The sequence below is a fragment of the Croceivirga sp. ABH4_376 genome (assembly GCF_056160685.1).
Window position 1 is genome coordinate 173015 of sequence record NZ_JBSWXQ010000001.1, and the last position, 57671, is coordinate 230685.

Below are 57671 nucleotides of genomic sequence, written 5' to 3' on the forward strand. Positions count from 1 at the left end.
AAATGGTAAGCAAAAGACCAAGTATGTGACCCACAAAAGCTATTATCAACAGGTTTTTAGGCCCTATGGAATTGTACAAAAAGCCACCTACTAGCATGGCTATTGGAAAGCCTAAAAAAGCCATACTGTTAATATAGCCCAGTTGGGTATTATTAATTTCAAAATCTACGCCTAGCTGGGTAAGTATTCCCGCCCTAATGGCAAATGTCATGGAAGTAACGATTAGGGAGATACACGCGGCTACAAATAATTTATTCTTATTTATCTGTTCCATTAAATTTGAGTTTATTTAGTTAATTGTGGTTTTTATCGTTTAAAATAAATATAATCCAGTTCTTTAGGTTCAATGTTGTTCTTTCTTAATTCTGCAGCTATTTGTCCTCTATGATGGGTGGAATGGTTTACTATGTGAAACAGTATATCTTTCACCTCATTGGAAAAATTCTTGCCTAGGCTAGAGGTATACGAAACCCTTTTCGTAAAATCGTCCAAATTTCTAAGAATCTCAAATGTTTCCCTTTGATTCTCGTAGTGCAGGTCTTCCCAAGCTGTTGGTTTGTGTAATTGCCAAACAGTATAACTTGCTTCCTCTTCTAATATTCTTTTATTCCAAATATGGTGAGCATTTAAAATATGGCTTAACCATTCTGTACATTTAGGAGGATAGTTGGGTTTTTCTAAAGCTTGTGTAATCAAAGTTTTATTGGCTTGGTAATTATAATCAAAAAGAGGATTAAATAAAGTCTCCATATAGCACTCTGATTTTCGACATTAACTTACTTGTCTACCCGCTTTTTCTAGAAGTTCCTTAGTTGCTATAATTCCGGCTTCTTCTCCCAGTTCATTTCCTTCATACTCCACCCCAATAAAACCGGTATACCCAGCATCTTTTACAATTTGAAGCATTTTTTCATAATCTGTTCCGGTATCGTTACCTTGAGCATCAAAGTCGTGAGATTTAGCACTCACTGCTTTTGCAAAAGGCATCAACTCTTTCACCCCTTTGTAACGATCATATTCTTCGGCACAACCGGCACTCCAATCTTTAGGGTCCTTTCTTGTAATACAGAAGTTTCCAAAATCTGGTAAGGTACCGCAATTGTCCATATTAACTTTCGTCATCACTTCCGCTAACAATGCTCCGTTAGAAGAGAGGCCTCCATGATTTTCAACAATAATATTTATACCCTTTTCCTTACCATAGGTGCTTAGACCAGTTAGCCCGGCAACAGCAGCAGGCACCCATTCCTTAGGATCGTTGCTTCCTGCTAGGTTTACCCTGATACTATGGCAGCCCATTGCCTTGGCCGCATCTACCCATTTGTAATGATTTTCTATGGCCGCTTTACGCTCCGCCTCATCTGCGGTAGCCAAGTTTCCTTGACCATCTACCATAATAAGTAAATTCTTTAACCCATACTTTTCTGCTTCTGCATTAGATTTATCAACAAAATTCTTCATTGCAGCTTCCGAAAAATTCTCCTTCTCCAATTCTGGATAATAAAGACCACTAACATATTCTAATCCAGTAAAACCCCAGTTTTTTGCTTTTTCCGCAAAACTATATGGATCAAGACCATCTTGTCTTATCATTCTATTGATTGACCATTGCGCCAAAGACAATTCAAAAAACAAGGCATTATTTTCAACTTCATCCGTTTTTTCCTCTGCCGTTATTTCATCCTTTTCATTTTCCTTCTTTGTTTGTTTGCAAGCATAAGTTCCTAGTAGTGCAACTCCTAGTCCAATTTTAGCGGAATTACCTATAAAAATTCGTCTTTTCATGGTGGTCATTTAGTATTTATTGATTTTGCAAAAAATACCGACAACTATAACGTTATAGTACGATATTCTTAATATACATAGGGAATAAATGTAGAAAATTAATTTAATATTTAATACATTTAGAGAATAAACAATTGAAAACTAAATGAGCAAATTCTATTACAACGAAGAGCAGGATTCTTATGATGCCATCGTGGTTGGAACGGGTATCAGCGGCGGTTGGGCTGCAAAAGAGCTCTGCGAGAACGGTTTAAAGACCTTGGTGTTGGAAAGAGGTAGAATGGTTAAGCATAGAGAAGACTATGTTACCGCCAACAAAGATCCATGGGATTTTAAACACGCAGGGAATCCTACAGCGGAAGATTTAAAAAAACAAGAAAAACAAGCTAGAACGGGTTACACCGTAAAGGAAGAGTCCAGACATTGGTTTGTTAATGATTTGGAGCATCCTTATAATGAAGTTAAACGTTTTGATTGGATGCGTGGTTACCATGTTGGTGGTAGATCCATAATGTGGGGTAGGCATAGTTATAGATGGAGTGATATGGACTTTGCAGCCAACAAGAATGAAGGTATTGCTGTAGATTGGCCCGTACGCTATAAAGATATTGCCCCTTGGTATGACAAGGTTGAATCCTACATAGGTGTTTCTGGTGAACTTTTGAACTTACCCCAATTACCAGACGGTAAGTTTGAGCCAATGATGGAGCTTAACTGTGTTGAGCAACATGTAAGAGAACAGGTAGCAGAACACTTTGACGGTAGAATAATTACCTCGGGTAGGGTTGCACACATAAATAGTGATAAAAAGTTTGAAGGTGATGGGCGTGTACGCTGTCAATTTAGAAATCGTTGTGTAAGAGGGTGTCCTTTTGGTGCCTACTTTAGTAGTTTGTCTTCTACTTTACCAGCTGCCGAGGCCACGGGTAATCTAACCCTAAGGCCAGATTCTATCGTTCATGAAATCATGTACGATCCAGATACCAAAAAAGCAACAGGCGTTAAGGTAATAGATAGAGAAACTAAAGAAACTTTTGAATTTAAGGCAAAAGTAATTTTCTTATGTGCTTCTGCGGTTGCCTCTACCTCTATTTTAATGCAATCCAAATCCGATAGATTTCCTAATGGTTTAGGTAATGATTCCGGTGAATTGGGCCATAATATAATGGACCATCATTTTCTTGTAGGTGCAAGAGGTAAAATGGATGGGTTTGACGATAAGTATTATAAAGGTAGAAAACCTAATGGCATATACATTCCAAGATTTAGAAACCTAGGTGGCGCCTCGGACATGAAAGATTTTACACGTGGTTACGGATACCAAGGTGGAGCTGGTAGAGGGGATTATGAAGAATTGGTGGCAGAAGCAACTTTTGGTAAAGCCTATAAAGATGCCGTACTATCCCCTGGTGGTTGGAATATGAACATGCTGGCCTTTGGTGAGATTTTACCATACCATGACAACAAAATGACCTTGGACTATGACAAGCTAGATCAATGGGGCTTGCCAACGGTTACTTTTGATGCAGAAATAAGACAAAACGAGCTTAACATGCGTAAGGATATGCAAGATCAAGCCGTACAAATGTTAGAAAAAGCAGGTGCAAGAGATATTGTACCATATGACAATACCTATGCAATTGGTTTGGGTATTCATGAAATGGGTACCGCACGTATGGGCAATGACCCTAAAACGTCTGTAGTAAATGCAAACAACCAAGTACATGGATGTAAAAATGTTTACGTTACAGATGGTGCATTTATGACCTCGGCATCTTGTGTAAATCCATCTTTAACCTATATGGCATTTACGGCAAGAGCAGCAAACCATGCAGCACAAGAACTAAAAAAAGGTAATTTATAATGGAAAGAAGATCGGCACTTAAAAATATGGGATTGGCTTTTGGCTATGCCGTTGCCACCCCTACCTTATTGAGCGTACTACAAAGTTGTAAGGGCAAGCCTTCTTATGCAGAGTGGGTTCCTACATTTTTAGACAAAGACAAAGGTTATGCCTTAGCGCAAACCTTGGACATTATCTTACCAAAAACGGAAACACCTTCAGCAACGGAAATGAACGTGCATGTGTTCATAGATTCTTTTTTAAATGAAGTACTTCCAAAAGAACAACAAGATTTTGTTCGTTTAAAAATGGATACGTTTTACAATAAAATCCTGAAAACATCTGGTAAGGAGAGTTTGCAAGATTTAACCGTAGAAGATATAGAACCGGCCCTAAAGCAATATTTAACCAAACGTACAGACGAAGAGGAAGAATTGCACGCCAAAGCCATTAATAACTACATGGAGTCTATAATGCAAGGTGGCCAAGCTACTCTAGAAGAAGATATCGCCAACTTCTCATTTGCCAATGATATAAGGGATATGGCTACTTTTGCGTATAAAAATTCAGAATATGTTGGAGAAGAGGTACTTGCATACCTTCCAATTCCGGGAGAATACGTACCTTGTGGAGATGTTACAGAATTGACCAACAATAAAGCGTGGTCTCTTTAAAACTAAACTTAAATTATTAGTTAGAAAGCCCTCCTGTAGGAGGGCTTTTTTTATGGTATAGAAAAGAAAAACGCCCTTGAAAAATTCAAGGGCGTTAAATCTAATAAACACTATCACTCAATTGTTGCAATATCCATTGCAAATTTAAGAAACACAATAGATAATAAATAGCTGTGGAACATGTTTTTACAGATTATTTATCGATAAACTGCATTTTTTTTTAACAGAACCGAAATTTGGTTAATCCTATTAAGCTTTTGGTTCAACAAATTGCAAAAAAAAGACCAAGAAAATTCTTGGTCTTAATATTTCATTACCAAACCGTACGGCCAATGCGGTGTAGTGATAATTAAAAGCCTAGGTAGTTCCCCCGAAACCTAGCACTTTAAACGTATCTAGCGCATTATATTGTAAATTCATATGCTTATGCACATTGGTCGGCCGTACGTTGGTTGGCAATAATGTATCTTACTCATTGATGGCCAATAATTCTTTACTGTCCGTGCCAGAACTAGAATCAGTTTCTGTCACCACAGCAAAAACCAAGGAAATCAATAATACGATGAACAAAATGATACACTTTCTCATTTTAGTTTGGTTTAATGGTAAAGTAATCTGCCTCTAAAGTAGCATCATAGCTAAACAGAAAAACTACAGTTTGTATAATTGGTACCAAAACATGTGCAAATGGCACTGACCATTTTTACTTTCTGACAGAAAAATTTTAACATTTTATCAAAATGTAATCTTTTTCTTTCATTTTATTGATGTTCAATAACTTACCATTCATAACCAATTGTTATCCATGGATACAATTATTTAAGCAAAATCCATCTAGTATTCTATATTTATACTAAATAATCGCTGTATGTTACAAGCCGTACTCGTAGATGACGAAGCCAAAGCGTTAGAAAGTCTAAGCTGGGAATTGAGCAACTTAAGTAATGAAGTTAACATTGTAGCTTCGTTTACAGATGCACATGAAGCCCTTAATTACCTAGAACTAAACACGCCAGATTGTCTATTTTTAGACATAGAAATGCCTTTAATGGATGGTTTTCAGTTTATAAAAAGTTTAAAAAACAAGAATTTTCCGGTGGTTATTACAACCGCATACAATCAATATGCGTTAAAAGCGCTTAAAAATGAAGCAATAGACTACCTGTTAAAACCTATTGACACGGATGATTTAAATGACACCATTGTTAAAATCAAAAAATACAACGATAAGCATCAGACTTCTGAAAAGTTAGAACAGATATTATTAAACTTCAATTCTAGGTCTTTAGATAAAAAGATTACCATTAATACAGACGGCAAGTTATTATTTTTAGAAAGTGATGAGATTATGTATGCGGAATCTGATGGTAACTACAGTACGTTATATCTACAAGATGGTCAAAAATTGGTATTGACAAAAAAACTAAAAGAAGTTAATGCTATATTACCAGAAAATTCATTCTTTAGAATACACAATTCGTTTATTGTTAACTTAGGTAAAATTAAAGAGTACCTTAAAACAGACGGTTATGTTATCTTAAAGTCTGGCCATAAAATCCCTGTTTCTAGGCAAAAAAAATCAGACTTCCTAGACTTATTATAATGCAATTGCATGAGGCAACCTACTACCAAACGCTTACCATTTTATCCAAAATACGTTGTTGTTCTACAACTTGCTCTTCTATTTGTTCTATCTCTTGGTAAGGCACAAGATGGTTTAAAGCTAGAAAAGCCATTTGAAGTTACCTTAAATCAACTTTTAAGAGAAAAACCAGGTAACTATGAGGATATAAATAGCTATTTCTACAAATACAAGAAAGACACGCTATTAATTAAAAACTTTCTGGAAGAGGCTATTAAAAAAAATTACCCAGCAGGGCAGATTTACGCCCTTAATATGATGGGCACCTATTTTAGAAACAAATCTAATTATCCCAAAGCGGTAGAGGCCCATGAAGCAGCTCTTGAACTAGCCCAAAAAGTAGAAAATAAAGAGTTAGAGATTAGTAGCCTTAACATGCTTGGAGTTGTTTATAGAAGAACCGATGCGGTAAGAACCGCCTTAGACTACCACCAACAAGCACTAGAAAAGGCAGAGGCGGTAGATTCTAATTCTAAGGATGTTAAAAAGAGCATCAATATTGCTTTAAATTCTATAGGCAATATCTACCAAGCCCTTGGACAATACGATTTAGCCATTGGTAATTTTAAAAGGGCATTGGCTTCTGAAACCGAACTAGGAAATAATCTGGGTTTGGCCATAAATAATCAAAATATAGGAGACTGTCTAGAACAACAAGGCAAGCTAGAAGAGGCATTGGATTACTATAGAAAATCATTAGCTATTAATGATGAAATGGACAATGAATACGGTAGGGTTATTTGCAAAAACAGCATTGCACAAATCTACTTAAAACAGAATATGCCTAATGCCGCCTTAGTGCTTTTGGAACAATTGGTAGAACCTATTTCTAACATTGGCGACAAATTTATTTGGACAAGCGTATTGCACAATCTAGGTTGGGCACAAATGAATACCGGCAATTTGCTAACCGCAGAGAAAAATATGCGAGCTGGATTAAAAATGGCAAGAGAAAATGACATTTTGGGCCAAGTAATATATGGCAACAAACTGTTGTCTGATTTAGAAATTAAGAAAAATAATTATAAGCAGGCGTTAGTCTATTTTAAAGAAGCAGAGCGCTATGAAAACGAAATTAAAAGTGATCAGAACAACCGTTACATTAACGATTTAATTCTACGGTACGAGGCAGAGAAGCAAACCACGGAAATAAAGGAACTGGCACAGAAAAACGAGCTGATTAACCTTAAATTAAGAAAACACCAAACCACAATCTTAGTTAGTGCTTTACTAACCGGTTTGGTAATTACCATTTTATTCATCATGTATAGGCAGCATCAATCCAACTATGAAAAAAGGGTAATAGGATTGGAACAAAATATGTTGCGTAGCCAAATGAACCCCCATTTCTTGTTCAATTCTTTAAATTCGATAAAGCTATACATTATCAATAATGATAAAAAGAACGCCGTTCATTACTTAAATAAGTTCTCTAAACTGGTAAGGCGTATTTTAGATGGATCTACCTTAAAAGAAACCACACTGGCAGAAGAACTAGAAACCGCAGAACTTTATTTGAACATTGAAAACATACGGTTTTCTAATACCATAGATTATAAAATAGAAATTACGGAAGGCCTAGATCCAGAAACTTTAAAATTACCGTCTTTAATACTTCAGCCTTTTTTAGAGAATGCCATATGGCATGGCCTAAGCTCTAAAGAAGGTGAAAAAAAATTAATGGTTACCATTACCCCAAAAAATGATTACCACATACATATTAATATTATTGACAATGGTGTAGGTAGGGCTACATCAGAAAAAATAAAGGAAAAGCGCGTAATTAAAAGAAAATCTGTTGGTATAGATATTACAAAAGAGCGCTTGGCCAACTTTGCAAAAGATTATCAGAATGATTACAACGTGGATATAATTGACCTTTTTGACGAAAAAGGAAAACCTAACGGAACTAAAGTAGTTATAGAAATACCTACTATTTAAGGTGCTGGGCAGCCACTTCTTCCAATTCTTTGTACCAATCGGCCCCAAACTTTCTAACCAATGCCTCTTTTACGAATTTGTAAATAGGCACTTTAAGTTCTGCCCCCAGCGTACAAGCATCATCACAAATAGCCCATTTATGGTAATTTACAGCCGTAAAAGCCGAGTATTCCCTAGTCCTAACCGGATATAGATGACAAGAGACCGGTTTTTTCCAATCGGTTAAACCATCATTATACGCTTCTTCCAACGCACATTTGGCCATACCATCTTTGGCAAAAACCACGTAAGCACACTCCTCATGGTTTACCAAAGGCGTTTCCCATTCGCCATCCCAACCCTTTACGTAAGTACCTTGCTCCTCTATAGCCGCAATACCTTCTTTTCTTAAATAGGGCTTAACGGTCTTATACACCTTTTCCAAAACAGGAAGCTCTTGGTCTGTTAAGGGCGCACCAGACTCACCCTCCACACAACAAGCCCCTTTGCATGCGTTTAAATTGCACACAAAATCTTTTTCTATAATTTCCTCAGAGATGAGCGTTTTACCAATTTGAAACATACCTAGAATTTAGTTGCACAAATTTAATAGGGTTTTAATAAAACAGCCGCAATAAATAACTGTAGATTTGCACCGTAAAATTAATAGCACCATGAATTTTAATTTTAAAGAAATAGTTACAGCCACTATGGTACTCTTTGCGGTAATAGATATTTTAGGTAGCATACCTATTATCATCTCTTTACGTAAGAAGGTGGGGCACATACAGTCTGAAAAAGCCGCTCTAGTAGCCATTGGTATTATGGTTGCCTTTTTATTTGTTGGAGAAAGCATCTTAAACCTTATTGGTATAGATATAAATTCTTTTGCCGTAGCTGGTGCATTTGTTATTTTCTTCTTGGCATTAGAAATGATTTTGGGCATCCCGCTATTTAGAGATGATGAGCCCAAAACGGCTTCTGTGGTACCTATAGCCTTTCCATTAATTGCTGGTGCTGGTACCATGACTTCCATCCTGTCTCTACGGGCAGAATTTCATGTAGAAAACATTATTGTGGCCATTGTAGTAAACATGGCATTTGTATACCTAGTCTTAAAATCATCCAAAAAAATTGAAAAACTACTTGGCCCTAATGGATTAGAGGTTATAAGAAAAGTTTTTGGCGTAATTTTGTTGGCAATAGCAGTTAAGCTATTTGCAGCGAATATTAATGAATTAATGGGACGATGAACAAGACACTGTACATAATACTTTCTGTTTTAGCGTTAGCACTTATTATTTACAACATAACCCTTTTAGACTTCGACAACCTTTTTGCTGGTGATAGTCTAATTGCATGTATTGGTATTATGGCCTCCTTATGTGCTATTGTATTGATATTGATTTTTGCCACCTCTAAAAAAATAGAGAACAAGTTAAAGGAGTAAGCTCACTAATTTTCTTCGGGCTTCTCATCATTTTGGTCCAACGCTATTACTTTGGCCAACATCTTATCTTGGCTAGACTTTATCTTGGCAGAAGTGTTGGGTGAGTAAAGTTGTTCGGCAATATTGGCCTTTAAATAGGTTTTAATCAACTGTTCGTTTGCATAGAAATCCATACGAATGTTTCGGTTTAGCAAGAAGTCTATAAACCGCTCAAAGATGATATCATCTACATGGTATTCCTCTAAAAATTCTTTTTCTGGATAGTTGGCAAACCTACTTCTGTCCAATTCTAAGAAAGTAAAAGCATAGTTAGAAAAATAACCAGCTGCATCTAAACCTAAAACACGTTCATGGTCTAAAGATTCTATAGGCACAAAAGCATCTGGTATTATACCGCCACCACCGTATACCACCTTTCCTTTAGGCGTAGTAAACTTAAGGGAATCTGCAACTTTAATACTATCTACAGAAACCATTTCTCCGCTATGGTAGCGCTCCATAAATTGCTGGTAATAATCGTCATGACCTTTGTTATACGGTTTTTGAATTGAACGCCCGGTTGGCGTGTAGTATCTAGAAACTGTTAAACGAACAGCAGAACCATCTCCCAAATCCATTTCACGCTGCACTAAACCTTTACCAAAAGAACGCCTGCCCACAATTGTACCCAAATCGTTATCCTGTAAAGCTCCTGCGATAATCTCGCTGGCAGAGGCCGAACGCTCGTTGATCAACACGTATACTGGTTTATTTTCAAAAGTGCCTTTATCAGTTGCAAACACCTTGTCTATATTGCCTTTCTTGTTTTTGGTAAATAAAATAAGTTTTCCATCGGTTAAAAACTCGTCCGCCATTTTTTCGGCAATTCCCAAATAGCCACCAGGATTATCCCGTAAATCCAAAACTAATTTCTGGGCACCCTTTCGCTGTAAATTCAATAAGGCGGCCTTAAATTCTTTAAATGTAGATTCCGCAAAACGGTTAATTTTTAGATATCCCATATCATCGTTTACCATAAATTGGGCATCTACACTACGTATGGGTACAACACCCCTTCTTAAGGTAACATCAAATATCCTATCTTCAGATTTTCTATAGATAGTAAGCGCTACTTTGCTCCCTTTTTCCCCTTTTAACCGGGTTACCAAATCGGCGTTTGGTATACGTTTACCAAAAATAGTATCGCCGTTGGCAATAAGAATTTTATCTCCTGCCAATAAACCTTTTTGGTCACTAGGGCCATCTTTTATGGTTCTTACAATGGTAACGGTATCTTTAACCTTATTAAAACTTATACCAATGCCCACAAAATCGCCCTTCATGTTCTCGGCAACAGATTCCATTTCTTCCTTTGGAATGTAAACCGAGTGTGGATCTAGTTTGCCTAGAATATTATTTACGGTAACATCTACAATACTATCTGTATCAATATCGTCTACGTATTCGTAATCTATATAATCAATTAATCTATTGAGTTTATCTTTTTTAGAGTTGGTAGAAAAAAGCCTTTCCGGCGAATCGTCAAAATGAAGCTTGCCCCCAATAAAAATACCCAACGCCAAGGCAAGGGCAAGAACAGTTGGCAATATGTACCTGTATTTTTTCTTCATTTTTTAAACGGTTTCTTCTACTACCGGCATATGCACAATTTCCACGCCAGCTTTTTCCAAAAATCTTAATCCGGAATCGTCCTTGTAGGCATTTTGGTATACAATACGCTTTATCCCTGACTGATGTATTAATTTACTACACTCTTTACAAGGCGATAGGGTAATATATAAAGTTGCACCATTACAAGATTGTGTAGAGGCGGCCACCTTTGAAATGGCATTGGCCTCTGCGTGCAGCACATACCATTTTGTATACCCAGCTTCATCCTCGCAAAAGTTTTCAAAGCCAGTTGGCGTACCATTATAGCCATCAGAAATTATCATCCTATCTTTTACGATGATTGCCCCTACCTGCTTTCTTTTGCAGTAAGACAGCTTGCCCCATTCCTTAGCCATTCTTAAATAGGCACGATCGTATTTCTCTTGTTTGGAGATTTTCATTTTCTAAAGATATCGGCTTTACTAGGCAACATCAATTATTTTGCCATAATATTAACGCTTCTACTATAATGGAAACGTAGCTATTAGCATTGGTATTGTTATGGTTAAGATTAAAATTGACAATCCAATTATAAACCAATTTTGCTTTTGCTTAAGTAAGCTTAGCCATAGGTAAGAAAGCAACAGTATTATTCCTATTATAGTTACTTGTGATAGTTCTATACCCGCTGCGAAACCTAGAAGCGGCTCTATCTTCTCGGTTTCTTCTGCCATCATCATATTAAAGTAATTAGAAAAGCCGAAACCATGTATTAATCCAAAAAAAGCGGTTGCCAAAGCAGTAAAATACCAACCTGTATTGTTAGTAGGCCTAGAAACCCGGTATAAATTAAAAATTGCGGTTAGAGCTATGGTCACAGGTATTAAAAATTCTATCCAACTTACATCTACCCGTAAAATATCATAGGCAGATAGTGCTAAAGATGTGCAATGGGTTACCGTAAAAACAGTTGCCAAAAACAATACCCATCTCCATTTTTTAAAGGTAAAAGGCAAAGCCAATGCAGCTAAAAATAGGATATGATCGTATGCGTTTAAATCTAAAACATGTTCTATTCCCAATTTTAGATATAACCAAAAATTCTCCATGAGTTGTTTATGAGTTGTGATACGAAAATAAGTAAATACCGCTGTAGCTCCTCCAAAAATCAACTTTACATATCAATTATATTTATTTAAAACAAATCTAAACTACTCTTGTTCAAACTAAAAAGCCATTGTATTTTAGCCCACCAAGCAAAGCAGCTTGTTTGCTCATTTTTTACTTGATTAACATGACCAAAAAAAAGACCTACGGCCTTAGGGCGCTTATAAATGATATTCATCTTTGGCTGGGCCTAATAAGTGGCTTAATTATCTTCCTTGTTTGCCTAAGTGGTACCATCTTAACCTTTGAAAAAGAAATTGAAGGATGGTTTCAAAAAGAATTGGTAGTTGTACCTAAAGGCAATAAGCAACCCTTAAATAAACTGACAAAACTACCTGCATTAAAGGAAAAAGGTACACTTACAGCCGTTACTTTACCTACAAATACGAAACAACCTTATGTTTTTTCTATTAAAGAAGACCCCAAACAACGTAGGGGCACCCAATATGAGGTAAACCCATATACCGGCGAAATTTTAAAACCCGAAAAATCTAGTGCGGAAGGTTTTATGCGTTTTATGTTCCGGTTACATAGATGGTTATTGTTAGATACTAGTATTGGAAGGCCTATTGTTGGTATTGCAACTATTGTATTTCTAATTCTATCCCTAACCGGAATAGTACTTTGGTTTCCTAAAAAGATAAAGTGGAAGTACGTAAAAGCAGGCCTTAAAATTAAAACCGACGCCAATTGGAAGCGAATTAATCATGATTTACACAACACACTTGGTTTTTACTCTTGTCTATTAATCATAATTATGGGCTTAACCGGGCTTTGCTGGTCTTTTGAAGGGTACAGAGACGGTTTAAGTAGCGTTTTGGGCACGCCCGTTTTTAATAGAAGAGGTGCTCCCAAAATGTCTGTGGGTAATACAAATGGAAAGCAACTTACGTTGGAAGAGGCAGTGGCCTTGGCAAACAAAGAACTTCCTTATGCTGGGGAGTTAACTATAAGTTTACCCAATAAAAAGAATCCGGTTTATAACTTTAGAAAATTAGCGGATGCTAGCTTTTCTACCGTTGCTTTTGATCAATTGACCCTAACCACCACAGGAACCATGGTAAACAAAGAAATTTATGCGGATAAGCCCTTAAACGTAAAAATAGCAGGGGCCATAAAACCGTTACATACAGGTGCCATTTACGGTACCTTTAGTAAAATATTGTATTTTTTGGCCTGTCTAGTGGGTACTAGTTTACCAATTACCGGCACCTTTATCTACATTAACAAACTAAAGAAAAAACGCAAAAGAAAAAGCGTGACCACAGAGGCCATGGCTTAAACCATTCCTCTTTCTTTCTGTATGGTTTCGTAGGCTTTTTGAACTTGTTTAAATTTTTCTTCGGCACCCTTTTTAATGGCTTCATCTTCTGTAACCACGCGATCAGGATGGTATTTTTTTGCCATATTCCGATATGCTTTTTTTACGGCATCGTCCGTTGCGGTACGGTCTATTTCCAAGATTTTGTAGGCATTATCCGCTTGTTGTATAAACATGGCTTTTATACTTTCAAAATCGTAGTTACCAATGCGCAAGTAGATAGCAATTTCTTTTAATTTAGCTACTTCCGCTTGGCTTACCTGCCCATCGGACTGGGCAATTCCAAAAAGAAAATGAATCAATTGCAAACGTACTTCGTGCCGGGTACGTTGGTTTAGGTAGGCACATATCTTAGCTGCGGAAATTTCCCTTTTTTTAATAACATCATTAAACGTTCTAAAAATAGCATTGGCCTTTTCCTTACCATAGGTACTTATAAAATATTGCCTAACATAATCTAGCTCTCGTTGGCTAACATGCCCATCTGCCTTAATTACAATAGAACATAAAGAAAGTAAGTTAAGTTCAAAATCTGCAGGCGAAACGGTTTGTTTGGTAAAATCCCTAAACACCGTATTACCAGATTTGCTGCCAGAATTTAAGTTATCTAAAAAGCTACCCACAATAAAACCCAGGATAGCCCCTGGAAATCGTAAAAAAGTATAGCCTAAAACAGCGGCCACCCATTTGATCATCTTAAACAAATTTAGCCGCAAAGATAGTGTTTAGAGTTGGTAACGGCCTTTGTATATAGGCTGGTATTGGCTCAACATAGCTCTAAAACGCAGAGCAATCAAAACCTTTGAAAATCTTAAAATATATTTAGTAAACAAAAAGGTATCAATTTGGTATCTTTGACCTTAGAAAAAATTTGATTCTATGTATCCAGAAGAATTAGTAAAACCAATGAGAGAAGACCTTGCCGTAGCAGGTTTTCAAGAACTATATACCAGTGAAGCTGTAGAAGCAGCATTAAAACAAGAAGGTACTACACTTGTAGTGGTAAATTCTGTTTGTGGTTGTGCTGCAGCCAATGCTAGACCAGCTGCTAAGTTAAGCCTAGCAAATAGTAAAAAACCAGATAACCTGGTAACTGTATTTGCTGGTGTAGACAGAGAAGCTGTAGATACGGCAAGGGCTGCCATGGTTCCTTTTCCACCTTCTTCTCCAAGTATGGCATTATTTAAAGATGGAGAGTTGGTACACATGATAGAAAGACACCACATTGAAGGCAGACCTGCAGAAATGATTGCAGAAAACTTAATGGAGGCCTATAACGAGCATTGTTAAGTCATTGCCATAGAAAAGCTTAAAAACCACTCCGTTACGGGTGGTTTTTTTAGTTCTATTAATTCTGAATTACCTTACGACCATAATTTGTGTTTACCACCATGCTTAAATTACTTTCTTACCCCTTAACGGCTATTTATTTTCTCTGCTTTGGGTTGTCCTTACTTATATTTCACCCCATACAGTGGTTTTGTTTTAATGTTTTTGGCTACGAGGCACATAAACGAAGTGTTTCTATACTTAATTGGTTTTTAATACGCTGCACCAATGTGTTGGGTACCCGGTATACTTTTACTAATAAACAAGAGATACCAACAGATAAACCCCTAATAATTGTTTCCAACCACCAAAGCATGAACGATATACCTGCTATTATCTGGTATATGCGCAAATACCATCCTAAATTTGTAAGCAAAAAAGAATTAGGAAAGGGCATCCCCAGTGTATCCTATAACCTAAGACACGGTGGGTCCGTATTAATTGATCGTAAAGACCCCAAACAAGCCCTAATGGCTATTGCCTCATTGGGTAAATATATTGAACAACACAACCGTTCTGCCGTTATTTTTCCGGAGGGTACAAGAAGTAGAGATGGAAAACCCAAGCCATTTAAACCCATGGGATTAAAAACGCTACTAAAAAAAGCACCCAACGCATTGGTGGTCCCCATAAGCATTAATAACTCTTGGAAACTATTAAAATACGGTAAATTTCCAATGGGATTGGGCGCCCATGTTACTTTTGAGGTACACCCGCTTATTGCCAATGAGGGTGATTTGGACCTTCTTATGGAAAAAATAGAAACCGTAGTAAAATCTGGTATTAAAAGTTAACCATGACAGACGACGCTATTATTGAAGAGACCATACAATTTGTAAAAGAGACGTTAAAGGGTGCCGAAGGTGGCCACGATTGGTTTCACATTCAAAGGGTTTTTAGAAACACACTATTTATTGCAAAAGATGAAAAAGTAGATGTTTTAGTAGCTAGTCTAGGCGCCCTGTTGCATGATATTGCCGATGCCAAATTTTATAATGGGGACGAAACCATAGGGCCTAAAATGGCAGCTGCTTTTTTAGCTTCTTTGAAAGTAGACCAAAAGGTAATAGATCATGTGGTAAAAATTATTGAAAACATATCCTATAAAAATAGCTTGGACCCCAACGCAAGTACGTTTACCTCTCCAGAATTGCAGGTAGTGCAAGATGCAGACCGCCTAGACGCTATTGGGGCAATTGGTATTGCACGTACATTTAATTACGGCGGATTTAAAAACCGGGAACTATACAACCCCGCCATACCGCCCAACCTTAACCAAAGTAAAGAAGCCTATAAAAAAAGTGCCGCACCTACCATTAACCATTTTTATGAAAAACTGCTATTGTTAAAAGATAAAATGAATACCCAAACCGGTAAAGAAATGGCTGCGCAACGGCATCAATTTATGCTTAATTACTTAGAACAATTTTATGCAGAATGGAATCCTATTGGCGTAAAAGAAGATATATAAAAAAAGGATTTTATGCCCGTCTAAGATTTAGTAGTTTTATACAAAAGAGATAGCCGTTAGTACGGATATCCCCAAATAATAGTATATATCCGTCATATGACGGATATTCAATTGTTGTGGGTAATAAAAAATAGACCATGATAAAAGAAATTAAGCATATTCTTAAGAGGTATAATGAAGGTAATTCTTTGCATCCAATACTCAAAAATCAACTATTGGATAAAATTGAATATCTAGCCTCAAACCAAGAGCATTTAAGAAAGGTATTTATCGAAGTGACACAAAAATATGATATTGACTTCATCAAATCTATTTATAGTTCTGATGTACACCTTTCATATTGGCGTGGTTCTGGTGATTATGGACTATCTCTTCTTCCTGATTCCGCAGATGGAGTTCACGATAGAGATGAGGAATTTGGTTTAATACTTAAAGACTTTCATGATGCTGATGAATTCACACCTACAATTAAAGAAAAACCAACAAGAGAAGAATTATTAAGATTTCCAGATGATAAGGAGGATATTTACGAAGATGAAATTTATGTTTTGTATAATCGTTTATTTCACACAATGGTCAGTTATTTATGGCAAGAAAGCAAAGGATATAGTAATGGCTTAATTTCCTCGATTGTTGAGAATAATAGTATCCAGACTTTTATTTTCAATGATTTTTCCTTTTCTGACATTTCTAATTATAGTGAAATAAAGGAACTTCCTGAAGTTAGAGATAAGCACTTCATCCGAGATTTGTCTTTAGAAGAGATATTTTGTAGAACAGGATTATATAGCTACGGTTTTCTTGAAAGAGAGAATTCTTCATTGTTTTACTACGAGAAAGGAGACGAATTTTACGAAATATCTGCAAAGAAAGGGTTAATAACAGAAAGAAAAGGAAAAATCCAAGAGTATTCCAGTGCCCAAATTAGCAATTCAAAACAAATAGATGGAATTCATGAATATGACAAAGTTAAGAATACGGTATCTGGCTTGAAACCTATGATTGACCAACCAATTAATTCAGGTTGGACTGGAAAGTTACCCCCAAAAATCACTACCCACAACAATGTATAAAAATAATAGCCGAGATAGTAGTAAATTCAAGGGTTGTAGCCCGCTTCAACTTTCTTGTAGCTTGACAGGAAAATGCCACACAATCGGCTACTATTCTTATACTCACCGTTAGCAGCAATCTAAATAAATGGATGAAATCAAATTTTACAGAAATCTAAAAGAAGAAACATTTGATAAAGAAAGTTGCTTTCTGTGTGGACAAGAATGTGATTTAAAAACTGCTGAGCATATCTTCCCAAAATGGCTTCAACACAAATATGATTTATGGGACAAGAAATTAAAAATATCCAATGGGACAACTATTCCATACAGACATTTAACAGTTCCCTGTTGTTCAGATTGTAACAATAATAAATTATCGCAATTAGAAGAACGATTTAAAATTTTATTAGATAGGTCTTTTGAAGATTTAACCTTTGAAGATGAAAAAACAATATTTCAGTGGACAGGAAAAATTCTATATGCGACTAGATATAAAGAACTTTCCTTACTTCTTGACAGAAAGAATCCAGACTTTGGTAAAATTATTTCACCTAAAGAACTGGAAAGTTACTCTGCTCTCCATCTTTTCCTTCAATCAATTCGATTCGAAACAAAATTTAATGAGCCTAAACCTTGGAGCATTTTCATCTTCAAATGTGAAAACGAAGAATTTTTCTATCATAATATTCTTAGTTCTTTATGTCTATCTATGAAATTTGGTAAAGTTTCTTTGACAATAGCTTTCGAGGACAATAACATAATCTCAGATTTTATGGGAGTTTTTAAAAACCTAAGAAACTATGGAATCAACTTTGCTCAATACTTGGAAATTAATGCCCATATTTTTTATAGTGCTATTTTAAAAGAAAATGTACCTAAGTATTTTTCTCACTTCCATCAAGAGACTAAAACTTTGACTGTAAATACTATAGGGAATTTAAGATCAAGAAAGTGGGATGATAAAGAATATTGTTTGAATTTTGATTATCTACTTCTAAGTTGCGGGATAGATATCGGTGGTAGTTCATATCACGGAGATGGTAATATTACCTCGTTTTTAGTTGATGATAATAATGAACATTTAATTGCTAAATATAAAAAAGAAAGCTGCTAACAATGTATAAGAAATAATAGCGGCTGAAATGCTAAAACGAAACAATAAAATATAAAATAAAGGTCAACGCTAAACTGAAAAGCTAGTGTGTGAAATCCGCTACTATTCTTATACGATACAGTTATGTGCAATATAACAGAACAAAAAACGTATAACTAAAAAAGACATAATATGGACAGAAAAAAATTTTTAAAGAAAGGATTGGTTGGATTAGGAACTATTGTAGCGTTACCTACAGTTATTACTTCTTGCTCAAAAGATGATGACAACAACCCAACGACAACAGGAGATTGTGATTTATCCCCAAGTGAAACTGCAGGTCCATTTCCAATTAAAACACCTGCTCAATTAGTATTGGAAAATATTGTTGGAGATAGAACAGGCGTGGCTTTATTGATAACACTTACTATTCAAGACCAAAGTGACGATTGCAACCCACTTTCAGGAGTATTAGTTGACTTATGGCATTGTGATGCGGAAGGAAATTATTCGCAATATGGTGGAACTCAAATGCAACAAACAGATTATACAGATGAAGATTTCTTACGTGGAAGACAAACAACGGATTCTAATGGACAAGTTTCTTTCATAAGCATATTTCCAGGTTGGTATATGGGTAGAGCACCTCATATTCACGTAGAAATATTGGACTCAAATGAAAATTCGTTACGTGTTACGCAAATTGCATTTCCTAAAGATATTTGTGATACGGTTTATGCAACAACGGGTTACAATGGAGAAGCTGATACACTAAATGCAAGTGACAATGTTTTTTCTGATAGCCTTGATGGTAATATGCTTGATTCCTTGACTGGAAATACTACTGATGGATATACTTTGTTAAAAACAATAGTAGTATAAAATACAGCACACAACAAGGTATATAAAAAATAGGCGAAACAGTAATTAAATCAAGGCTCTAGGCTCATTTTAATCTTTGTGCTTAACTGAATGTTTAGTGCTTCGTAACCGCCTACTTTATATACTAACCGTTGAAAATTCAAAAAAAGGATCTGAATTACTTTCAGACCCTTTTTTACTAACTAACCAACTAACTCAAAAACTAACTTTTATCGGCTACCCAATCCTCGGGTTAACCATCCTCCCTTGGCTACGGTTGCAATGGAGTACGGTGTAATCCAAAACAGGCCAAAGGTGAAGAAAATACTATAAGAATAAGCCCAGAAAGATTCTACCCAATTGTAACGCTTTGCATAGAACAAAACCGAAAAACTAGATAACAGTAGAATACTCACCATAGACGACCCTAGAAATAATAAGGGTTGGGTTACTATAAAGAATACCATAAAAATAAATAACGGGTAACTCATAAGAATTTTTAGTACCTGGCTGGTAAACAACAAACGGGCGCCAGATTTGCTAAAGTTCCTAAAATTGGTAAAGATGAATTTAGACATCTCTAATACCTCTCTTACATTGCTCCTATCCCATCTAATAAACATCTTGTACAACCCCTTGTAGCGTTCTGGTACATTGGTATAACAATAGGCGTTACTCTGGAACAAAACACTTTTTCCTTGTTTTAACACCATGTTGGTCAAGGCTTGGTCTTCTCCAATATCCGATGGCTTACCCATAAATTGCTGGTGTATCCAATCTTCCTTGCATGCCATAATGGCCTCCCTTTTATAGGCTGCCAAGGCACCTGGGGTACACAATACGGTGTTTACGTTACTTTCTGCAGAGCGAATAAACTCAAAACTCAACACAAAACTTACATCTAACATTTTAGGCAATAAGGCCTTTTTATTGTTAAGTACCCTTATGTTCCCTGCTACCGCACCACAATTTTTGTTTACCACAAATGGGCTAACCAAATTGCGTAAGGTATCTTTGTCTACCACACTATCACTATCTACGGTAACAAACACTTCGCCCGTAGCTAAATCAAAAGCACGGTATAGTGCATGGCGTTTGCCCATATTTTTAGGTTGTTGGTAAATTTCTACACGGTTACCCAACTCTGCTTTTGCTTTTTGCATCCACTGCCAGGTATCGTCCTTACTCCCATCATCTATAGAAACAATTTGCAATTTTTCCTCAGGAAAATCGCTCGCAACCAAACTTACCAAAGTATCGTAAACCTGTTTGCCTTCGTTATACGCTGGTACAATAACGGTACTAGTAGGCAGTTCATCATTGGTTACCCCTGCAACCGGTTTGTATTTAATATAGTTATACAAGGTGTAAATAAAGAAGAAACCACGGAATAACAACAACCCAAATGCAACCAACAAAAAGTAATAGCCAAGGGTAGAGTTGCGTTGTTCTTGATTAAACTGTGTAAAATCTTCCTGTAATACATACACCAAATAAATGGATCCTAGCATAAGGGCAAAAGAACTACCCTTGATAAAAACAGACCAAGCGTCTGCAGTGGTAAAAAATGTGTTGACCCAATTTCTAATGGATCGTTTATTGTAGTTTTGAACCATTTTGTTACTTAGTAATAGTTATAATTAGTGTTCCCTTACGGGTGCTCGTTCTGTTTTACGAGTCATTGCGTTCATTGGATTATTTCTTGGCAATCTTTAACACTAGTTCACGTTTTGTTAAGCAATCATATTCGCAACATTAGCTTAGACAAATTACCATTAGTATAAATTTTTATGTTCTTTACTATCAAATAGATAAGACTTACGCCAAAAATTGATATGTTTTCTATTTTTTACAGCCTAGCCTTTTTAGTATCTTTCTCTAGACAACTTTAAACTAAACCAAATGCAAAGACGAAATTTTATTAAAAATGCGGCTGCGAGCACTGCCGCCTTCTCCATTGTTCCCAGTTTTGTGCTGGGCAAAAACCATGTACCCCCAAGTGATACGTTATACGTAAGCGCTTTTGGTGTAGGTGGTCGAGGAAGCGGGGTTATAGAAGGCCTACAAAACACGGGTAAAGTAAAATTTGTTTCCTTCTGTGATGTAGATGACCGCCGTGCGGCAGATACCTATGCCAAATATCCAGATGTAAAGCGTTACAAAGATTTTAGAAAGGTTTATGACCAGCACCTTTCTGAGATAGATGCTATTATGGTGGCCACCCCAGACCATACCCATGCCACTATTGCCCTGCCCTTTATGAAAGCCAAAAAACATGCCTACGTAGAAAAACCTTTGGCACATAACATACGTGAGGCACGGTTAATGACACAAGTAGCGAAAGAAAATAATATTGTTACTCAAATGGGCAACCAAGGTGCCAGTAGTGATGATAGTAGAATTGCTAGAGAGTGGGTAGAATCTGGTGTAATTGGCAAAATACATACCATAGATTGTTGGACCAACAGACCGGTATGGCCACAAGGGGTAGCTTTACCGTCTAAAAAAGATAGGGTTCCTAAAGGCTTGGATTGGGACCTTTGGCTAGGCCCTGCCGCCATGAGAGATTATAACGATAGATACTTGCCGTTTAAATGGCGTGGCTTTTGGGATTTTGGCACTGGAGCTTTGGGCGATATGGGTTGCCATATTATGGAAACGCCTTTTAGCGTGCTAGACCTAGGTTATCCCAAAGAAGCCGAAGCAAGCTGTACAACTGTTTGGGTGGGCGATTTCGTAGAGGGCGATTATAGCCATTCTTGCCCCCCATCTTCTAAAATACATTTAAAGTTTGAACACGATTACCATGGCGCCATACAGTTAAACTGGTTTGATGGTGGTATAAAACCAGACCTACCAGACGAACTAAAAGATGGTGAAACTATTGGTAATGGCGATGGCGGTACTGTTATGTATGGTGAAAAAGGCATAATTGTTACGGATACCTACTCCCAAAACGCACGATTGTTACCTTCTAATTTAAACGAGCTGTACCAACAACCAAAAGCCAAATATGCACGGATACCCGGCGGCATGAACGGACACATCCAAAACTTTGTAGAAGGATGCCTAACCGGAAGTGAAACGTCTTCTAATTTTGAAAAGGCCGGTAAACTTACCGAGACCGTACTTATGGGGAACCTTGCAGTACGTGCGTACCAATACAAAAAATTAAAACCTGGCAAAAAAGTGGGCGATTGGGACCCGTATATGTACGAAGGCCGTAGAAAACTACATTGGGATGGTGATAATATGCGCATAACCAATTACGAAAAGGCCAACGAATGGGTAGGCCGTAAGTATAGAACTGGCTGGGAACTCTCTTAAAACTGCTTTTAAATAGGGAAAACCGAGAGCCTGCTCTCGGTTTTTTATTAGCAAAAAAATTCAAAGAAAACTCTGCATGAATAATTTAAACGATACTTAACACTTAGTACCATTTACTTTTTACTTTTTACTTTTTACTTTTTACTTTTTACTTTTTACTTTTTACTTTCTAAGCGAATTTTAAAGCAAACCAAAAGCAATGCTCGATTTTAATAAAACAATAGTTACTCAAAAGGTTATTCTAAGACCTATGCAATTAGATGATTTTGAAACTATGAAAACGCTTACAACAGACACCCAAATGTGGTATTACTTCACTGCCGATTTATCTGATGAAGCTACCTTAAAAAACTGGATTACCACCGCAGTCAAAAACCATGAGCAACAAAAAGAATTGCCCTTTACACTTGTAGACCCAATTAAGGGCGCGGTTATTGGCACTACACGTATTGGAAATATTTCTGCCAAGGATTGCCGTGTAGAAATCGGGTGGACTTGGATTGCCAAGGCATACCAAGGCACTGGAATTAACAGCTTGGTAAAAAAACTACTCTTCAACTATTTGTTTACAGAAACGGCAATCCTTCGCATTGAGTTTAAAACAGACGTGCTTAATATTGCTGCCCGTAAAGGCATGGAAAAAGTTGGGTTAATAAAAGAAGGTGTATTGCGTAGCCATACGTTAATGACCAACAGCCGTAGAAGAGATACCTTGTATTATAGCATACTAAAAGACGAGTGGAAAAACAATTCGTAGGCTTTTTACATGTGCTGTACATATTTGCACTTAAAAGATTGTATTGGTATAATTCTTGTTGCAGCAGAATAACTTATACATTATAGTTATGAAGCCTAAATGTCTCAAAATTGGGTATCTACTGCTCACTTTAATTAGTAGTTTACTACCATCTTCTATAAGTGCACAAGACAAAGCACCCACATCTTTTTATGCAGAAGCAACAGGTTTCTATGAAGAGCAATTGGATGGAATATACCTACAATTTGATTTGGGCACAGAGTTGTTCCGATACCAATGGATTGCACCAGATTTAAGTATTAATCTGTTATACGGGAGCGTTTCTGATGAAGATTTTGACGACCGAAATAGAGATGGAGAAATTGACTTTAGGTCTTTTGACAGCCAATCTTTTGTGGCATGGAATGCTGCTTTTGGAGCTAAATTTATAATTGATGATGACCCTGGACAATTTATTTTATTACCCAAATACCACTTTGGCAAACAGGAAGCCACTGGAGAATATAGTGATACCGAAGCTAATGTGAGTAAAACAAGAGCGTTTGCCAATAGTAATCATTGGTCCGTTAGTGCTGGATATGAATTTCTGAGTCTAAAAAATTACAACCAATTTGGAATTTATTTGAGGTATACCCGATTTAATGCCGGTAAAACCCTAAACCATCTTAATCCTGAAAACCAGGTATACCACAGAACTAATTTTAATACGCCAGCTATTGGAATTACGCTTCGCTTTTCTACTAGTTTTTCCAAAAAAGTTAGGGCCAGTTATTAAATATAAAGCGATAATTCTAGCCAATAAAGGTGTAAACAACTACAACTTATTCAAATTCAAAACAAACCACTTTAGGCAAGCAAATCTCTCCTAGCTTTAAAAATGGAAAGACCATTGCAATAACCCAAGTCTTAAATCCATGCAAGTCCCTTGGGTTGATAGGTAAGCCAACCCGTTAAGCTATACCTATCTTTGTGAGATTTTAATACCGCATGTGGTACTACCCCACTTTTAAATAGTACACATCTATTCCCAAGCGGTTGTATCAAACTCAAAGATTTATCTGGTTCAAAAATTTCCAATTCGCCCCCATCACCGGTTTTCCAATTATCGTTTAAATAAACAATCATGGTAATCATACGGTTGCTTCGTTCTTCAAACTGATCTAAATGGCGAGCGTAATGTCCGCCTGGCGGATAATGTGCTAGATGAAACTCATGCCCAGACAAACTTAAGTAACAGTAGCGGTTTAGCACATTTTTAGTCTCTTGTACCAATTGCCAAAAAGAATTTAAGTCCACATCTCTATTGGCATCCAACCAGTACGTTTTATCTCCCCTAATTTTTGTACGTACTTGGTGGTTATCCAAACTACCAATACCAGCTTGTGCAAATAACGCTTCATGTTCTACAAAGTAATTTTTTAAGGTAGTATAAAGTGGTTGGCTCAAAAAATTGTCTACCACTACGTAGTGTTTATCAGAGAGCTCATCTATCCAGTTGAGCCAATCTTCAAGGTCATGAATGTCTGTCACTTACATTTATAAAAAATAGCGCGCAAAAGTAATCTTATTTAGGATATGGCAGTGGTTTTTATTTTAATTTTTATAACTAAACACCAATTTGCCAAACCACTAAATGAAAGCCTAAACAAACTTAGCATAGCAAAGAACAAGGTTACTTTGTGTTAATTCATTAACTAGAATTACACGGCGTTAAAACAGCTTTAATTGACCATCTTTATAGGCCTCATGTAAATCTGTACGTAGCTTAGGAAATTGTCTTCCCTTAAAATATTTTGCCTTGGCCAAATGTGCCATTTGCTGTATTTGCTGGGCAACGGCGCCATCACCTTTCATTCTACTTCCAAAACGGCTATCGTTTAACTGTCCGCCATGGCATTGTGCTATTAAACTTAATACCTTCTCTGCCCGGTCTGGCATTGTTTTATACAGCCAGTCCTTAAAAATAGTGCCAATTGCTCCATTGAGCCGCACAACGGTATAACCAAACGAACGTGCGCCACAGGCAGCCACCTCCTTGGCCAAATCTAATAATTCATGGCTATTGATTCCCGGTATAATTGGTGCTAGCATAGCATTTACCGGAATGCCAGCATTGGACAATTGTTCCATAGCGTGCAAGCGTTTTTTTATAGTGGCCGTTCTTGGTTCTAACAACCTGCGGGTATGTTCATCTAGAGAGGTTATAGAAAGGTTTACGCCCACCAAACCTAAGGCATTAAGTTCCTTTAAAACATCCAAGTCTCGCAAGACCATAGCATTCTTGGTTATAATTCCCGCTGGATGCCTATACTTTAAAAATACTTTTAAACAGGCACGCGTAAGTTCAAAATCTTTCTCTACCGGTTGGTAGCAATCCGTATTGCCAGAAAGCACAATTGTCTTGGCTTGCCAACTCTTTTTACTTAAATGGGCCGCTAACAATTTAGGCGCATCTTTTTTTACTAAGATTTGCTGTTCAAAATCCTTACCAGCGCTATACCCCCAATACTCATGACTGTTACGGGCATAGCAATAAATACAGCCATGTTCGCAGCCCTGATACGGGTTTAAACTGTATTCCAAACCCACATCCGGACTATTAACCTTATTCACTATGGTCTTAGGAAAGATGGGGGTTACTTTGGTTTTATTAGATACCGCTTCTTCCCCAGATAATCGGCAGTATTCTAAAAAATCGTCTCGTTGTTCGTGAACGTCTTTTAAAAATCTGTTATGCACGTTTAGTTGTGCTCCTCGGCCTTTCTGATAGGAAATATGTGACAAAAAATAGGATTTATTCCAAATTTATGGAATAAATCCTATAATATATTATTTTTAACGTTTGCTAGAAGGCTACTTTAACCAGTTGTTTTTTGCTACCGCGTTTGGCATAGAACAACATGGCATCGTCTTTTTTACTTGTAAAAGGCATAGAAACCATTAAAGGTAATCTCGCTTCTTTACCATCTATTATCTTTTTGTAGGTCATTTTACCTTGCGCATCTAATAAGATGGTGAACACGTTTCTATTTTGGGTGAGCCCTTGTTTAAAAATCATTCTTTCGTTATTGATCAACTGCGGATTTTCAGCAGCCGTACAAATAAAGAAATACGTATTACCATCTTTACTAAAAGAGCTGTAAGAAGCATATGCCTCATCCCCTTGCGTAACTTCAGATTTGTTTACGTTGCGCACCCATATTAAATCACCATTGGCTTTTAATTTGGCACTCATAATATCATTGTAGTGAAAACGCTCTACCTGCATACGCTGCCCCGCACCGGTTCTATACATGCTATTGGTAACAAAATACTCTTCTGCATTAAAAAGAATGTTACCCTCTTCCGTAATGTCTACCCCTTTAAACACTAAATTTTTAATAACTCGGTTATCTTCCCTACCAAACTTATCAAACATAAAATCTTCCGTAAAAGGGTGGTGTTTTTGGTTGGTTATAGCCAATGAGTTTTTGTCTACGGCATAAAACGATATCCCGTTATACCGATTGTCTTTACGATCTGCATAAAACCCAACACATTTAACGGCATTACCTTCTAAAATGGGGTACAAGGCTTCCGGATAAATACCAGGTTGGGTAAAATCTTGCGTTTGTATACCCGTAGGGCCAACTTTCATTAATTCATATTGGTACTTGCGCTCGTCTACCTTAAACCTACGCTTTTTAAAATATGCTTTCCCTACCAAATAAGCTTCACTTAAATCATCTGAAAGCGCCAATTGCTCAAAGGCATAATTCTTCTCTTCGGCTTCGGTATTAAAATCTACCTCCCAACGTTTTTTAAAGCTGGCATCGAACATGTGTAGCGTATGGCTCTCTTCTTTGCCCTTGGCATGATCCGTACTGATTATAAAACCTGTTTTATCGCTATTAAAAAGTAAAGTGGTAGAAAATCCGTTATTAAAATTTCTATTGTAATAGTTTTTACCATATGCCCCTTCTACAACTTTGGTTTCTATGCTAAAAAAACGCTCTGTTGTAAAATTCATATTGGTAGTTGCTGTTTTGTGCACCCAATACTCATATTGGCCTTTATTGTAATCGTAATTAAAAAAGATTAGGTTAAGGGTGCCATTTTTTACAAAGCCATCAATAAATTGCATATCCCTGAACTTGTAATTGTATTCAGAAATTAGGTTTAAATCTTTATCGTATCGCTCTATTAGATAGCCTTTAGGCTTTAAGATTAGTCCTTGAAAATAAGAACGTACCAAGATGTAACCGTTATCGCCATCTTCAGCTATGGTAACCAAATTAGAATAGCGGTGGCGATCATTGTACTTTTCGCCAAAGCTATATGTTATGGGCATTTCTTGCGCCGTTACCATGACGGCCAAAAAAAGTGTTAGGTAAACTATAAGATTTTTCATGTGGGACGTTTGTTTCTTTTAGTTATTATGATCCTGGAAAATCGGCTTTTCGTTTTTCTAAAAAGGCGGTTGTACCTTCCTTAAAGTCATCCGTACCAAAACAAGTACCAAAGGCTTCTACTTCTACGGCAAAACCATCTTTTTCAGGATTATAACCCGCATTTACGGCTTTTATTGCTTGCGCGATGGCTACAGAGGAATTATTCATGATTTTTCCGGCCAATTTTGTACAAAGGGGCATTAATTCTTCTTGAGGCACTACATAATTGATCAATCCGTTTTGCAACGCTTTTTGCGCATCTATCATACCCGCAGTCATAATCATTTCCATGGCCAATCCCTTACCTACCAGTTGTGGCAAACGTTGGGTACCGCCATAACCAGGTATTACCCCTAAAGAAACTTCTGGTAAACCCATTTTAGCATTGTCACTAGCTACTCTAAAATGGCAGGCCATAGCCAACTCCAAACCGCCCCCTAAAGCAAAACCGTTTACGGCCGCTATAACGGGTTTGGACAAGTTTTGAACAAAATCGAACAAAATTTTCTGACCTTTAGATGCTAATTGAGCACCTTGTTTTACCGCAAAATCGGCAAATTCAGATATATCTGCACCGGCAACAAAAGCCTTTTCACCGCTACCGGTAATAATTATAACCTTTGTACTAGCATCTTCTTCTAACTCTTTAAAGGCATTGTGCAGTTCCTCAATGGTTTCTTTGTTAAGCGCATTTAATTTTTTAGGGCGGTCTATGGTTATTGTAGCAAGACCATTTTCTTCTTCTATGTAGATGTTATTATAATCCATGTAGCTTAATTTTAGTTGTTGTTATTATCAGCTAGGATAAAGTTAAGCATTGAGGCACAAAACAAGGCAAGGTTTAGCCTAAGATTGTTTTGGAAAACGCACGGTAAAAACCGTTCCTTTACCCTCTTGCGAAGTAAATTCTATTTTGCCCTTGTAGTTTTCTACAATGTTCTTTACCATACCCAACCCCAGCCCCATACCACTGGACTTTGTGGTAAACTTAGGTTCAAAAATTTTATCTTTTACCGTATCTGAAATTCCCACCCCATTATCTGCTACGCAGATTTTAATCCATTCTGTTTCTTCTGCAACCGTAACCAAAATACGGGGAGAACTTACTTCTGGCAGGGCCTGTATGGCGTTCTTTACCAAATTGGTTATAACACGTATTAATTGTGTACGGTCTAATTTGGCAATTAACTCTTCTTTATCCGATATAAAGTGGATGTAGGGCTCTTGAAAAATATCCAATGCCAATTTGGTTACCTTAACTACATTTAAGGTTTCTTTTTGCTGCGCAGGCATATCCGCAAAATTGGAAAAAGCGGAAGCAATATTGCTCATAATATCTATCTGTTGTACCATGGTTTTAGAAAACTCACTTAATTTAGCAAGTGCTTCAGGGTCTTCTGGATTAAACTTACGTTCAAAGCTCTGCACACTTAGCCGCATTGGTGTCAACGGATTTTTAATTTCGTGGGCTACCTGCTTGGCCATTTCCCGCCAGGCCTGCTCCCTTTCACTTTTGGCTAATTTAGCGGCACTTTGCTCTAACTCATCAATCATATTATTGTAAGAGTCTATAAGGCTACCTATTTCCTCGCTCGGGTTTTTAATGTAAATTTTTTCGTTTCGCTTGGTTAAATTGGTATGGTGCAACTTATCTGCCACGGTTTGCAAAGAGCGGGTTATGTATTTAGAAATGAAATACGCTAAAATAATGGCCGCCAATAGCATTAAAAGATAAACCCCTGCTAAACGAAACAGAAATTCCTTTAATTCTTTATCGTTAAAAGAATTGTCTTCAAAATAAGGCAGGTTCATGATACCAATGGGCTTAAACCTTGGGTCTAAAATATATAAGTAAGAAGCTTTGTAGTTATCTCCTGCCGTACGTTTCTCTTCTACGTAACGTTTTGTTACGCTCCATTCTAAATGGTTCAAGACTTCAGGATCTAGACAATTGGAAACAGCATCGGCCTCAAATGCGGGTTTGGAACTTTTTATCAGTTGCCCTTCCAAATCGTAGATATTGAAATTTACGTTTTGTACATCAGCAATCTTGTAAATCTCGTCCCTAAAAATATATTTAAGATTTTCTGTTTTGGCCTCGTAAGTGGTTTCTTGAAGCACGTAATTAATACTTTGCAAGATTTGTTCCTCTTTGCGCTCCAAACGATTTTCATGATAATCTTGTGATTGCTCCCTATATTGATAGATGGTTACCCCTGCTATTAAAACGGACGCAATAACCACCAATAAAATCATGGTTATAAAGATGCGTGACCTAAGAGATAGTTTTTTAATCAAAGACAAGCTATTTGCACTTAAAGTTAACAATAATCGCACCAAAGGCTAAAATTCCAAAGTCAAAACTAAAATTCAACCCAATTCCAATTATGCATTGGGATTTTTATCCCGAATGCGTTTGTATAACTTTATGCCCAGCATTAACAAAATTCCCAAAACAAAAATTCCCACTACGCCGTAAATCCAGTTTACGGCACTTTTTAAAATGACCAAGAAAATAACCGCAAAAAGTATCAAGGTGGTTACCTCATTAAAAATTCGCATATACCGAGAGGTATATTTTATTTGATCTCGCTGTAATTCTTTTACAATAAAATGACATTTTATGTGATACGCCCATAACAAGGTCACAAAAACCAACTTTACTTGCATCCAAGGCATCCCTAGTAGTCCAGGATTTAAATGCAACAAGCCCAAAGCAAATAGCGTACATAAAACAGCAGATGGCCACGTAATAATATTCCATAACCGTTTGGTCATCAACTTAAATTGTGCTGTCAAAATTTCCTTTTCTGGGGATGCTTTTTCAGCTGCTTCAATATGGTAAATAAATAGCCGGGGAATATAAAAAAGCCCTGCAAACCAGGTTACTACAAATATTAAGTGAAGCGCTTTAATGTAAAAATATGCCTGCATATGCTTTTAAACTACTTCACAAACTTACTACAACCTTTTTAACTTTTTTGATATTGAAGCAATTAACTATTTCTTAAAGCATCCTATCTTAATTATTTACATCTTAGTAAAAACCAAGCTACTTTATATGGCAATATTACCTAAAAATATACCTCTAGTATATTATTGTTTCGCTTTTTTGATAGGAAACCTTTACCATAGTCACAGTCAAGATTCTATTCCGGATTACCAGCATGAGATAGCGCTAAATACCACTTATCTACTTGCAGACGCATCAGCTTATTTAGTTTATGAAAACAGATTTAGCAAAAAGTTTTCTGCAGGAGCTGGACTTTGGTACGGCAGATACGGCATCCGTAGCAAAGATTTTACGGATGGTTATAGCGATGGTACACGTGATTATGAAATTACACCTTTTGCAAGATGGTATGTAAGAGGAACACAACGCACAAGTTTCTTTATTCAAGGATTTGCAAGCATTTATGGTGGCCGTTATGACGGTATTAATAGAGAAACCACAGCAGCCGGTTTTGGAGTTTATAGAAGAGGTATAAATAATTATACCAATCTTGCTATGGGAGTTGCTATAGGTCAAGAATTTTTGTTGTTCAAAAAACGTGTTTCATTAGAGTTGGTGTTTGGTTTAGGAGGCGATATAGTAGGAAGAAATTCCTATTACGATTACGATTGGGGCATCTCAACCGCGCAATCAGGGATAAATATTGGATATAGATTTTAAAATATAACTATGAAAAAATTATTTGGAATCCTAAGCCTTATTGGTTTAATACTAGTTGGCAGTTGTATCTCTGATGATGATTTTTATACTCCACCACTTACTATCGAAGATGCATTTACCTTTGAAAATCAAGAAAACTATCAAGTAGGAGATACCATTTATTTTACGCTCGAATTTAGCCGTTACCTTCCGGAAGAAGGGCAACCAAATCTTTTAGACATCTTTGAAAGTACAGGAGCAACTAATTTTCACTATGATGTAGAATTCAGTAAGTTTTCGAGTTTCTCCAATAGTTATCAAAGAATCTTTACCGAAGAAAGTAACTATTATTCACCTGATGGGGAAACCAATTTAGCAAGCTATAACTCTGAGACTGAAACTTACATCTCTACCACCGCAATTGTTTTGGTTGAAGCTGGAGAATTTAAGTTAGACTTTAATGTCGCTTATTTTAGCAGTTACGATTATTCTCCTAATAAGGTTAACTTAACTATTCAAAACATTGGCGTAAATACTACGCAAGAATATTTTTTCAAGGTAATTGAATAAAAAAATGGAAGCTTGTTTAAAAAACACACCTTCCATTTAATTACAAGCCCAATTTTTAAAGCTTTGGCTTGCTTATAAACTCAACGCACCAATACCTGCATCCCATAATAATTTATTATAAGCTGGTATAGCGTTTTGTTCCAAATCTGTTGCAGTTCTCCTTAGCATTTGCCACTGTTTATCCAATTCCGCTTTACGTTGTTTGTTAGCGGTATTTACCCTTGGCAAATCACTATTGGTTTGGTTAATTAGGAACAGATACTCTGCAGTAAACTTATTGGGGAAATTCTCCACGTCATCATAAGCTTGCGATTTACGTTGTACCATCTCCTCATCCCAAGATTTCAATTTTTCTAACAACGCTGTTCCCTTTTGCTTTAATTCTTTGTCGTTAATTTTAGGTAAAATACCATTCAGTTTTTTCTGAATTTTATACAATCTAATTACCTGTTGATGCATGGCGGACAATTCCTGCTCCATAGCACTCATGAAAGCACCAAACTCCTGATAGTCTTCTGCAGAAACATTGTATGTGGGTATCTTTTTAATTACCGCCTTGGTCGTAACCGTTTTTCCATCCGCTTTAAGAATGATGTTATAGGTGCCCGAAATCACTTTATGTCCAGTAAAACCTGCTTCAATATACACCCCTGGCACACCTGGCATTATGGGATGCTTCATATCCCACACAAAACGATTTAACCCTTCGTTCTTAGGTAATCTAGGCGCTGGCGGGGCACTTCCTCCGTTGTGGGGCACATAGGTTGAATCTTTCTCCGAAGTAAAGAAACGAATCAATTTGTTGTTATTGTCAGCTATTTCTAAAGTGATGTTTGCTGAATCATCCAACTTAGGCAACTCGTAATACAACACCACTCCATTTGCTGGATTAATACCTTCAAAAGGATGTGTTCCATTAAATTTATCGGTATTACCACTCATGGGACTACCCCAAGAACCCAAATAGGCATCGTCTGGCTGATAGATTTTTACTTCTCTGCTACTCGATTTCTCATAAGTAGCTAGTACATCCAAATCGTCTAAAATCCAAAAAGACCTACCGGAAGTCGCTACGATTAAATCGCGCTCGTGAACTTTTAAATCCAAAATAGGCGTAGTGGGTAAATTCAACTGAAAAGGTTCCCAACTAGCACCACCGTTGAAAGAAATGTACATGCCCAGCTCGGTACCCGCATACAGCAAATCTTTACATTTAGTATCTTCCCGAACTACACGGGTAAAGGCTCCGTAGGGAATTCCCGTGTTGATTTTCTCCCAAGATGTGCCGTAATTGGTGCTTTTGTAAATGGCCGGGGTATAATCGTTAAACTTATACTTCGTTGTTGCTATGTAAATGGTAGCAGGGTCGTGTGGCGATACTTCAATAGCATTAATCAAAGCTTCTCCTATTCCTTTAGGTGTGATATTTTCCCAAGATTCACCTCCATTTTTGGTAAGGTGCACCAACCCATCATCACTCCCTGTTAACAGCACGCCTTTTTCGTGTGGTGATTCTATCATATAAGCCAAGGTGCCGTAATTTTCAGCACCAACGGCTTCGTTCGTATATGGCCCGCCACCATTGCCTTGCTTTTCATCAATATCACGCGTTAAATCAGGAGAGATTTCTTCCCAATTTTTACCCATATCGCGTGTACGCAATACCAACTGTGCTCCATGGTAGTATGTACCTGGTTCGTGTTTGGAACCAATTATGGGAGCGTTCCAATTGTAAAGATATTTCATGTTACGGGCTTCCCGTCCTAGATACTGTATAGGAGCTGCCATAATTTGGGTAGAAGCCTTACTTTCCATATCTAACACTTCAATTGTGCCTAAATAACTTCCTCCTAAAACATATTTAGGATTATCTGGGTCAAACGCTAAAAAGGCACTTTCACCACCTGCTGCATAGGTCCAATCTTGCTCACTTATACTGGAACGCCCCAAAGACCTACTTGCAATCCGTACCGAAGTATTGTCTTGCTGCCCTCCGTAAATATTATAGGGGAATAAATTATCTACACTAATACGATAAAACTGTGCTGTTGGCATATTGTCTTGTGGCGACCAGGTTTTTGCAAAATCAAAGCTCACCGCGGCACCACCGTCATTGGCAATAACCATGTTATTGGAATTGGCTGGATTAATCCATAAATCGTGATAATCTCCATGTGTTCCTGATAAGGTTTCCCATGTTTTACCACCATCGGTAGAACGTAAGGCGGATGCGCTTAGCACATACACCGTATCCGCATCGTTAGGGTCTGCAAAAACTTCAATATAATACCACGCGCGTTGTACCAACCGATTATCACCACTCACCATTTGCCAAGAAGCACCTGCATCATTTGAAACAAACAATCCGCCCTTATCTTGATTAGAATCGCTCTCTATCAACGCATAAACTTTATTGGAATCGGCACCACTAACCGCAATGGCCATTTTACCTTTTTCCTCTGGCAAACCTTTATGAATTTTGGACCAGGTTTCACCAGCATCCGTAGACTTGTAAAGGCCGCTACCTGCACCACCACTTACTACCATGTTGGGTTTGCGTTGGTGTTCCCACATTGCAGCATACATAATTTCTGGATAATTAGCATCCATAGACAATTCTGATGCTCCAGTAAGCTCATTTATAAACAAGATGTTTTTCCATGTTTTACCGCCGTCTACCGATTTATAAATACCACGTTCCGGATTCCCTTGGTGTAAAGCACCTTGTGCTGCCACATAAACGATATCTGGATTTGTAGGATGAATAATAATACGAGAGATATGTTGGGTTTTGGTAAGCCCAATATGCTTCCACGTTTTACCGGCATCGGTAGATTTATAAACACCATCGCCATAAGATGTCATTACGCCACGTGGCGCATGCTCTCCCATTCCACAGTAAACAATGTTCGAGTTGGAAGGAGCGACAGCAACGGCACCTACAGAACCCGTTTTAAAATAACCATCAGATATATTTTCCCATCGCTGGCCAGCTGTTGCTGTTTTCCATAAACCACCACCCGTAGTACCCATATAGTAAGTAAGCGGGTCTCCTATAACACCGGTTGCCGTTACAGAACGCCCACCTCTAAACGGACCAATATTTCGGTATTTAAGTGGCTTAAAATAATCGTTGGCGCTTTGGGCAAAAGTGACAGTGATTGCCATGTACGCTAGTAGTAAAACAGCTTTTTTAATATTCATTTTATTTGAAATTATCTTTCTTGATTGATTGTTTATCAAATTAATAAACACCACGTTCTACAGACCCCTCCGCCCTTTGGGCACCTCCCCTAACTTAGGGGAGGACCTAAAATTAAATGCATTTATCTTTAAAGTACTAAGTTGTCATCCACTTGTCCCTCCTTCTTCAAGGCGGGGTGGCGTTAGCCGGGGTGGTTCTTAAATCTTACCGTTAATTTCATTTTTAATAGATTCCAGAACAAGCTCTATATTTCTAATAACCGCTTCGTTGCTAAATCTCAAAACCCGAATTCCGTACTTATTTAAATTTGTTGTTCTTTCATAATCATAAGTTTGGTTAACCGTATTTTCATGAATACCCCCGTCTATTTCTATTGCTAATCGTTCGCTTGGACAGTAAAAATCTACTATATAATTGTCAATACTGTGTTGCCTTCTAAATTTCTTTCCTTCTAGTTGACTGTTACTTAAAACTTTCCACAACTTCGATTCCGCCTTGGTCGGGTTGTTTCTAAGTTCTTTCCTATACGTTTCTAACTTCTTGAGATTATGAACTTTCCTATTCATCAAATTATATTGATATCATAAAGAATAATTTGCAATTTCTTCTTATCGCCTATTTTAAGAGAGGACAAATCTAAACTGTTTACAGACCCCTCCGCCCTTTGGGCACCTCCCCTAACTTAAGGGAGGACCTAAAATTAAATGCATATATCTTTAAAGTACTAAGTTATCATCCACTTGTCCCCTCCTTCTTTAAGGAGGGATGGCGTTAACCGGGGTGGTTATAAATTATCTTTCTATTAAGTACTTCACTTAACTGAAAGGATAGAAATTACGACTATTCCTCAATAGACAAATAATTTAATCCAAGCTGATTAAACTCCGCATTAAACGCCTTCATTTCTTCATCTACCAAGGTATCAAAAGCCTTTAATTGGGCTTCAATTTTAGCGGTCATCTCGTTTTTAACCGCTATATCTTGTGCCGTTGGTGGAAAATCATCTATACTGACAAGGCTGTTCAGGTGACCAAGCTTGTTGGTCAGGCGAATTGGGAAGTTCAACGGATCTTGATTACTTCTATTCTTGGTTTGGTATAGGGTTTTTTCTATTTCACCAAACTTTTCTTTCATACCCTTGGCCTTCTCTACCAAGCTTTTTGTGGCCGAATTATCGTTGTACTGCTTTACAAAGGCATCTAGCTTGGTATTTATAGCACGAATCTTTTTTATAGATTGATGCGCCCTATCTATGGTCTCATTAATACTAGTTATAAAATCGAACTGCTTTTGCATATCGGCAACAGAAACCTCTGCCCTAGGGTCCGGCAAAATTTTAAAGTTTTCCGTTTGTGTGCTTCCATTTACACTAAGACTTACCTTGTACTCCCCTGGAACTGCTTTTGCCCCTTCTAAGGAGGCCCACCAAAGAATCATTCCTTTTAATTTTTCCGCACCTTTACCACGGGTATCCCAAACATGGGTATTACCACCGGCTTTAAGGTCTTTTAGGGCCTGTTTTTTATCTTTTGCTATGCTGCTGTACATGGCCAAAGTATCCCCAGATTTACTTAAATAGGTTAATTGAACCGTATCTTTTTCTTTATCAAAAGCTTTTAAATAAAAATGGGTTACTACTCCATTAGGGTGGTTTTGTCCTTGCAATAAACTTGGTTTGGAGGCTGCCCTACCTTTGGTACGGTAACTATCTTTAGGCGCAAAAAGTTTGGCCGCGCTTCCATTATCCGTATTTGCCAACTGATGTAGCACGGTTAAATCATCTATCATCCAAAGGCTACGTCCCTGCGTGGCCACAATTAGATTGTTGTCTTTAATGGCCAAATCTGTGATAGGCACAATAGGTAAATTTAACTGAAAAGGTTTCCAAGAAGCACCATCGTTAAAAGAAATGTACATGCCTGTTTCTGTACCGGCATATAACAAGCCCTTTTGTTTTGGGTCCTCACGAACCACCCTTGTAAAATGCTCATCGTTTATACCATTCGTTATTTTTGTCCAGGTAGCCCCATAATCCGTGGTTTTATACAAGTAGGGTGCAAAATCGCCCAACTTATAGCGTGTACCTGCCACGTAGCACGTACCTTCATCAAAAGCGGAAGGTTCAATGCTATTGATCATCATCCACTCTGGCATGCCCGCTGGCGTAACATTTTTCCATGTTTTACCTCCATCTTGGGTTATATGCACCAAACCATCATCACTACCTACCCAAAGGAGACCTTCTTTTAACGGACTTTCATTTGCAGCAAAAATGGTACAATAATACTCTACACTGGTATTGTCTTGGGTAATGGGCCCTCCACTAGAACCAAGTTTGGTAGGGTCGTTACGTGTTAAATCATCGCTCAACAATTCCCAGCTTTGCCCTTCATTGGTGCTTAAATGCACATGGTTAGAAAATGTATACAATTTTTTAGGGTCGTGCTTACTAAAAATGATAGGGAAATTCCATTGAAAGCGATACTTCATCGCCTCTGCACCCGCACCCATAGGGTTATCTGGCCACACGTTAATACCTCTAGTAGTACCCTTATCGTGGTTTACGCGAGTTAAAAATCCGTCATAACTACCCCCATACACAATATCGTTATTCAGAGGGTCCACCGCTATATGCGCACTTTCCCCCCCTGCCGTTGGCTCCCAATCTGCCTCGCTAATGTAGCTACCGTCAGAACGGTGGTTAATTCGCAACGTACTGTTATCTTGCTGCGCCACATAAATACGATATGGGAAAGCATTGTCTGTAGTAACTCTATAAAATTGTGCTGTTGGTTGGTTGTAGTAAGTACTCCACGTTTCACCACCATCATAACTAACTTGAGCTCCACCATCATCCCCAATAATCATTCGTTTAGAATCTTCTGGAGAAATCCATAAATCATGATGGTCTCCGTGGGGAGCATTGAAGGTTTTAAATGATTTACCGCCATCGGTAGACTTGTGGTAGCGTACGTTAAGTACATACACTACATCTTCATCTTCCGTATCTGCATACACACGGGTGTAATACCAGGCACGTTGGCGTAGTTTACGCTCGCTATTTACCTGACTCCACGTTTTACCACCATCGTCCGAACGGTATAAACCACCTTTTTCCTTATTCTCTACGATAGCCCATACGCGTTCACTATTTTTTGGCGATACGGTAACCCCTATAATTCCTAAGGTATCCGCTGGAAAACCCTCGTTTTTGGAAATTTCTGTCCATGTTTCACCACTATCCGTACTTTTCCATAAGGCAGAACCATCACCACCACTACTTAAAGAATAAGGTGTACGTTGCGCGCGCCACGTAGAAGCATATAAAATTCTAGGGTTGTTGGGGTCAAAGGTTAAATCTACCGCACCAGCTTGGTCATTCACAAACAAAACTTGTTTCCAATTTTTACCACCATCGGTACTTTTGTAAATACCACGTTCTTTGGTGGGTTTATAAATATTACCCAACACTGCAGCATATACGGTATTGTAATCCGTAGGATGTACACGTAGCCTAGGTACATGCCTACTTTTCTCTAGACCGGCTTTTTCCCAAGTTTTACCCCCGTTTTCTGTTTTCCAAATACCGTAACCACTAGATACGTTGCCACGCAGGGTTTTTTCCCCACCGCCAACATAAATTACATTAGGGTCGCTTTTAGCAACCTCAACGGCTCCAATACTACCGCCAAAATAGCCGTCAGATATATTTTTCCAAGACCTACCGCCATCTAGGGTTTTCCAAACGCCACCGCCAGTAGCACCAAAATAATAAAGGTTAGGTTCTCCGGGCACACCCGTTACCGCGGCAGAACGCCCACCACGAAAAGGACCTACCAGGCGGTATTCCAAACTAGAATACAGCTCTTCTTTAGGTGCTGTGTCTTGATTTTGTTTTTTTCTGCGTTGTGCTTGGACAGTAGGAATAGCCAAAGCAAGGGCACATAATAGAATGCCCATTTTTTTAAGCGTGGTTCTCATTTTTTAAGCAAGTTGAATTAGTCAGTCCTAAAAGTAATGAAAAACAAGTACAATTCTATTGTGCCATATTTTGTAAATTAAGCTACTTATAACTTAAACCAGACCAATGAACAAACGAGAATTTATTAAAACCACCGGAGCTGGCGCGCTGGGTGTTGCCCTTGCACCATCTTTATTACATGCACAACAGCCAAACAAAAAGCTTAGAACTGCACATATTGGCGTGGGCAATATGGGTTGGGAAGATTTAATTGCCATTTCTTCACATAAAAACGTAGAAGTGGTTGCCCTTTGTGATGTAGATGCTCTTTACCTGTCCAAAGCCCACAAAATGCACAGAAAGGCTAAAATCTTTTTTGATTATAGGGTAATGTTGGAACAAATGAAAGACGAGATTGATGCTGTTATCATTTCAACACCAGACCATACCCATGCTCCCGCATCCTTATTGGCCATGGAGATGGACAAGGCCGTTTATTGCCAAAAACCATTGACACACTATGTAGCCGAGTCTAGAAAAATGATGCAATTGGCCAATGATAAAAACCTCATTACCCAGATGGGTATACAGGTACATTCTTTTTACGATTATAAATTAGCCACATTATTGATACAGTCTGGGATTATAGGCAAGGTACACACGGTGCATGCTTGGAGCCCAAAAAATTGGGGGTTTGATGGCGAAGCGCCAAGTGGGGAAGATGCCGTACCCGACCAATTGGATTGGAATTTGTGGCTAGGTACTTCTCCTTACCGTGCTTTTAAAGATAACCAGTACCATCCTGGTAATTGGCGAAAAGTTATGGACTATGGCTGTGGCACTTTGGGCGATATGGGCGTTCATATTTTTGACACCCCCTACAACGCCTTACAATTAGACGTTCCTATGACCATTAAAAACGAATGCAGGCCCAGTACCGGGTTTGGTTTCCCAGAAAACAATAAGGTTACCTATGAGTTTCCTGGCACGCCATACACCGATAAAACCCTTAAATGGATTTGGTATGACGGACCCGGTATGCCAACGCTTCATGAAGATTTAGTGCTGCCCGGAATGACCGATAAAAAAAATGTTGCGTCTAAAACCAGTATGGAGGATAAAATGTCCTTGGATGCCAAAGCAGCTGCGTTGAACGAATTGCCAGAACAAGGCGCCATGTTCGTAGGTACTAAAGGGCGGTTGTTGCTGCCCCATTTTATGCAATTACCCAGGAAAATAGTTCGTGGAAAATATGTTGATATTACAAAGGAGATTGAAGCATTGGACCAGCAATACCAATTGGGAAGTCCCATACGGAATTATGAAACCCAAGGTCCTAAACATTACCATCAGTTTGTAGACGCTTGTTTGGGAACGGATACATGCTCGGCGCCATTTTCTTATGCCGGACGATTAACAGAAACCATACTCCTAGGGGTAATTGCAGGCCGATTTCCAAACCAAACCTTACATTGGGACGCAAAAGCAGCACGTTTTAAGGAAGAAGAAGCAAACATATATTTGTCCGGTGAATATCGAAGTTTTTAATTAGCAATAGATAATCATAGTTATACCTAAGTTATATTTAACTATATAGCTATGATTTCACAGAAATAACCTCGCTGGCGCTAGTTTGTAACTAGTGCCGTACCGAGCAAGAAGTATAAAGTACTGAGTAAAAAGTATTGTCTGTATTCGTCATGCTGAACTTGTTTCAGCTTCTCGTTTTAAAGAAATTTATGGCGTCATTTCGAAAGAAATAGCCTAACTATTTCTGAGAAATCTCTTTTGGACTATAAAGTAAAAAGTACAGGTTGTATTCGTCATGCTGGACTTGTTTCAGCATCTTATTGTTGTAGTAATGAGAATTACTATTTCATAAATTGCTATTGCTGTCCAGTGTTTTGCATGCCTCAATGTAAAAAATTGTTACGAAGTAACTAATCTGTTTCGTTTTATATTACCTCTGATTACTTACTTTTATGTTTTCTGCCGCAGCAGCACAGCTGCTGCGGAGCGGGGCAGACTACTGTTAAGTCAGTGGTAACAATTAAAAATTAAAATTTTGGATAAAAAGCTAAGTCAAGAGATAAATGAAAAGGTCTTAGGCGCTATTTCAAGTTTCTATATCAATAGAGGATTTAAGCTCAAAAAAGGTCTTTCAAAGTTTTTAAAAAATGACTTTTCGATTTTCTGGGGAGAAACGAGTAAGGGTGTAGACTCACTTGTCTTTAGACCGAGTATCACCCTTGAAAACAAAGAAATATCAAACGTGTTATCAATCATTTTCCCAAAGTCTTTGAAAAACAATACCATAATTAGGGTGTTAGATTTGGACTTTGCAAATGAGTTTGGATTTAAAGATTTTGAATCTCCTTTTGTAAACGATCACGGAGCAGACGGGAAATCCTATTACTATCGAGTAGAAATTAATACAGATATTGAACCTATTGCATCTGATCATATTCGATTCATGGAATTAATTGGCCTACCTTTTATTGAAAAACTAAGTTCTTTGGAAGGAATACATGAGTACATCAATGAAAAGGTGTTGAAAGTAGACGATGCATTACTAAAGATAGATGAAAAGCAGAAAGAGCTTAAAAAAGGCTATGGTAAAAGGGAGGTTTTGAGCGGTGTTGTGGTATCATACCTTTTGAAAAGAGAAGATACCAATTTGCTATTGAAAAGAATAATGCTGCTTTTTGAAGGAAATGACTATGTCCTTAATGATGTGAGGAAAATTGAAGAGTATTTTAAAAGTCAATCCTCTTCTACCCCCGCTCCGCAGTAGCTGTGCTGCTGCGGTAAATAATCTCAAATGGTCTTTATTATTTGTTGCACTACTACAACTTCTGGTAAAATGGATTCCCCCGCTAGCGCTCGTTTGCAACGAGTGCCGTGTTTGAGTAAACCATAAAAGACTAAAAGCCACAGTTTAAAGCTGTGGTTTTTTTATTTGGCAGTTTAGGCATCATAAAAAGATGCTGAAACAAGTTCAGCATGACGAAAAAAACGACACTTAATACTTTTTACTTTTTACTTCAAAAAAACAGACCCCTCAGTCCTTTGGACAGCTCCCCTTACTAATGGGAGCAGCTGTATTTGTTTTCAAAGAAGATAATCTTATAACTTTAAAAACCAGATACTGAAACAAGTTCAGCATGACAAAGGAAAACGATACTTCGTACTTAATACTTCGTACTTCTTATACTATATACTTTCAAAGAGATTTCTCAGTCGTAGCTTTGCTAATCCTATCGAAATGACGATAATAAGCTGATTCACTCTTCTTTCTTACTTTTTACCGTTAGCCTTGTACTTTAAAACAGCTTTTCTTATCAAAATGAAAATTGAGCAATACCAAAAAAAGAGGGCTATTAGCCCTCTTTTCACCATCACAATACATATCCTTCTACTCAGAAAGGATAACTGATTTTACGTTTACAAATTCGCGCATACCAAAACCGCCGTGTTCTCTACCGTAACCCGAGTTTTTAATACCACCAAATGGCATTTCTGGATTTGCCAATCCAAAGGAATTAATGAATACCATTCCGGTATCAAAATAATTTTGCGCCAATTCTATTGCTTTTTCTTTGTCTTTGGTGAAGATTCCACCACCTAAACCAAACTGACTATCATTAGCTATACGCAAGGCATCTTCTGTATCTTTTGCCTTTATTAGCGAAGCTACAGGGCCAAACAATTCGTCATCAAACGCAGGCATTCCTGGCTCTAGATTTTCTAAGACTGTAGCTGGATAGTAGTATCCATCCGTTTGTGGCATTTGTCCACCGCATAATACATCGGCTCCTTTTTCCACACTCTCTATTACTTGTTGGTGTAATTCTTCTCTTAAGTCTTTACGGGCCATTGGGCCCAATTCAGTTTCCTCCATGTTTGGGTCGCCCATTTTTAACGCCTTCATTTTGCTGACAAACGCTTTTTTAAATTCGTCATAAACGGCATCTACCACAATAAAACGCTTAGCCGCGATGCAGGTTTCCCCGTTATTGTAGATTCTACCTTTTACACAAGCTTCGGCAGCAGCTTCTACATCCGCATCTGCCAAAACCAAGTAAGCATCATTACTACCCAGCTCCATCACAGTTTTCTTCAACACTTTGGCTGCCTTTGCCGCTATGATTCTACCTGCACTTGGGCTACCCGTTAAGGTAACACCTTGTATCAAGTTGTTATTGATGATAGCATCGGACTGGTCGTGATTTATAACTAAGGCTTGAAAAGCATTTTCTGGCAATCCCGCCTCATTAAAAATTTTCTCTAACAACTTACCGGTTCCGGTAACATTACTAGCATGCTTTAACAGCACCGTGTTCCCTGCCATTAAATTGACTATTGCATAGCGAATTACCTGGTATGAAGGGTAATTCCATGGCTGTATACCGTAGATTACACCCATTGGAGAATAGGTGATTATACCTTCGCCCCCGTTCATCAGTTCTCTTTTTTCTGATGCTAACTGCTCTGGGGCTTTATTTACCGTATATTCACAAATTGCTGCGCATAACTCCACTTCGTGTTTACTTTGAGATAAAAGCTTGCCCATTTCATCTGTCATTAATTGCGCTAGCTCATCTGTATGTTCCAAAAGCTTTTTACCAATATTCTTGATAATTTCTCCGCGCTCCTCTAACGATTTGTGTCGCCAAGAGGTATAGGCTTTATGACTATTGCGCACGGCGTTTGCCACTTCTACGTCCGTCATTTGTGGATAGCTGCTTAGCGCTTTGCCCGTTGCAGGATTTGTAGTTTCTATTTTTTGTGTTTCTATTGTTATCGTCTCCATCATTCTTCTTTTTTAAATTCTAGTGTTGTTCTGTAGGCATCACGTAAACATCATTTACATTAGCTCTTTGTGGTTGTGCCATGGCATAATAAATAGCTTCTGCAATATCCTCTGCTTGTAGCGGAGTCATTTCTTGCATGTCTTTCATCATATCCAAAATATCATCGTCTGTAATGGTATCCGTTAGTTCTGTAGAGGTAAATCCCGGCTCTATAGACGTTACGTTAATACCATACTTAGGGGCCAATTCTTTACGCAAGCCTTCAGAGTACATTTTAATTGCCGCCTTTGTTGCGCAATACACCGTACCACCTGGAAAATAACTATGCGCCGCACTAGAAGATATATTGATGATATGACCACCTTTGTTTTCCATTAAAGTAGGTAACACTGCGGCTACACCGTTAAGAACCCCGTTAATGTTTACAGAAACCATTTGGTCCCATTCTTCCGTTTTTAATTTATCTATGTAAGACAGTGGCATTACACCAGCATTATTTATAATTCCGTTTATAGTCCCAAAAGCACTTTTTGCCTTTGCCGCCACTTGGCGCATATCGTCCTTATTGGTAACATCTGCTACTACCACTAGGGCTTCACCATCATTCTTTTTAATTTCATCTTGTAAATCTTGCAACTGCTCCTCTCTCCTAGCAGTAAGTACAACTTTGGCGCCTGCCTTTGCTAAGCGCTTTGCCGTTGCGGCACCAATACCACTAGAGGCACCTGTAATTACGATTACTTTATTCTCTAAATTCATAGCAATTTTCTTTTTTTACAAAGTTGCCACGAATTGAGCATGCCCTTTAGTGCGATTACCGTTTTCCTTGACGGATATGCTGAGAACACAGATTATATGGCCAGTCAAACTTTAGAATCGCAGACCACATTATTCTCTTGTTACGTATCTTACCAGTACTAAAACTGAACACAAATGAAACGAACTGCCTTATCCAATAGTAAAAATTGGATGCTATTACTGCTTACACTTAACTTAAGTCTATTATCCCTTACAGCACAAGAATTTGTTTATGGAGATCCTTTACCAGATGCGCCAGAATTGGCTCCTAGAGGAACATACACTGTAGGAGTAAAAACCATGCAATTTGAAAATCCTAATCAGGTAGATATTTTAAACTCCACGGGAGATAAAACGGTTAGGTACACTAGACCGTTAACCACAGAGGTTTGGTATCCGGTAAACAAAAAGGGAAACCGTGCTACCACAACATACCAAGATTATATGGGGTTTGCTGGCGACAGCCTTAGACCGCTGATACCCTTTACTTTTAAAGGTAGAGCATTGAGAGATGCTATCCCAGAAAAGCCTTTAGAGAAATATCCACTAGTTATTGTGTCTCATGGCTATGTTGGATCTAGGTACCTAATGACGTATTTAACGGAGAACTTAGCCTCCAAAGGTTATGTAGTAGTAGCTATAGCGCATACCGATAGTACTTTTAAAGATGCCAACGCCTTTTACAGCACCCTTTTAAACCGGCCGCTAGACATTAGATTTGTATTAAATACCATTGAAGCTATTTCTAAAAAAGGCTCCAATATGGTATTGGAAAATCTGGTAGATACCAATAACACTGCCTTAATAGGATATTCCATGGGTGGTTATGGCGTATTAAATGTTGCAGGTGGTGGTTATAGCGATGGTTTAGGCGCGTTTTTTAAAACGATGACTAAAGGGAGTGATGCTATTAGGGTGAATTTGGCTAGTAATGCTGACTACCAAAACCAAAAAGATGCCCGAATTAAAGCTGTAGTCGCTTTTGCTCCATGGGGAAAAGAAAGAGGAGTATGGACCGCAGATAATCTTAAAGGAATTACAGTGCCTACTTTTTTTATTACTGGTGATAAAGACGATATTTCTGGATACGAAAACGGGATTAAAGCAATTTATAAAGAAGCAATCAATAGCGATAGGTACTTGTTAACCTATGCCAATGCCAGACACAATGTGGCACCCAACCCTGCTCCTAAAGAAGCTTTAAATCTTGCATTGCATTTTGATGAATATTACCGCTATGCAGAACCTGCATGGGATTCCAGACGAATTAATAATATCAATCAGCATTTTATAACCGCGTTTTTGGGCCGTCATCTTAAAGGTGAAAACAATGATGCGTTTTTAGATTTAGAGACTAGCGATAACAAAACGGATTGGAAAGGATTTAAAGAAAGGTCTGTTACTGGTTTAGAGTTGTTACACCAAAAACCAGCAGAGTAAAATCTAGCTTTACATTACAACTATATACAAAACCCCATACTTTGATAATAAAGTATGGGGTTTGTTTTTGCTCATCTGCTCTATAAATTACAGAAGTTTTGTAAACAAACCCTATGGATTAATGCTCCAATAAATCTAGGCAAGACACTATTAACGGGCTATTTAGATGGCTCGGCCAAGTATCTGTCAAAATATTCTATTAGTTTACCAAAGAGGTAGCGGTCGTAATTGGGCTCACGACTCCATCCGTGTGTTGCTCCCGGTGCAAAAGCAAAATCGAAATTTTTACCCTGTTTAATTAATTCTTCTGCTAAAGTGGCCGTAGTCTTAAAAGGAACCACATGATCCTGCATACCGTGGATAAACAAGAGCTTATCTTGCAAATTGCCTGCGTACTTAATTGCTTTTCTTTCAAAAACTTCGGGATGTGTCTGTGGGGTACGCACGATAGCAACATCATCTGTACCAAAAAACACTGGGTCCACAGCCGCAGCTGCAGCAACGCCTACTTGGAATAATCCAGGCTTCTTTAATAACGAATACACAGAGAGCGTACCACCATAACTGCTGCCCCAGATACCAATACGATTGGGGTCTACGTAATCTAACGACTCTAAGTAAGCAACCGCACTTGCATAATCTTCTATGTCTTGGTCGGCAAAGCCTAACAGAAACGCTTCACGGAATGCCCTACCATAACCGTTACTGCCACGCGAATCTACCTGCACCACAATATACCCTTTATTCACCAACAGTTGCTGTACCAGACTGTAATTGCCAGCCCAGCGATTCCTAGCGGTATTGGAATATACAGGTCCAAAAACTACAGGATACTTTCTGCCTGGCTTCATGTTACTAGGTTTTAGTATACGTGCATGCAGCGTATAATCATCTACAAGACTGGGAAAAGTAACGTATGCTGCGCTTGTCCATGTTCTTTCCGTAAAGGCCGGTAAAGGCGAATGGGTTACTCGCTTAGCGTTGCCATTCTTATCGCTTATTGCATAGAGCTCATGGGGAGCAGTGTCGTTACTATGCAATACTGCCAAATTCTGGCCATCTGGTGAAGGATAACCAACGTTTTGGCCAGCTAAACGGGTTACTTGTTCCGGTTTACCACCGGATGCATCTAAACGATATACGTGCTGTTCGTACGGATTAACCCCATTACCTGTATAAAATAGCATATCGCCAGCAATGCTTGGCGCGGATAATGCATCGTAAGAAGGATCCGTTAGGAGTTTTGGATTACTTTTAGCGTTTAAGGGGTCAATGGTATAAAGCCCATAACGGTCATTCATATCACTTAAAAAAACAATCTGCTGCCCATCTGGATGCCAATTAGACCCAAAGGAGGTGTACATACGGCTCTCACGCACGCCATTCCAAATCTCACGGGCTTGGGATTCATCAGGAGCTACAACAAAAAGTTTACGATCTACAGCAGTATCAGAGGCAACATCAATAAGTAAAGAACCACTTGGCGACCAGTTAAAATCGATAATCTGATTCGCACTTGGGTCTGGCAAATCTAGATAGGTTATTTCTGTGTTTTCTATGTTGAGCAGTCCCACCCTACGTATCTCGTTGGCATCACCCGGGTAACTTCTGCGTACTTCATTGGGGTTGGTTTCTGCATCAAGATAATTGGGAAAAGGTACCTTTTTCATCTCACGCCTATCCACAGCATGAAAAACAATTTGTTTCCCATCTGGAGCCCATTTATAGGTTGGCCCACTCCAAATACCCGGACCAATTTCGCGCTCAGCTCTACTATAACGCCCTTTTCCTAGATTAGACAGACTTGCAATTCCAATTTTAGTAAGTTGATGGTTTTGTTTGGTGGTTAGGTCCGCAAGCCACAAATCACTCTTGCTAATATATGCCAACTGATTGCCGTTTGGGGATATGGACAAGTGATGCGCACCTTCCATTACTGGCATCAATTCTACATCTTCTCCATTACGCAGTCCTGTTTGCCATAGATTGTTACCGCGTAGACTAATAAGGGTATTTTTATTTACCCAGACCATATCGCGCACTGGCGCAGATTCGGTATTGGATAAAAGGCGCATGGTATTCCCATCTTTTGAGGATATCCACAAACCTCGACCTGAGGTGCCCGGTTTGCTCCAAGAGAAGGCAAAGTGCTCGCTGTTGGGTGCCCAAACAGGTTTTGATGGCGTTGTTCCTGTAAGTTTTGGGGTGTCAAAGATAGCGTTAAGTGTGAGGGCTGTTTCTTGTGCTGTAACGGTTAATGTTATCGCTATTAAAAAGCCCGTAATTGCCCACTTTTGCCAAAAAGAAATATAGTTCATGCGTTTACTTCAAAAAAAAATTAGCTAAAAATCTACTTATTGCATCATAATCATATGGTCTGCATTACCCGTCATTTCCCACTGGGTTAACACTACAGGGATATTACCAATGCCATTGATGCCATCAAAAAATTCACTGAGTTCAAAGGTTTCTCCCTTTTGCTCTTTGCTATGCGCATATGCGGCCATTGCGGCTTCTAACAAGTATTTTCCTGTAATATAGCTGGTACCATAACCCGGCTGTCTTAAATACAAGTGCTGCTCAAATATCAATAGTTCTTTTTCCGTTTTCATCCACCCTCTAGGGGTATATTCTGAGTGTATACTTCCAGCTTCTTCCATAGTCATTTCATTGGCATGCGCATAAAGCGAACCTAGTCCTCTGGCAGCCCTTTGTGCCATCATAATATAGACGATCTCCCGTACTCTAGGGTCATCGTCATACAAGCCAGCATCCATAAACATTTCTTCTACAGCCGTGGCCGTACCCTCATTTCTAGAATCGAAGATATTGTACAACAATGGGCCTTTTCTAATTGCACTTGGGTTAGGCTCATTTTCCATTCTAGCCAGTTCAAACCAGTGGTAAAAGTGAGAAAATAGTGGGCGAGGGTCATAATGCGATGTGATGTAAAAAAAGTTTCTTGTTTCCTCTGGAACAAACGTGCCTAAGTGCTCTCTTAAAGCAGGCTCAAAATAATCTTTAACCGTTAAAATTTCTTCCTGCGCTAAAAAGTTCATGAAGCTTTTGGCTGCGCGATTGGCCAAGGCATCATAACGCTCTGGCGTATCTGCGGCTATTAATTGCGGGAGATTACGATTGCGATGTTCTTCCAATTTTAATGCCGACCACGCACGGGCAAGTTCTCTTTTGAGAATCATTACTTCGTCTTCCCAAGTAAGCGGAACCAAATGCACATTTTGCATATACCAGGTATAATTCTCTTTACCAATACCTGAAGGACCTGTTTTCTTATCGGATTGCGCTTCTAGCCATTCTACCAGTTGATTTGTGGATGTCTGGGCTTTATCCATAGCAGCCATCACGGCTTTATCAGCAGCTACTCCTGCAGCATTTTTCATTTTTTCTAGTACTTCTGATTGGGTTTTAATATCTCTGATACCCGTTATCCAAAGGTCTTTGGCATTACCTGTTAGGTTGATTTTGGCTTGTGTGTTTAGTGATGGAATCACGGCCAGCTCCTTGAGCATTTTTGTTCGTGCAGCATCGCTCAGCGGAAATTCATAGGTCCATAACTCCAACGTACCATGATGCGTGGGACCTTCATGCGCTGGCACATCACTTTTGGCGGTCCAAATGGTTTTATAGAACGCTGGGTCTCGCTCCCATGGTTTTAGTACACGATGGTTAAAATCAAAACCGTTCATCTCTGCCCAAACTACCATCCAATCCACTTTATTAGGGATGGACCAGCCCGTAGTATCAATTGCCGCATGGCGTGCTCGTAATTGGTCAAAAACCGGCATTCGTTGGGCAAACGTAGCTTTTTTATAATCGGGTGCACCATCATGTGCCGGAGGCGTTTCAAAGCTTCTCCAATCACTAAACAGTGCTACTAAATCCTGATAATCGTTGGTGGTCTGTTGTTCCGTTTTGGTTTGCTCGCTCTTTTCTTTCTTATCGGTTTTACAACTGAACAATAGCATTAGTAAAAAAGGGAGAAGGACGGTAGTGGTTCTCATATAGTCTTGGTGGTTTTAATTTGTTTGGTGCCTAAGCAGGATAATAACCGGATTTACCTTAACACATGGATTATTACGGAAATATACCAAAATCGTGTTACAATATTGCAAGAAAGCTCTTTTCCCTAGGTCTTGGAGCATCTTGAATTAGGCGGGTCCAAGCTTTAGGTGAAGTGGCCTATTGGCGTACTACTGAAACTTGAAATGGGAATACATCATGTTTTTAGGTTTACGGCTTCACTTTTAAGTCCCAATTTAATTCCCGCCTCTGTAATAGGAGGGACCAAATACACCGTTTTGACCTACTACTAATGGAGTCATTGAAGTACCATACTTAAAAACAGGGTTTAACCAATCTATACTACCATTATTGGCATTTAATGCGATTAATCCTGAATTGTTTTCGATTTCATCCGTATAATTAATGGCATGCCCATGATAAAATAACTGTCCGTTGGCGTATACAGGATTGTTGTCTACGGAGATATCATCCCTATACCATAGTTGTTCACCATCAATCAAAGAAACTGCATAAGGTCTTACATCATTAAAAGTTAAACTATTACCTCGGTCATAAAGACCATAAACCACGTTCTCTACAATAATTGGCGCCCATATGGCTTTAAAACCTGTTTCAATTTCCCATTGTAATTGACCCGTCTGGGCATCCAGACAGAAAAGCGAAGCATATACGGTATCCCTCAGAGGCTCTCCTTGTACTACTAACCTGTTGTTAAGAATATGTACATCTCCTAGTCTTTTAGCTTCAAAAACCCATAAAACCGCTAAGCTTTGTAAATCTATTGCGTATAAATTTCTAGCAGATATGTAAAGAACATCGTTTACAATTAAAGGTTCATTAATGGTTTGTATATCTTCTGGAAACTCAATCTTTTGTAATAACTGCCCTGTTGCCTTATCTAAAATATGTAAATAGACGGGGAAATACCCATAAAAGCTTTCTTCTGACAGCACAAACACCTTATCTCCATGTACTACAGGGGTCACATTCTCGTTTAAGCCATTATCCAAATCGCCACTGATATCTGTTGAATAATACCATAAAAGTTCTCCTGTATTTTGATTTAAAGCTACTACAACACCATAGTTGCCAGACGCATAGCATATGCCGTCTACACAAGCAGGCGGTGTTATTCCATAACTACTTGTATTGTAATTGAGCATTGGGGTACTCCACAGTAGATTTTTATTGGCCAAATTTATAGCGTTTACAGCATTATTATTTGTAGTAACATATAAGTTGCCATCATCATAATCTGCAAGTCTGACAAGATCTGTTGAATTGGGAAAGGTGTAAATACTTTCTTCCTCCCCTGTTTTAGCATTTACAGCATATAACTTTTCATCTAAAGAAGTAATAATAAAGTCATTGTTGGTAGGGTCACCAGATACTAATGGTGCTTTAGTATCCACATCTTCCTTGTCCTTTCCTGTAACATTCTCTAGGTCATTTTCTTTAGAGCATGCTATAGCTAAAACCATTAACAGACCTACAACTAATTTTCTGGTAGTTGAGTTGCGATTTAAATTGAAAATATACATGTCAATATATTTGTTACTATTAACTAATAAAACTATAACACCCTTTTATACAACCCTTTATTAAGTTATTACTATACTATTATGAAATGGATAACTATTACAATTTTGTATAACTATTAACCATAATGTAAACTGACTATCCTGTTAAAGTCCTTCAGCATGTTTAAAATCCGAGATTTGTTTTTCAAATTTTAAGCTGTCTTTAAATGCGCATAGATTACCATCTGGGTCCGTAAATTTGGCAATTGTACCCCAAGTATGCTCTTGATAATCTACTGCTACATTATTCAAAATCAACTTATCTGCAAGTATTTTTACGTTTGGGACATTCATCCGTAAGCACATTTTTGTCCGTTCTGTTCCGGTTTCTTGCCCATCATATGCATCATCCAATTCTACCATTAGGTATGCTTGTCCAAATTCAAAACAGGTTAAGTTTTCACTTTCAAACATTTTTTTTAGTCCTAACATCTGTTCATAAAACGCCACGCATTTATCGTATTCTAGGGTATATAGTATTATTCCAGTGCGGTCAAATTCCATTATATTTTTTTTGTTTATCTGTTTGTTTGCAAGGGTCTAAGTTATAACTACCTGCATGGGTTAACTCTAACTTTACAGGTGCACACCAAACTATATAGCTGTGAGAGATTTAGCTAACATAAGTAGACCCCTATTTAATGCAGAAATTTGTTGGTTTTTACCTCAGTTCTTTGTTGTATGCCGTTTTTTTTCGTAACTAATAAGATTCTAGTTTCCGTTTAATTCTTCAAATTCAGATTCCGAAATAGTTCTTTAAATTATTTTTGTGCTGATATTTAATTGAGTTCGTTTGATTTTGGACAGTGTAATTTAAAAAAAGAGTTTTCCTTTCCGCCTATTATATTCAATTTCGCTTTTTTTTTCACTTCTAATTACGAACAGTTTTGAAATTTCCGAAAATTAAAGAAGTAAGTAAAAGTCCGATTCCAATTCCGATAAAAGAACCCTTTGCAAAATCAGGTAATTCAAAAAAGTGAGATAAAATTTGTGAAGTTGCAATTACAAGCATTCCAATTGATAATAAAATTAATGCTCTTCTTTTCGTTATTTTTTTCATTTGATTATAGATTTTAAAAAATTAGTAACTCAATTAAAGTATTTGTTACATTAAGATTTTAGTTTCACACGTTTCGGCTAAATTGTTGCCAACAATTGAATATCCTTCATGTGATGGATATATACCATTATTTTTAGATATCCGTAATAACGGATATCTCTTTTGGATAAAACTTCTAAATCTTAGACGGGCAGAAAATCCTTTTTTGAACTTTCCTCCAACTTACAGCTTCTGAATCATCAATTGCAGAAAACGGGGAAGGTTACATTTTTAGAGATTGCTACAATTACAAGAAGGCTATCCTCTTAGACGCGATGCCTGATGGGATATTAAAAAAAGTAATACTTAAATTTTTAACCACCCATAAATTAAATTACAAGCTAAGATTGTTTACATGGCCCACACGGTACAGCTTCATTCAGATTATCTTGATTTAGTGTATATGTATTTTTTTACTGATTCTTTATGTACTCAGCATTCAATTGTTTTAAGCCAGCGATATTTCTCTCCAAAACAACTTCTACATCTTCTGTTTTAATATGCCCCAATATACCCCATGGCCCATTATAGCCTTGCTTTTTAAGGCTTTTAATCATATCTAATTCATGTTTACCATCCCCTATTGGCGCTATTTCTGGGCCGCCCTTAGCCATTCCATTTAAGTTTACATAAGATAGATATGGTGTGATTTTCTTGGCAATTGCATTAAAATCTTGGATATGCTCATGAGCATGATGAAAATTATATACTATGGAAATGGAATCATCTTTTATTTGCTCTATAATTTTAATTTGATTTTCTGGCTCACCAAACCAACCTCCGTGATTGTACAAAGCAATTTTGCACCCTAATTCATCTGCTTTTGCTTTAATAAACTTTACCATTTTAATTGAAAAATCTAAAGACGCTTCATCACTAAGATTTTTAAAATAATTGTTACTAAAGCTCAACCAAATAGTTGGTTTCTGTTCTGCTTTTTTTAAGTTGCTAAGTAATTCTTCATTGGCTTCACTCAATTTGCCTATGCTGTCTCTAGTAGCATTTAACCAAAGTAATACAGATACTATTTCTATATTATTTTCCTTTGCCAAATTAAATTCTTTCTGCATTTGACTGTAATCTCCATCCCCTTTATTATAGCCGTATTTATGAAACCCCATCTTATTAAGTAGTTCTATACGCTGTTCTGGTGTTCTTTCTAATGCATCAAACCCTTTTATACACCAAGGTGTTAAATCACTGGTATTTACCAGTTGTTCTGGCTTTGTTTCACAAGAACAAATTTGTAGCAATACTACAATTAGAATTGTACTAATTCTTAGGCTTTTCATTTTACTTAATTTAACTTTAATAACTGAAAAATAACAACTTATAACAATAATACAACAAAACGCTAACCTCTAACTCTAGTTGTAAAATCTTAGCTTAGAAAGCAACCAATTGCCATTGGGCTGTTAGCAATAGATTATGTACTAAATCTTTTAAATCTTTCACTCTTTAAATGGCTCCAATCTTCTTTTATCATACTATAGTATACATCGTTTTTACTTTTACCTTCTGTGTCAACATAGTTGTTTCTAAACAAACCTTCTTTTGTTGCTCCAAGTTTTTCTATGGCCTTTTGTGAGCGTATATTTTCTTCGTCTGCACTAAATTGTATTCTTCTAAAGCCGATGGTTTCAAAACCAAATTTTAACAATTCGTATATACAGGCTGCATTTAATCCCGTTCCTTGAAAATCTTTTCCGTACCAAGTCCAACTGTTAGAAAATAACAAGTCAAGAAAAGTAGGAGTGAAATTATAATCCAGAACCAATTTCGTTTCCACATTTTATTTTCAAAATTATACACAACGGTTAGTATATGAAAAGTAGGCGATTTTAAAGAACTAAATTTTTGGTTAATAGCAAAGTTTCATACGAGCCAAAAGCTGCATATTTATTTATTGCTTCGCCTATTTTTTATATACCATGTTACAATGAGTTTCTTATACTATTCAGATATTCAATGTTCATTTTAAAGCGATTTTTATTTAGTTTTGGCTTATACTTACCAAAGCTATTATCTAAAAGATAGTAGGCTTCAAGAAAATCATTTTCATTTTTGAATAAGCTTTTCCAACAATTTAATTTTTTATCTTTTAAGCCTCTGATCATAACTCCGTTTCCATAAAATTTTAATGGCGAGCAGTTGAATTCAGAATTTATATTTAAACGTTTTTCTCTATTCATTAAAGCATCTTCAAATACTTTTATCAAGTAATCTATATGAGATTTAAGCCTTTCTTTTGGACTTTCAATTTCAAATCTCCATTCATTATTTTTGGGAATCTTAGACATTGATTGATTTCTTTTTTTGTTAACATATAGAGTATCTAATTCCCATATGGTTGGAAACTCTTTCGGTCTTATAACAAAAAAACTTTTATCGTCAATAGAATTATACTCTAGGATTAAACTTTTATAACTTTCTTCTAATGGAATGTCGTAGGCTACAATTGATGACTTTTTTGAAATTAAAAGCTTTATATTATTGTTATCAATTATAGAATATGTGCCAATAAAATAATATGGATAAAAGTAAAAGCTAAAATTATTATCTTTATAAAAAGAGACGAAACCACCTTCGTGAAATTTAGACCATGATTTTTGTCCTTTTAAATAGAGCTGTTCTTCTAAGTTTTTTCTAAATTTTTCTTTCTCGAATTTAGTGTAATTATTATACTCTTCAATGAATTCTGTATTTCCTGCTTTTTTCAAATATTCTTGTACGGCATAATCAGAAGAAAACATTTTCACTGATTTTTTATAATAAGTTTGGTCAGCCATATCGTACATTTCCCAATCTCCCACTAATTCATCTTTCTTGTCAGAACATGATATTAATGTCAATATAATTATGACAATATAATTCTTAAAATAATTTTTCTTCATAATTCATTGTAACGGTTCGGCTATGCGTAGTGCGGGATTTTAAGGCACTTAACTTTCCTAATACCGATAAGTTTGATTAATGTAATAGCTTTAATATTTGCAGTTTAGCCCGCATTACGTATAGGTTTTGTTACCTGTAGGCTTTTTGATTTTCAGCAATTTTGTATTTCGTTCAAAGCATAATTAGAGTTGCTATAGATTATTTAACGGGATTGCGATACCGAGAGCGGTTCTCAAGCCTGTCCAATTTGTTTTGACCTTTTCACCGGCATTGTTTTCTAAGTGAAAATCGCTGTTCTCTTGAAACATCAGGGTTCCTCCAAAAGATAAATCAACACCTACCGATGCCTTGATAATCAAAAATGATAACGGATATTCATAAATTACCCGTGCCCCAACACCCAAGTTTATCGATTGAAAATCTATATTTTCTTCTGTTATGGCATCTAATATCTCGGTATAGTTCTCTAAAATCATTGTTGAGAACATTCCAAATCCACGCAAACCAAGAGTGAAATTGCTATCTGTTTTATTGAAAGGCACTAAATATTCAGCACCTAAAGTATATCCTTTTATAGATTCCGTAATTCGCACGACACCAGAAAAATCCGAATACGACAGTTTTCCACCTGTGGTATTGTAGCTCCCAAAAACAAGCACATTGGCCTTTACTATTTCATAGCCCAAAGTAAAACCGATGTTTCCCGGAAAATCGTCGGTTGTTTGAATCGGAATTTCTGGCAAATCAGCTTTAAACTCTTCTTGAAAATTTGAGAGCGATTTATGGGAAAACGTATTGTAGTTGGCTTCAAAAACAATCTTTCCGTTTTGAGCAAATGAAACAAAGGAACATACCAGTGAAAAAAATAAAAGCGTTTTTTTCATAAACCTTATTAATATAGATTAGTTTTTAGATGATACCCATCTGAATCAATTATATAACCATTAAAATACCAGTATCTGGTATCCTGTGTTGAATAAATTCTCATTTCGGAGGTATTACCAGACAAATCGGTTTTGGTGGCCCTAATGCCACCAGAATTGAAGTAACCAATTGTGAAAACCTCTGAATCTTCAGTATAGTTTATTTCCCTAAACGTATGGCCAGCGTCCCGTAACCTACTTCTACTAGCAATTTTGGTAGCCACATTGTATTCTTGGCCCGTCCAATTTCTCGTATAATTACCAAAGCATAAATTCTCGTCATCATTACCAAATTCAACATATTCCACATCAACATCAATATAGGAGTTTAGATCATCGTAAAGTAAAAATGAACCCCCGGTATTTTCATAAAGTATACCATCAACAGAAAAATAGGATGTAGACCTACCTATAGAGAAATATTCGTTTTTCTGTTGTTGTATTATTATATTTTTTGATGGAATATCATAAGCGGTAACCAATTGGTTTAAATCGTCATCTACAAAAAGTAGATTTCCTCTAACGAAAGCTACCGAGTTCAAACTATGCGTGCCATATTCGCTTATAGTATAAGAATCAGAAACGCTACCTAAACTTATATCATAGGCAATAGCCTGTTCATTGGAGTCAACATAAAAGTAATCTTGGTTTTCATCTAATTCAATACTTTTAAAAACGCTTGAGCCCGAAATACTACTAAAACTTAGCGTTTCCTTTAACTGAAACTCACTATTGTAAACTTTGACGCTATTTTCTTCTAAAAGATAAAATTCATCATGTTTTGAGGAATAGACAACATCTACAATTTGTTCTATATTTAATTTTGTTCCTAGTCTATGATTTAGATAATGTACCTGAGTAGCAAAAATACTGGAACCTGTTCTGAAGTAGAAAGACATGTCACTTGGCCCAAAATGGTATCCATCTAAAGCTACTGTGCCACCTTTTGGGTCTAACGATTTCTTTAAAGTAGTT

At 37.5% G+C, this 57671-nt stretch carries 51 protein-coding genes (2 of these 51 running past the window's edge); 21 read left to right on the forward strand and 30 right to left on the reverse strand.

Annotated elements, in window-relative coordinates; all coding sequences use genetic code 11:
• The 3 genes in view from ACXAGS_RS00700 to ACXAGS_RS00710 are tightly spaced (at most 32 nt apart) and all read right to left on the reverse strand, a layout consistent with a single transcriptional unit that may run on beyond the window.
• On the reverse strand, positions 1-274 hold the start of the coding sequence (locus ACXAGS_RS00700; RefSeq protein ID WP_474903696.1) for an MFS transporter. It extends 956 nt beyond the left edge of the window; only the first 274 of its 1230 coding nucleotides appear in the window; it begins with the start codon at positions 272-274; its stop codon lies off the left edge, out of view.
• Positions 275-306: 32 nt separating this feature from the next.
• Entirely contained in the window at positions 307-750 is a 444-nt protein-coding gene (locus ACXAGS_RS00705) for a DinB family protein (RefSeq protein ID WP_474903697.1), read from the reverse strand.
• Positions 751-771: 21 nt separating this feature from the next.
• Complete coding sequence (locus tag ACXAGS_RS00710; RefSeq protein WP_474903698.1) at positions 772-1785, reverse strand: sugar phosphate isomerase/epimerase family protein; 1014 nt, start codon at positions 1783-1785, stop codon at positions 772-774.
• A gap of 145 nt (positions 1786-1930) precedes the next feature.
• Here ACXAGS_RS00710 and ACXAGS_RS00715 point away from each other — a divergent pair, with 145 nt between their 5' ends.
• From ACXAGS_RS00715 to ACXAGS_RS00730, 4 genes are all read left to right on the forward strand, one after another.
• A complete protein-coding gene (locus tag ACXAGS_RS00715) occupies positions 1931-3649 on the forward strand; it encodes a GMC oxidoreductase (RefSeq protein WP_474903700.1) in 1719 nt (572 codons plus the stop codon).
• Positions 3649-4302 (forward strand): gluconate 2-dehydrogenase subunit 3 family protein, encoded by a 654-nt coding sequence (locus ACXAGS_RS00720; protein WP_010518765.1) that lies wholly within the window; start codon positions 3649-3651, stop codon positions 4300-4302. The genes ACXAGS_RS00715 and ACXAGS_RS00720 overlap by 1 nt, the downstream gene beginning before the upstream one ends.
• Before the next feature lie 868 nt (positions 4303-5170).
• The gene (locus ACXAGS_RS00725; protein WP_010518766.1) at positions 5171-5905 is read left to right on the forward strand and encodes a LytR/AlgR family response regulator transcription factor; all 735 of its coding nucleotides are present in this window, start codon (positions 5171-5173) and stop codon (positions 5903-5905) included.
• A 9-nt stretch (positions 5906-5914) separates the two neighbouring features.
• Positions 5915-7885 (forward strand): tetratricopeptide repeat-containing sensor histidine kinase, encoded by a 1971-nt coding sequence (locus ACXAGS_RS00730; RefSeq protein WP_474903702.1) that lies wholly within the window; start codon positions 5915-5917, stop codon positions 7883-7885.
• On the opposite strand, the gene ACXAGS_RS00735 is transcribed toward ACXAGS_RS00730, so the two are convergent.
• Positions 7878-8447, reverse strand: coding sequence for a DUF3109 family protein (locus tag ACXAGS_RS00735; protein ID WP_474903704.1), 570 nt, complete (start codon positions 8445-8447; stop codon positions 7878-7880). The two genes, ACXAGS_RS00730 and ACXAGS_RS00735, sit on opposite strands and share 8 nt — an antisense overlap.
• Positions 8448-8538: 91 nt before the next feature.
• Between ACXAGS_RS00735 and ACXAGS_RS00740 the strand changes: the two genes are divergently transcribed.
• Together ACXAGS_RS00740 and ACXAGS_RS00745 are read left to right on the forward strand one after the other, a co-directional pair.
• Positions 8539-9117, forward strand: coding sequence for a MarC family protein (locus ACXAGS_RS00740; RefSeq protein ID WP_010518769.1), 579 nt, complete (start codon positions 8539-8541; stop codon positions 9115-9117).
• Entirely contained in the window at positions 9114-9314 is a 201-nt protein-coding gene (locus tag ACXAGS_RS00745; protein ID WP_474903705.1) for a hypothetical protein, read from the forward strand. Before ACXAGS_RS00740 ends, ACXAGS_RS00745 begins: the two co-directional genes overlap by 4 nt.
• Before the next feature lie 5 nt (positions 9315-9319).
• On the opposite strand, the gene ACXAGS_RS00750 is transcribed toward ACXAGS_RS00745, so the two are convergent.
• The 3 genes from ACXAGS_RS00750 to ACXAGS_RS00760 form a co-directional block, all read right to left on the reverse strand.
• On the reverse strand, positions 9320-10924 hold the full coding sequence (locus ACXAGS_RS00750) for a S41 family peptidase (RefSeq protein WP_474903707.1): 1605 nt from the start codon (positions 10922-10924) through the stop codon (positions 9320-9322).
• A 3-nt stretch (positions 10925-10927) separates the two neighbouring features.
• Positions 10928-11365, reverse strand: a complete 438-nt coding sequence (locus tag ACXAGS_RS00755; RefSeq protein ID WP_010518772.1) for a deoxycytidylate deaminase — start codon at positions 11363-11365, stop codon at positions 10928-10930.
• A 63-nt stretch (positions 11366-11428) separates the two neighbouring features.
• Positions 11429-12013 (reverse strand): HupE/UreJ family protein, encoded by a 585-nt coding sequence (locus ACXAGS_RS00760; RefSeq protein WP_474903708.1) that lies wholly within the window; start codon positions 12011-12013, stop codon positions 11429-11431.
• A gap of 185 nt (positions 12014-12198) precedes the next feature.
• Between ACXAGS_RS00760 and ACXAGS_RS00765 the strand changes: the two genes are divergently transcribed.
• Positions 12199-13353, forward strand: coding sequence for a PepSY-associated TM helix domain-containing protein (locus ACXAGS_RS00765; protein ID WP_474903709.1), 1155 nt, complete (start codon positions 12199-12201; stop codon positions 13351-13353).
• On the opposite strand, the gene ACXAGS_RS00770 is transcribed toward ACXAGS_RS00765, so the two are convergent.
• Complete coding sequence (locus ACXAGS_RS00770) at positions 13350-14087, reverse strand: TerB family tellurite resistance protein (protein WP_474903710.1); 738 nt, start codon at positions 14085-14087, stop codon at positions 13350-13352. The two genes, ACXAGS_RS00765 and ACXAGS_RS00770, sit on opposite strands and share 4 nt — an antisense overlap.
• Before the next feature lie 184 nt (positions 14088-14271).
• Between ACXAGS_RS00770 and ACXAGS_RS00775 the strand changes: the two genes are divergently transcribed.
• The 6 genes from ACXAGS_RS00775 (at position 14272) to ACXAGS_RS00800 (ending at position 19222) form a co-directional block, all read left to right on the forward strand.
• Positions 14272-14682, forward strand: a complete 411-nt coding sequence (locus tag ACXAGS_RS00775) for a BrxA/BrxB family bacilliredoxin (protein WP_010518776.1) — start codon at positions 14272-14274, stop codon at positions 14680-14682.
• A gap of 101 nt (positions 14683-14783) precedes the next feature.
• Positions 14784-15515, forward strand: a complete 732-nt coding sequence (locus ACXAGS_RS00780) for a lysophospholipid acyltransferase family protein (protein WP_474903711.1) — start codon at positions 14784-14786, stop codon at positions 15513-15515.
• A 2-nt stretch (positions 15516-15517) separates the two neighbouring features.
• Positions 15518-16192 (forward strand): HD domain-containing protein, encoded by a 675-nt coding sequence (locus ACXAGS_RS00785; RefSeq protein ID WP_474903713.1) that lies wholly within the window; start codon positions 15518-15520, stop codon positions 16190-16192.
• Between the two features lie 137 nt (positions 16193-16329).
• Entirely contained in the window at positions 16330-17265 is a 936-nt protein-coding gene (locus tag ACXAGS_RS00790; protein WP_474903714.1) for a hypothetical protein, read from the forward strand.
• 127 nt (positions 17266-17392) lie between these two features.
• Positions 17393-18361 carry a hypothetical protein gene (locus ACXAGS_RS00795; protein ID WP_474903715.1) on the forward strand — a complete coding sequence of 323 codons (969 nt, stop codon included), beginning with the start codon at positions 17393-17395 and terminating at the stop codon, positions 18359-18361.
• A gap of 171 nt (positions 18362-18532) precedes the next feature.
• On the forward strand, positions 18533-19222 hold the full coding sequence (locus tag ACXAGS_RS00800; protein ID WP_474903717.1) for a dioxygenase family protein: 690 nt from the start codon (positions 18533-18535) through the stop codon (positions 19220-19222).
• A 209-nt stretch (positions 19223-19431) separates the two neighbouring features.
• Here the strand turns inward: ACXAGS_RS00800 and ACXAGS_RS00805 are convergent, their stop codons facing one another.
• Positions 19432-20817 (reverse strand): glycosyltransferase family 2 protein, encoded by a 1386-nt coding sequence (locus ACXAGS_RS00805; protein WP_474903719.1) that lies wholly within the window; start codon positions 20815-20817, stop codon positions 19432-19434.
• Between the two features lie 286 nt (positions 20818-21103).
• Between ACXAGS_RS00805 and ACXAGS_RS00810 the strand changes: the two genes are divergently transcribed.
• From ACXAGS_RS00810 to ACXAGS_RS00820, 3 genes are all read left to right on the forward strand, one after another.
• Positions 21104-22528, forward strand: coding sequence for a Gfo/Idh/MocA family protein (locus tag ACXAGS_RS00810; RefSeq protein ID WP_474903721.1), 1425 nt, complete (start codon positions 21104-21106; stop codon positions 22526-22528).
• A gap of 199 nt (positions 22529-22727) precedes the next feature.
• Positions 22728-23285 carry a GNAT family N-acetyltransferase gene (locus tag ACXAGS_RS00815; protein WP_474903723.1) on the forward strand — a complete coding sequence of 186 codons (558 nt, stop codon included), beginning with the start codon at positions 22728-22730 and terminating at the stop codon, positions 23283-23285.
• A gap of 88 nt (positions 23286-23373) precedes the next feature.
• Positions 23374-24060, forward strand: a complete 687-nt coding sequence (locus ACXAGS_RS00820; RefSeq protein WP_474903725.1) for a hypothetical protein — start codon at positions 23374-23376, stop codon at positions 24058-24060.
• A 131-nt stretch (positions 24061-24191) separates the two neighbouring features.
• Here ACXAGS_RS00820 and ACXAGS_RS00825 read toward each other — a convergent pair whose 3' ends face one another.
• The 6 genes from ACXAGS_RS00825 to ACXAGS_RS00850 form a co-directional block, all read right to left on the reverse strand.
• Positions 24192-24815 carry a 2OG-Fe(II) oxygenase gene (locus tag ACXAGS_RS00825; RefSeq protein ID WP_474903727.1) on the reverse strand — a complete coding sequence of 208 codons (624 nt, stop codon included), beginning with the start codon at positions 24813-24815 and terminating at the stop codon, positions 24192-24194.
• 180 nt (positions 24816-24995) lie between these two features.
• Positions 24996-26069 carry a PA0069 family radical SAM protein gene (locus tag ACXAGS_RS00830; RefSeq protein ID WP_474903729.1) on the reverse strand — a complete coding sequence of 358 codons (1074 nt, stop codon included), beginning with the start codon at positions 26067-26069 and terminating at the stop codon, positions 24996-24998.
• Between the two features lie 61 nt (positions 26070-26130).
• On the reverse strand, positions 26131-27675 hold the full coding sequence (locus tag ACXAGS_RS00835; RefSeq protein WP_474903731.1) for a hypothetical protein: 1545 nt from the start codon (positions 27673-27675) through the stop codon (positions 26131-26133).
• A gap of 25 nt (positions 27676-27700) precedes the next feature.
• Positions 27701-28483 (reverse strand): enoyl-CoA hydratase/isomerase family protein, encoded by a 783-nt coding sequence (locus tag ACXAGS_RS00840; RefSeq protein ID WP_474903732.1) that lies wholly within the window; start codon positions 28481-28483, stop codon positions 27701-27703.
• A gap of 78 nt (positions 28484-28561) precedes the next feature.
• Entirely contained in the window at positions 28562-29971 is a 1410-nt protein-coding gene (locus tag ACXAGS_RS00845) for an ATP-binding protein (protein WP_474903734.1), read from the reverse strand.
• Positions 29972-30100: 129 nt separating this feature from the next.
• Complete coding sequence (locus tag ACXAGS_RS00850; RefSeq protein ID WP_474903736.1) at positions 30101-30649, reverse strand: CopD family protein; 549 nt, start codon at positions 30647-30649, stop codon at positions 30101-30103.
• A 178-nt stretch (positions 30650-30827) separates the two neighbouring features.
• Here ACXAGS_RS00850 and ACXAGS_RS00855 point away from each other — a divergent pair, with 178 nt between their 5' ends.
• Both ACXAGS_RS00855 and ACXAGS_RS00860 read left to right on the forward strand, forming a co-directional pair.
• Entirely contained in the window at positions 30828-31388 is a 561-nt protein-coding gene (locus ACXAGS_RS00855) for a hypothetical protein (protein ID WP_474903738.1), read from the forward strand.
• A gap of 9 nt (positions 31389-31397) precedes the next feature.
• The gene (locus ACXAGS_RS00860) at positions 31398-31937 is read left to right on the forward strand and encodes a hypothetical protein (protein WP_474903739.1); all 540 of its coding nucleotides are present in this window, start codon (positions 31398-31400) and stop codon (positions 31935-31937) included.
• 72 nt (positions 31938-32009) lie between these two features.
• Here the strand turns inward: ACXAGS_RS00860 and ACXAGS_RS00865 are convergent, their stop codons facing one another.
• The 3 genes from ACXAGS_RS00865 to ACXAGS_RS00875 form a co-directional block, all read right to left on the reverse strand.
• Positions 32010-35141 (reverse strand): WD40/YVTN/BNR-like repeat-containing protein, encoded by a 3132-nt coding sequence (locus ACXAGS_RS00865; protein ID WP_474903741.1) that lies wholly within the window; start codon positions 35139-35141, stop codon positions 32010-32012.
• Between the two features lie 198 nt (positions 35142-35339).
• Complete coding sequence (locus ACXAGS_RS00870; protein WP_474903743.1) at positions 35340-35708, reverse strand: endonuclease domain-containing protein; 369 nt, start codon at positions 35706-35708, stop codon at positions 35340-35342.
• A 274-nt stretch (positions 35709-35982) separates the two neighbouring features.
• Complete coding sequence (locus ACXAGS_RS00875; RefSeq protein WP_474903745.1) at positions 35983-39123, reverse strand: WD40/YVTN/BNR-like repeat-containing protein; 3141 nt, start codon at positions 39121-39123, stop codon at positions 35983-35985.
• Between the two features lie 106 nt (positions 39124-39229).
• Between ACXAGS_RS00875 and ACXAGS_RS00880 the strand changes: the two genes are divergently transcribed.
• Together ACXAGS_RS00880 and ACXAGS_RS00885 are read left to right on the forward strand one after the other, a co-directional pair.
• A complete protein-coding gene (locus ACXAGS_RS00880) occupies positions 39230-40651 on the forward strand; it encodes a Gfo/Idh/MocA family protein (protein WP_474903747.1) in 1422 nt (473 codons plus the stop codon).
• A gap of 517 nt (positions 40652-41168) precedes the next feature.
• Positions 41169-41897, forward strand: coding sequence for a hypothetical protein (locus ACXAGS_RS00885; protein ID WP_474903749.1), 729 nt, complete (start codon positions 41169-41171; stop codon positions 41895-41897).
• A gap of 621 nt (positions 41898-42518) precedes the next feature.
• Here ACXAGS_RS00885 and ACXAGS_RS00890 read toward each other — a convergent pair.
• Entirely contained in the window at positions 42519-43916 is a 1398-nt protein-coding gene (locus ACXAGS_RS00890; RefSeq protein WP_474904784.1) for an NAD-dependent succinate-semialdehyde dehydrogenase, read from the reverse strand.
• Positions 43917-43935: 19 nt separating this feature from the next.
• Complete coding sequence (locus ACXAGS_RS00895) at positions 43936-44676, reverse strand: SDR family oxidoreductase (RefSeq protein ID WP_474903751.1); 741 nt, start codon at positions 44674-44676, stop codon at positions 43936-43938.
• Positions 44677-44850: 174 nt separating this feature from the next.
• Here ACXAGS_RS00895 and ACXAGS_RS00900 point away from each other — a divergent pair, with 174 nt between their 5' ends.
• On the forward strand, positions 44851-46155 hold the full coding sequence (locus ACXAGS_RS00900; RefSeq protein ID WP_474903752.1) for an alpha/beta hydrolase family protein: 1305 nt from the start codon (positions 44851-44853) through the stop codon (positions 46153-46155).
• 158 nt (positions 46156-46313) lie between these two features.
• On the opposite strand, the gene ACXAGS_RS00905 is transcribed toward ACXAGS_RS00900, so the two are convergent.
• The 10 genes from ACXAGS_RS00905 to ACXAGS_RS00950 form a co-directional block, all read right to left on the reverse strand.
• Positions 46314-48473 carry a prolyl oligopeptidase family serine peptidase gene (locus ACXAGS_RS00905; protein ID WP_474903754.1) on the reverse strand — a complete coding sequence of 720 codons (2160 nt, stop codon included), beginning with the start codon at positions 48471-48473 and terminating at the stop codon, positions 46314-46316.
• A 36-nt stretch (positions 48474-48509) separates the two neighbouring features.
• Complete coding sequence (locus ACXAGS_RS00910) at positions 48510-50177, reverse strand: hypothetical protein (protein ID WP_474903756.1); 1668 nt, start codon at positions 50175-50177, stop codon at positions 48510-48512.
• Between the two features lie 255 nt (positions 50178-50432).
• A complete protein-coding gene (locus ACXAGS_RS00915) occupies positions 50433-51740 on the reverse strand; it encodes an outer membrane protein assembly factor BamB family protein (protein WP_474903758.1) in 1308 nt (435 codons plus the stop codon).
• Positions 51741-51884: 144 nt separating this feature from the next.
• Complete coding sequence (locus ACXAGS_RS00920) at positions 51885-52283, reverse strand: VOC family protein (RefSeq protein ID WP_474903760.1); 399 nt, start codon at positions 52281-52283, stop codon at positions 51885-51887.
• Positions 52284-52650: 367 nt separating this feature from the next.
• Positions 52651-52839, reverse strand: a complete 189-nt coding sequence (locus ACXAGS_RS00925; RefSeq protein WP_474903762.1) for a hypothetical protein — start codon at positions 52837-52839, stop codon at positions 52651-52653.
• A 452-nt stretch (positions 52840-53291) separates the two neighbouring features.
• Positions 53292-54170: a sugar phosphate isomerase/epimerase family protein gene (locus ACXAGS_RS00930; RefSeq protein WP_474903764.1), complete on the reverse strand. Its 879-nt coding sequence runs from the start codon at positions 54168-54170 to the stop codon at positions 53292-53294.
• A 134-nt stretch (positions 54171-54304) separates the two neighbouring features.
• Positions 54305-54667 (reverse strand): GNAT family N-acetyltransferase, encoded by a 363-nt coding sequence (locus ACXAGS_RS00935; protein ID WP_474903765.1) that lies wholly within the window; start codon positions 54665-54667, stop codon positions 54305-54307.
• Between the two features lie 145 nt (positions 54668-54812).
• Positions 54813-55772, reverse strand: coding sequence for a hypothetical protein (locus tag ACXAGS_RS00940; RefSeq protein WP_474903767.1), 960 nt, complete (start codon positions 55770-55772; stop codon positions 54813-54815).
• Positions 55773-55964: 192 nt separating this feature from the next.
• Entirely contained in the window at positions 55965-56657 is a 693-nt protein-coding gene (locus ACXAGS_RS00945) for a hypothetical protein (protein ID WP_474903769.1), read from the reverse strand.
• Positions 56658-56665: 8 nt separating this feature from the next.
• Positions 56666-57671, reverse strand: partial view of a hypothetical protein gene (locus ACXAGS_RS00950; RefSeq protein WP_474903771.1) — the 3' portion only. The gene runs 836 nt beyond the window's last position; only the last 1006 of its 1842 coding nucleotides appear in the window; its start codon lies off the right edge, out of view; the stop codon is at positions 56666-56668.

What these genes read in the sequence shown, in the direction of transcription:
- ACXAGS_RS00705 (WP_474903697.1), bottom strand. Translation starts at nt 750, where the DNA reads ATGGAGACTTTATTTAATCCTCTTTTTGATTATAATTACCAAGCCAAT.
- ACXAGS_RS00710 (WP_474903698.1), bottom strand. Translation starts at nt 1,785, where the DNA reads ATGAAAAGACGAATTTTTATAGGTAATTCCGCTAAAATTGGACTAGGA.
- ACXAGS_RS00715 (WP_474903700.1), top strand. Translation starts at nt 1,931, where the DNA reads ATGAGCAAATTCTATTACAACGAAGAGCAGGATTCTTATGATGCCATC.
- ACXAGS_RS00720 (WP_010518765.1), top strand. Translation starts at nt 3,649, where the DNA reads ATGGAAAGAAGATCGGCACTTAAAAATATGGGATTGGCTTTTGGCTAT.
- ACXAGS_RS00725 (WP_010518766.1), top strand. Translation starts at nt 5,171, where the DNA reads ATGTTACAAGCCGTACTCGTAGATGACGAAGCCAAAGCGTTAGAAAGT.
- ACXAGS_RS00730 (WP_474903702.1), top strand. Translation starts at nt 5,915, where the DNA reads ATGAGGCAACCTACTACCAAACGCTTACCATTTTATCCAAAATACGTT.
- ACXAGS_RS00735 (WP_474903704.1), bottom strand. Translation starts at nt 8,447, where the DNA reads ATGTTTCAAATTGGTAAAACGCTCATCTCTGAGGAAATTATAGAAAAA.
- ACXAGS_RS00740 (WP_010518769.1), top strand. Translation starts at nt 8,539, where the DNA reads ATGAATTTTAATTTTAAAGAAATAGTTACAGCCACTATGGTACTCTTT.
- ACXAGS_RS00745 (WP_474903705.1), top strand. Translation starts at nt 9,114, where the DNA reads ATGAACAAGACACTGTACATAATACTTTCTGTTTTAGCGTTAGCACTT.
- ACXAGS_RS00750 (WP_474903707.1), bottom strand. Translation starts at nt 10,924, where the DNA reads ATGAAGAAAAAATACAGGTACATATTGCCAACTGTTCTTGCCCTTGCC.
- ACXAGS_RS00755 (WP_010518772.1), bottom strand. Translation starts at nt 11,365, where the DNA reads ATGAAAATCTCCAAACAAGAGAAATACGATCGTGCCTATTTAAGAATG.
- ACXAGS_RS00760 (WP_474903708.1), bottom strand. Translation starts at nt 12,013, where the DNA reads ATGGAGAATTTTTGGTTATATCTAAAATTGGGAATAGAACATGTTTTA.
- ACXAGS_RS00765 (WP_474903709.1), top strand. Translation starts at nt 12,199, where the DNA reads ATGACCAAAAAAAAGACCTACGGCCTTAGGGCGCTTATAAATGATATT.
- ACXAGS_RS00770 (WP_474903710.1), bottom strand. Translation starts at nt 14,087, where the DNA reads ATGATCAAATGGGTGGCCGCTGTTTTAGGCTATACTTTTTTACGATTT.
- ACXAGS_RS00775 (WP_010518776.1), top strand. Translation starts at nt 14,272, where the DNA reads ATGTATCCAGAAGAATTAGTAAAACCAATGAGAGAAGACCTTGCCGTA.
- ACXAGS_RS00780 (WP_474903711.1), top strand. Translation starts at nt 14,784, where the DNA reads ATGCTTAAATTACTTTCTTACCCCTTAACGGCTATTTATTTTCTCTGC.
- ACXAGS_RS00785 (WP_474903713.1), top strand. Translation starts at nt 15,518, where the DNA reads ATGACAGACGACGCTATTATTGAAGAGACCATACAATTTGTAAAAGAG.
- ACXAGS_RS00790 (WP_474903714.1), top strand. Translation starts at nt 16,330, where the DNA reads ATGATAAAAGAAATTAAGCATATTCTTAAGAGGTATAATGAAGGTAAT.
- ACXAGS_RS00795 (WP_474903715.1), top strand. Translation starts at nt 17,393, where the DNA reads ATGGATGAAATCAAATTTTACAGAAATCTAAAAGAAGAAACATTTGAT.
- ACXAGS_RS00800 (WP_474903717.1), top strand. Translation starts at nt 18,533, where the DNA reads ATGGACAGAAAAAAATTTTTAAAGAAAGGATTGGTTGGATTAGGAACT.
- ACXAGS_RS00805 (WP_474903719.1), bottom strand. Translation starts at nt 20,817, where the DNA reads ATGGTTCAAAACTACAATAAACGATCCATTAGAAATTGGGTCAACACA.
- ACXAGS_RS00810 (WP_474903721.1), top strand. Translation starts at nt 21,104, where the DNA reads ATGCAAAGACGAAATTTTATTAAAAATGCGGCTGCGAGCACTGCCGCC.
- ACXAGS_RS00815 (WP_474903723.1), top strand. Translation starts at nt 22,728, where the DNA reads ATGCTCGATTTTAATAAAACAATAGTTACTCAAAAGGTTATTCTAAGA.
- ACXAGS_RS00820 (WP_474903725.1), top strand. Translation starts at nt 23,374, where the DNA reads ATGAAGCCTAAATGTCTCAAAATTGGGTATCTACTGCTCACTTTAATT.
- ACXAGS_RS00835 (WP_474903731.1), bottom strand. Translation starts at nt 27,675, where the DNA reads ATGAAAAATCTTATAGTTTACCTAACACTTTTTTTGGCCGTCATGGTA.
- ACXAGS_RS00840 (WP_474903732.1), bottom strand. Translation starts at nt 28,483, where the DNA reads ATGGATTATAATAACATCTACATAGAAGAAGAAAATGGTCTTGCTACA.
- ACXAGS_RS00845 (WP_474903734.1), bottom strand. Translation starts at nt 29,971, where the DNA reads ATGATTTTATTGGTGGTTATTGCGTCCGTTTTAATAGCAGGGGTAACC.
- ACXAGS_RS00850 (WP_474903736.1), bottom strand. Translation starts at nt 30,649, where the DNA reads ATGCAGGCATATTTTTACATTAAAGCGCTTCACTTAATATTTGTAGTA.
- ACXAGS_RS00860 (WP_474903739.1), top strand. Translation starts at nt 31,398, where the DNA reads ATGAAAAAATTATTTGGAATCCTAAGCCTTATTGGTTTAATACTAGTT.
- ACXAGS_RS00865 (WP_474903741.1), bottom strand. Translation starts at nt 35,141, where the DNA reads ATGAATATTAAAAAAGCTGTTTTACTACTAGCGTACATGGCAATCACT.
- ACXAGS_RS00870 (WP_474903743.1), bottom strand. Translation starts at nt 35,708, where the DNA reads ATGAATAGGAAAGTTCATAATCTCAAGAAGTTAGAAACGTATAGGAAA.
- ACXAGS_RS00875 (WP_474903745.1), bottom strand. Translation starts at nt 39,123, where the DNA reads ATGAGAACCACGCTTAAAAAAATGGGCATTCTATTATGTGCCCTTGCT.
- ACXAGS_RS00880 (WP_474903747.1), top strand. Translation starts at nt 39,230, where the DNA reads ATGAACAAACGAGAATTTATTAAAACCACCGGAGCTGGCGCGCTGGGT.
- ACXAGS_RS00890 (WP_474904784.1), bottom strand. Translation starts at nt 43,916, where the DNA reads ATGGAGACGATAACAATAGAAACACAAAAAATAGAAACTACAAATCCT.
- ACXAGS_RS00895 (WP_474903751.1), bottom strand. Translation starts at nt 44,676, where the DNA reads ATGAATTTAGAGAATAAAGTAATCGTAATTACAGGTGCCTCTAGTGGT.
- ACXAGS_RS00900 (WP_474903752.1), top strand. Translation starts at nt 44,851, where the DNA reads ATGAAACGAACTGCCTTATCCAATAGTAAAAATTGGATGCTATTACTG.
- ACXAGS_RS00905 (WP_474903754.1), bottom strand. Translation starts at nt 48,473, where the DNA reads ATGAACTATATTTCTTTTTGGCAAAAGTGGGCAATTACGGGCTTTTTA.
- ACXAGS_RS00910 (WP_474903756.1), bottom strand. Translation starts at nt 50,177, where the DNA reads ATGAGAACCACTACCGTCCTTCTCCCTTTTTTACTAATGCTATTGTTC.
- ACXAGS_RS00915 (WP_474903758.1), bottom strand. Translation starts at nt 51,740, where the DNA reads ATGTATATTTTCAATTTAAATCGCAACTCAACTACCAGAAAATTAGTT.
- ACXAGS_RS00920 (WP_474903760.1), bottom strand. Translation starts at nt 52,283, where the DNA reads ATGGAATTTGACCGCACTGGAATAATACTATATACCCTAGAATACGAT.
- ACXAGS_RS00925 (WP_474903762.1), bottom strand. Translation starts at nt 52,839, where the DNA reads ATGAAAAAAATAACGAAAAGAAGAGCATTAATTTTATTATCAATTGGA.
- ACXAGS_RS00930 (WP_474903764.1), bottom strand. Translation starts at nt 54,170, where the DNA reads ATGAAAAGCCTAAGAATTAGTACAATTCTAATTGTAGTATTGCTACAA.
- ACXAGS_RS00940 (WP_474903767.1), bottom strand. Translation starts at nt 55,772, where the DNA reads ATGAAGAAAAATTATTTTAAGAATTATATTGTCATAATTATATTGACA.
- ACXAGS_RS00945 (WP_474903769.1), bottom strand. Translation starts at nt 56,657, where the DNA reads ATGAAAAAAACGCTTTTATTTTTTTCACTGGTATGTTCCTTTGTTTCA.